This window comes from Streptomyces sp. NPDC051582 (genome assembly GCF_040681715.1).
Taxonomy (GTDB): domain Bacteria; phylum Actinomycetota; class Actinomycetes; order Streptomycetales; family Streptomycetaceae; genus Streptomyces.
On record NZ_JBFAZJ010000032.1, the window covers coordinates 1 to 55291 of the forward strand.

53 protein-coding genes and 4 pseudogenes (1 of these 57 cut by a window edge) are annotated in these 55291 nt (G+C 72.3%); 27 read left to right on the forward strand and 30 right to left on the reverse strand.

What is annotated here, in order from left to right; genetic code table 11:
* Positions 1–167: 167 nt before the first annotated feature.
* Positions 168–2243 carry an NAD-dependent DNA ligase LigA gene (gene ligA, locus AB0M92_RS31640; protein WP_366105844.1) on the reverse strand — a complete coding sequence of 692 codons (2076 nt, stop codon included), beginning with the start codon at positions 2241–2243 and terminating at the stop codon, positions 168–170.
* A 244-nt stretch (positions 2244–2487) separates the two neighbouring features.
* Here ligA and AB0M92_RS31645 point away from each other — a divergent pair, with 244 nt between their 5' ends.
* A complete protein-coding gene (locus AB0M92_RS31645; RefSeq protein ID WP_366105762.1) occupies positions 2488–2829 on the forward strand; it encodes a HopJ type III effector protein in 342 nt (113 codons plus the stop codon).
* A gap of 98 nt (positions 2830–2927) precedes the next feature.
* On the opposite strand, the gene AB0M92_RS31650 is transcribed toward AB0M92_RS31645, so the two are convergent.
* From AB0M92_RS31650 to sigK, 4 genes are all read right to left on the reverse strand, one after another.
* Complete coding sequence (locus tag AB0M92_RS31650; RefSeq protein WP_366105763.1) at positions 2928–3605, reverse strand: hypothetical protein; 678 nt, start codon at positions 3603–3605, stop codon at positions 2928–2930.
* 276 nt (positions 3606–3881) lie between these two features.
* A complete protein-coding gene (locus AB0M92_RS31655; protein WP_366105764.1) occupies positions 3882–5102 on the reverse strand; it encodes an alpha/beta fold hydrolase in 1221 nt (406 codons plus the stop codon).
* Between the two features lie 224 nt (positions 5103–5326).
* Positions 5327–6082, reverse strand: a complete 756-nt coding sequence (locus tag AB0M92_RS31660) for an anti-sigma factor (RefSeq protein ID WP_366105765.1) — start codon at positions 6080–6082, stop codon at positions 5327–5329.
* Positions 6079–6684 (reverse strand): ECF RNA polymerase sigma factor SigK, encoded by a 606-nt coding sequence (gene sigK, locus AB0M92_RS31665; protein ID WP_366105766.1) that lies wholly within the window; start codon positions 6682–6684, stop codon positions 6079–6081. Before sigK ends, AB0M92_RS31660 begins: the two co-directional genes overlap by 4 nt.
* A 298-nt stretch (positions 6685–6982) precedes the next feature.
* On the opposite strand from sigK, the gene AB0M92_RS31670 reads away from it, so the two are divergent.
* The 4 genes and pseudogenes from AB0M92_RS31670 (at position 6983) to AB0M92_RS31685 (ending at position 9943) form a co-directional block, all read left to right on the forward strand.
* Entirely contained in the window at positions 6983–8578 is a 1596-nt protein-coding gene (locus AB0M92_RS31670; protein WP_366105767.1) for a molybdopterin-dependent oxidoreductase, read from the forward strand.
* An 82-nt stretch (positions 8579–8660) separates the two neighbouring features.
* The gene (locus AB0M92_RS31675) at positions 8661–9305 is read left to right on the forward strand and encodes a fasciclin domain-containing protein (protein WP_366105768.1); all 645 of its coding nucleotides are present in this window, start codon (positions 8661–8663) and stop codon (positions 9303–9305) included.
* Between the two features lie 118 nt (positions 9306–9423).
* Positions 9424–9600: pseudogene (locus tag AB0M92_RS31680) on the forward strand (GNAT family N-acetyltransferase); the annotation flags it as partial.
* A gap of 160 nt (positions 9601–9760) precedes the next feature.
* Positions 9761–9943: a hypothetical protein gene (locus AB0M92_RS31685; protein ID WP_366105769.1), complete on the forward strand. Its 183-nt coding sequence runs from the start codon at positions 9761–9763 to the stop codon at positions 9941–9943.
* Between the two features lie 149 nt (positions 9944–10092).
* On the opposite strand, the gene AB0M92_RS31690 is transcribed toward AB0M92_RS31685, so the two are convergent.
* Positions 10093–10296: a cold-shock protein gene (locus tag AB0M92_RS31690; protein ID WP_366105770.1), complete on the reverse strand. Its 204-nt coding sequence runs from the start codon at positions 10294–10296 to the stop codon at positions 10093–10095.
* Positions 10297–10530: 234 nt separating this feature from the next.
* Between AB0M92_RS31690 and AB0M92_RS31695 the strand changes: the two genes are divergently transcribed.
* From AB0M92_RS31695 to AB0M92_RS31705, 3 genes are all read left to right on the forward strand, one after another.
* Positions 10531–10839: a hypothetical protein gene (locus AB0M92_RS31695; RefSeq protein ID WP_366105771.1), complete on the forward strand. Its 309-nt coding sequence runs from the start codon at positions 10531–10533 to the stop codon at positions 10837–10839.
* 82 nt (positions 10840–10921) lie between these two features.
* Positions 10922–11464, forward strand: a complete 543-nt coding sequence (locus AB0M92_RS31700; RefSeq protein ID WP_366105772.1) for a DoxX family protein — start codon at positions 10922–10924, stop codon at positions 11462–11464.
* A gap of 237 nt (positions 11465–11701) precedes the next feature.
* The gene (locus tag AB0M92_RS31705) at positions 11702–12736 is read left to right on the forward strand and encodes a zinc-dependent alcohol dehydrogenase family protein (protein ID WP_366105773.1); all 1035 of its coding nucleotides are present in this window, start codon (positions 11702–11704) and stop codon (positions 12734–12736) included.
* Positions 12737–12785: 49 nt separating this feature from the next.
* Here the strand turns inward: AB0M92_RS31705 and AB0M92_RS31710 are convergent, their stop codons facing one another.
* Positions 12786–14399: a CocE/NonD family hydrolase gene (locus AB0M92_RS31710; protein WP_366105845.1), complete on the reverse strand. Its 1614-nt coding sequence runs from the start codon at positions 14397–14399 to the stop codon at positions 12786–12788.
* A gap of 193 nt (positions 14400–14592) precedes the next feature.
* Here AB0M92_RS31710 and AB0M92_RS31715 point away from each other — a divergent pair, with 193 nt between their 5' ends.
* The 5 genes from AB0M92_RS31715 to AB0M92_RS31735 all read left to right on the forward strand — a co-directional run bounded on the left by AB0M92_RS31715 (position 14593) and on the right by AB0M92_RS31735 (position 18900).
* On the forward strand, positions 14593–15309 hold the full coding sequence (locus AB0M92_RS31715) for a TetR/AcrR family transcriptional regulator (RefSeq protein WP_366105774.1): 717 nt from the start codon (positions 14593–14595) through the stop codon (positions 15307–15309).
* 124 nt (positions 15310–15433) lie between these two features.
* Positions 15434–16474 carry a vWA domain-containing protein gene (locus AB0M92_RS31720; RefSeq protein ID WP_366105775.1) on the forward strand — a complete coding sequence of 347 codons (1041 nt, stop codon included), beginning with the start codon at positions 15434–15436 and terminating at the stop codon, positions 16472–16474.
* A gap of 178 nt (positions 16475–16652) precedes the next feature.
* Positions 16653–17357 (forward strand): hypothetical protein, encoded by a 705-nt coding sequence (locus AB0M92_RS31725; protein WP_366105776.1) that lies wholly within the window; start codon positions 16653–16655, stop codon positions 17355–17357.
* 148 nt (positions 17358–17505) lie between these two features.
* Positions 17506–17994, forward strand: coding sequence for a hypothetical protein (locus AB0M92_RS31730; protein ID WP_366105777.1), 489 nt, complete (start codon positions 17506–17508; stop codon positions 17992–17994).
* Between the two features lie 165 nt (positions 17995–18159).
* Entirely contained in the window at positions 18160–18900 is a 741-nt protein-coding gene (locus AB0M92_RS31735; protein WP_366105778.1) for a hypothetical protein, read from the forward strand.
* A 134-nt stretch (positions 18901–19034) separates the two neighbouring features.
* Here the strand turns inward: AB0M92_RS31735 and AB0M92_RS31740 are convergent, their stop codons facing one another.
* The 4 genes from AB0M92_RS31740 to AB0M92_RS31755 form a co-directional block, all read right to left on the reverse strand.
* Positions 19035–19229 (reverse strand): hypothetical protein, encoded by a 195-nt coding sequence (locus AB0M92_RS31740; protein WP_366105779.1) that lies wholly within the window; start codon positions 19227–19229, stop codon positions 19035–19037.
* A gap of 311 nt (positions 19230–19540) precedes the next feature.
* Positions 19541–20374, reverse strand: a complete 834-nt coding sequence (locus tag AB0M92_RS31745) for a PIG-L family deacetylase (RefSeq protein ID WP_366105780.1) — start codon at positions 20372–20374, stop codon at positions 19541–19543.
* 292 nt (positions 20375–20666) lie between these two features.
* Positions 20667–21263 carry an NAD(P)-binding domain-containing protein gene (locus AB0M92_RS31750; protein ID WP_366105781.1) on the reverse strand — a complete coding sequence of 199 codons (597 nt, stop codon included), beginning with the start codon at positions 21261–21263 and terminating at the stop codon, positions 20667–20669.
* Positions 21264–21317: 54 nt separating this feature from the next.
* Positions 21318–22136 carry a 3'(2'),5'-bisphosphate nucleotidase CysQ gene (locus AB0M92_RS31755; protein ID WP_366105782.1) on the reverse strand — a complete coding sequence of 273 codons (819 nt, stop codon included), beginning with the start codon at positions 22134–22136 and terminating at the stop codon, positions 21318–21320.
* A gap of 217 nt (positions 22137–22353) precedes the next feature.
* On the opposite strand from AB0M92_RS31755, the pseudogene AB0M92_RS31760 reads away from it, so the two are divergent.
* Positions 22354–22476: pseudogene (locus tag AB0M92_RS31760) on the forward strand (LysR family transcriptional regulator); the annotation flags it as partial.
* A 205-nt stretch (positions 22477–22681) separates the two neighbouring features.
* Positions 22682–23296 (forward strand): hypothetical protein, encoded by a 615-nt coding sequence (locus tag AB0M92_RS31765; RefSeq protein ID WP_366105783.1) that lies wholly within the window; start codon positions 22682–22684, stop codon positions 23294–23296.
* A 60-nt stretch (positions 23297–23356) separates the two neighbouring features.
* Here AB0M92_RS31765 and AB0M92_RS31770 read toward each other — a convergent pair whose 3' ends face one another.
* From AB0M92_RS31770 to AB0M92_RS31785, 4 genes and pseudogenes are all read right to left on the reverse strand, one after another.
* Positions 23357–24721: an NAD(P)/FAD-dependent oxidoreductase gene (locus AB0M92_RS31770; RefSeq protein WP_366105784.1), complete on the reverse strand. Its 1365-nt coding sequence runs from the start codon at positions 24719–24721 to the stop codon at positions 23357–23359.
* 148 nt (positions 24722–24869) lie between these two features.
* On the reverse strand, positions 24870–25262 hold the full coding sequence (locus tag AB0M92_RS31775) for a hypothetical protein (protein WP_366105785.1): 393 nt from the start codon (positions 25260–25262) through the stop codon (positions 24870–24872).
* A gap of 150 nt (positions 25263–25412) precedes the next feature.
* Positions 25413–25823 (reverse strand): annotated as a pseudogene (locus AB0M92_RS31780) (arsenate reductase ArsC); the annotation flags it as partial.
* Positions 25824–25853: 30 nt separating this feature from the next.
* Positions 25854–26183: pseudogene (locus tag AB0M92_RS31785) on the reverse strand (metalloregulator ArsR/SmtB family transcription factor); the annotation flags it as partial.
* 115 nt (positions 26184–26298) lie between these two features.
* Between AB0M92_RS31785 and AB0M92_RS31790 the strand changes: the two are divergent.
* Positions 26299–27660: an NAD(P)-binding protein gene (locus tag AB0M92_RS31790; RefSeq protein ID WP_366105786.1), complete on the forward strand. Its 1362-nt coding sequence runs from the start codon at positions 26299–26301 to the stop codon at positions 27658–27660.
* A gap of 152 nt (positions 27661–27812) precedes the next feature.
* On the opposite strand, the gene AB0M92_RS31795 is transcribed toward AB0M92_RS31790, so the two are convergent.
* Positions 27813–28463: a dihydrofolate reductase family protein gene (locus AB0M92_RS31795; protein ID WP_366105787.1), complete on the reverse strand. Its 651-nt coding sequence runs from the start codon at positions 28461–28463 to the stop codon at positions 27813–27815.
* A 184-nt stretch (positions 28464–28647) separates the two neighbouring features.
* A complete protein-coding gene (locus tag AB0M92_RS31800; RefSeq protein WP_366105788.1) occupies positions 28648–29925 on the reverse strand; it encodes a HEAT repeat domain-containing protein in 1278 nt (425 codons plus the stop codon).
* A 156-nt stretch (positions 29926–30081) separates the two neighbouring features.
* Between AB0M92_RS31800 and AB0M92_RS31805 the strand changes: the two genes are divergently transcribed.
* The 3 genes from AB0M92_RS31805 to AB0M92_RS31815 are packed head-to-tail and all read left to right on the forward strand — an operon-like array spanning position 30082 to position 33634.
* Entirely contained in the window at positions 30082–31854 is a 1773-nt protein-coding gene (locus tag AB0M92_RS31805; RefSeq protein WP_366105789.1) for a diacylglycerol kinase family protein, read from the forward strand.
* Between the two features lie 44 nt (positions 31855–31898).
* A complete protein-coding gene (locus AB0M92_RS31810) occupies positions 31899–32891 on the forward strand; it encodes a YihY/virulence factor BrkB family protein (protein ID WP_366105790.1) in 993 nt (330 codons plus the stop codon).
* Positions 32888–33634, forward strand: coding sequence for a phosphatase PAP2 family protein (locus tag AB0M92_RS31815; RefSeq protein ID WP_366105791.1), 747 nt, complete (start codon positions 32888–32890; stop codon positions 33632–33634). Before AB0M92_RS31810 ends, AB0M92_RS31815 begins: the two co-directional genes overlap by 4 nt.
* Before the next feature lie 107 nt (positions 33635–33741).
* Here the strand turns inward: AB0M92_RS31815 and AB0M92_RS31820 are convergent, their stop codons facing one another.
* Positions 33742–34476 (reverse strand): SDR family oxidoreductase, encoded by a 735-nt coding sequence (locus AB0M92_RS31820; protein WP_366105792.1) that lies wholly within the window; start codon positions 34474–34476, stop codon positions 33742–33744.
* Positions 34477–34618: 142 nt separating this feature from the next.
* Here AB0M92_RS31820 and AB0M92_RS31825 point away from each other — a divergent pair, with 142 nt between their 5' ends.
* The 5 genes from AB0M92_RS31825 to AB0M92_RS31845 all read left to right on the forward strand — a co-directional run bounded on the left by AB0M92_RS31825 (position 34619) and on the right by AB0M92_RS31845 (position 42301).
* A complete protein-coding gene (locus tag AB0M92_RS31825; protein WP_366105793.1) occupies positions 34619–35536 on the forward strand; it encodes a helix-turn-helix transcriptional regulator in 918 nt (305 codons plus the stop codon).
* A gap of 535 nt (positions 35537–36071) precedes the next feature.
* Positions 36072–37565, forward strand: coding sequence for an FAD binding domain-containing protein (locus AB0M92_RS31830; RefSeq protein WP_366105794.1), 1494 nt, complete (start codon positions 36072–36074; stop codon positions 37563–37565).
* Complete coding sequence (gene xdhB / locus AB0M92_RS31835; RefSeq protein ID WP_366105795.1) at positions 37562–39961, forward strand: xanthine dehydrogenase molybdopterin binding subunit; 2400 nt, start codon at positions 37562–37564, stop codon at positions 39959–39961. The genes AB0M92_RS31830 and xdhB overlap by 4 nt, the downstream gene beginning before the upstream one ends.
* 1 nt (position 39962) lies before the next feature.
* Entirely contained in the window at positions 39963–40772 is an 810-nt protein-coding gene (gene xdhC, locus AB0M92_RS31840) for a xanthine dehydrogenase accessory protein XdhC (RefSeq protein ID WP_366105846.1), read from the forward strand.
* A gap of 95 nt (positions 40773–40867) precedes the next feature.
* Positions 40868–42301, forward strand: coding sequence for an amidase (locus tag AB0M92_RS31845; protein ID WP_366105796.1), 1434 nt, complete (start codon positions 40868–40870; stop codon positions 42299–42301).
* A gap of 399 nt (positions 42302–42700) precedes the next feature.
* Here AB0M92_RS31845 and AB0M92_RS31850 read toward each other — a convergent pair whose 3' ends face one another.
* Genes AB0M92_RS31850 through AB0M92_RS31860 form a run of 3 tightly spaced genes read right to left on the reverse strand, consistent with a single transcriptional unit; the run spans position 42701 to position 45851 of the window.
* On the reverse strand, positions 42701–43123 hold the full coding sequence (locus tag AB0M92_RS31850; RefSeq protein ID WP_366105797.1) for an STAS domain-containing protein: 423 nt from the start codon (positions 43121–43123) through the stop codon (positions 42701–42703).
* Positions 43120–44208 (reverse strand): cobalamin-dependent protein, encoded by a 1089-nt coding sequence (locus AB0M92_RS31855; RefSeq protein WP_366105798.1) that lies wholly within the window; start codon positions 44206–44208, stop codon positions 43120–43122. The genes AB0M92_RS31850 and AB0M92_RS31855 overlap by 4 nt, the downstream gene beginning before the upstream one ends.
* A complete protein-coding gene (locus AB0M92_RS31860; protein WP_366105799.1) occupies positions 44205–45851 on the reverse strand; it encodes a PP2C family protein-serine/threonine phosphatase in 1647 nt (548 codons plus the stop codon). Before AB0M92_RS31860 ends, AB0M92_RS31855 begins: the two co-directional genes overlap by 4 nt.
* Before the next feature lie 282 nt (positions 45852–46133).
* Between AB0M92_RS31860 and AB0M92_RS31865 the strand changes: the two genes are divergently transcribed.
* A complete protein-coding gene (locus tag AB0M92_RS31865; RefSeq protein ID WP_366105800.1) occupies positions 46134–46481 on the forward strand; it encodes an STAS domain-containing protein in 348 nt (115 codons plus the stop codon).
* Positions 46478–46903, forward strand: coding sequence for an ATP-binding protein (locus tag AB0M92_RS31870; RefSeq protein ID WP_366105801.1), 426 nt, complete (start codon positions 46478–46480; stop codon positions 46901–46903). The genes AB0M92_RS31865 and AB0M92_RS31870 overlap by 4 nt, the downstream gene beginning before the upstream one ends.
* Before the next feature lie 59 nt (positions 46904–46962).
* On the opposite strand, the gene AB0M92_RS31875 is transcribed toward AB0M92_RS31870, so the two are convergent.
* The 7 genes from AB0M92_RS31875 to AB0M92_RS31905 all read right to left on the reverse strand — a co-directional run bounded on the left by AB0M92_RS31875 (position 46963) and on the right by AB0M92_RS31905 (position 53631).
* Entirely contained in the window at positions 46963–47718 is a 756-nt protein-coding gene (locus AB0M92_RS31875) for a restriction endonuclease (protein ID WP_366105802.1), read from the reverse strand.
* A 104-nt stretch (positions 47719–47822) separates the two neighbouring features.
* Entirely contained in the window at positions 47823–48203 is a 381-nt protein-coding gene (locus tag AB0M92_RS31880) for an STAS domain-containing protein (protein ID WP_366105803.1), read from the reverse strand.
* A 58-nt stretch (positions 48204–48261) separates the two neighbouring features.
* Positions 48262–48714 (reverse strand): response regulator, encoded by a 453-nt coding sequence (locus AB0M92_RS31885; RefSeq protein ID WP_366105847.1) that lies wholly within the window; start codon positions 48712–48714, stop codon positions 48262–48264.
* Between the two features lie 5 nt (positions 48715–48719).
* A complete protein-coding gene (locus AB0M92_RS31890; protein ID WP_366105804.1) occupies positions 48720–50414 on the reverse strand; it encodes an ATP-binding protein in 1695 nt (564 codons plus the stop codon).
* A complete protein-coding gene (locus AB0M92_RS31895) occupies positions 50411–51706 on the reverse strand; it encodes a SpoIIE family protein phosphatase (protein WP_366105805.1) in 1296 nt (431 codons plus the stop codon). The genes AB0M92_RS31890 and AB0M92_RS31895 overlap by 4 nt, the downstream gene beginning before the upstream one ends.
* Before the next feature lie 186 nt (positions 51707–51892).
* Positions 51893–52414 (reverse strand): MarR family transcriptional regulator, encoded by a 522-nt coding sequence (locus tag AB0M92_RS31900; RefSeq protein WP_366105806.1) that lies wholly within the window; start codon positions 52412–52414, stop codon positions 51893–51895.
* 35 nt (positions 52415–52449) lie between these two features.
* Positions 52450–53631, reverse strand: a complete 1182-nt coding sequence (locus AB0M92_RS31905) for a PP2C family protein-serine/threonine phosphatase (protein WP_366105807.1) — start codon at positions 53629–53631, stop codon at positions 52450–52452.
* Positions 53632–53730: 99 nt separating this feature from the next.
* Between AB0M92_RS31905 and AB0M92_RS31910 the strand changes: the two genes are divergently transcribed.
* Positions 53731–54225 carry a MarR family transcriptional regulator gene (locus AB0M92_RS31910; RefSeq protein ID WP_366105808.1) on the forward strand — a complete coding sequence of 165 codons (495 nt, stop codon included), beginning with the start codon at positions 53731–53733 and terminating at the stop codon, positions 54223–54225.
* A 96-nt stretch (positions 54226–54321) separates the two neighbouring features.
* Here AB0M92_RS31910 and AB0M92_RS31915 read toward each other — a convergent pair whose 3' ends face one another.
* A complete protein-coding gene (locus AB0M92_RS31915) occupies positions 54322–54897 on the reverse strand; it encodes a DNA starvation/stationary phase protection protein (RefSeq protein ID WP_366105809.1) in 576 nt (191 codons plus the stop codon).
* A gap of 69 nt (positions 54898–54966) precedes the next feature.
* On the reverse strand, positions 54967–55291 hold the 3' portion of the coding sequence (locus AB0M92_RS31920; RefSeq protein WP_366105810.1) for a DUF3291 domain-containing protein. The gene runs 239 nt beyond the window's last position; 325 of the gene's 564 nt are visible here — the last part of the coding sequence; its start codon lies off the right edge, out of view; the stop codon is at positions 54967–54969.

Sequence of the window (55291 nt, forward strand, 5' to 3'; positions counted from 1 at the left end):
CCGCGTCGATTCCCTCCTCCGCCTCGCGATCGCACGCACCAGACCCCGCCGACCCCTCCCTCCCGGGCGGACGACGCCACTTTGACGACACTCCCAAGGGGGTGTCAGAGCCCCGCATGTGCCGACGGGTTGGCCGTGCCGCTGGTCCCTCTCACGTGCAGTCGAACTCACAGAGCGCCATCAGCGGGGAGCAGGTCGGCGACGAGGACCGCGAATTCCTCGGGGTCGAGGATGCGGATGCCCAGTTCTTCGGCCTTGGCGCGCTTGGAGCCGGCCTTCTCGCCCGCCACCAGGAGGGTGGTGCGCTTGGACACCGACGACGATGCCTTTCCGCCGGCCCGCTCGATGAGCTCGTTCATCTCGTTCCGGGACAGCACCGCAAGGGGGCCCGTCATGGAGCCGGTCACCACAACGGCCTGCCCGGCCAGCGGGCCGCCCGCCGCCTCCTCGGCAGCGTTCGCGTCGGTCGCGTCGTTCGCGTCGGTCGCCGGCTTCTGCGGCTCGGTGACCTGCGTGCCGACCTGCTGGGTTCGGAGTCTGTCGAGGAGCGGGGCGAGTTCGAGGAGTTCGGCTGCGATGACGCGGGCCTTCTCGGTGCCGATGCCGCCGACCTCGGCCAGCGTGTCCGCGTCGGCGGCCCGGATCGCCGCCATCGAGCCGAAGTGCGCGGCGATCCGGCGGGACATCGTGCGCCCGGTGCCGCGGACACCGAGGGCGCAGAACACGCGGCTCAGCGCAGCCCCGCGAGCGGTCTCGATCGCGGCCAGGAGGTTGGCGGCGCTGGTCTCACCCATCCGCTCCAGACCGAGGAGCTGCTCGCGGGTCAGGGTGAACAGGTCGGCGACGTCCTTGACCAGACCGGCCTCCACCAGTTGGACCGCGCGCGTGCCGCCGAGGCCTTCGATGTCCAGCTGGTCCCGGCCCGCCGCGTAGATCACCGAGGCCACGGCCTGACAGTTCCGGCCGCGCACGCACCGCCACCGCTGCTCGGAGGCGTCGATCGCGTCGCCGCAGCGGGGGCACGCCTCGGGGAACGGGACCGGGCTCTCGGCGCCGGTGCGCTGGTCGACCAGCGGTGCCTCGACCCGGGGGATCACGTCGCCGGCCCGGTACACGAACACCTGGTCGCCGATCATGAGCCCGCGCCGGGTGATGTCGGACGGATTGTGGAGCGTGGCGTAGGTGACCGTCACCCCGTCGATGACCACGGGTTCAAGGACGGCGCGCGGGGCGATGATCCCCGTCCGGCCGACGTTCCACTCCACCGCCAGCAGGCGCGTCACCTTGTGTTCGGCCGCCAGCTTCCGGGCCACCGCCCACCGCGGGGCGCGCGAGCCGTTGCCTGCCTGCAGCTGGTCCTCGGCCGTGTCGGCCTTGACGACGACACCGTCGATCCCGAACGGCAGGTCTCCGCGCAGGCCGGCGATCACGTCGATGCGTGCCTGCACCTGCTCCATGGTCTCGCATCGCATCGGGGCGGCGGCGGTGCTGGCGGCAGTGCTCGCGCCGAGCGCGGCCAGGGTCTCCAGCAGCGCGCTGTGGCCGAGGTCGCCCAGGCCGATCGCGCTGTAGGCGAAGAAGGTCAACTCGATCCGGTACGGGCGGTCCTTGGCCCGCAGGGTGCCGGCCGCTCCGCTGCGCGGGTGCGCGAAGGGCGTGGCCGCATGGGCGAGCCGGATCCGGTTGGCCTCCTCGAACTGCGCGGTCGTCAGCAGCACCTCACCTCGCAACTCGACGTCGATCGCCTCGGTGAGCACCGGCGGCAGACCGAGGACGGCGGCGGCGGCGTGGGTGATGTCCTCGCCGGCCAGGCCGTCGCCGCGGGTGAGCACCTGAACGAGCCGGCCACCCCGGTACCGCGCTGCCACCGCGAGGCCGTCGAGCTTCGGCTCCACACACCAACCGGCCACAGGGTGCCCGAGGCGGCGTTCCAGCCCCGCGGCCCACTCGGCGAGCTCGTCCGCGTCGAAGACGTTGTCGAGGGAGAGCATTGGCGCCGAGTGCGGCACGTCACCCTGCACGGCTCCGCCCGCGACCTTTCCGGTCGGCGACTCGGCGAGCGCCTCGTCCGGGTGGGCCTCCTCGTAGGCCGCGATGGCGCGCAGCAGTTCGTCGTACTCGTCGTCACCGAGCGGGGTGGTCCCGTCGCCGTAGTACGCGGCCGACGCCGCCAGAGCGGTGGTCACGGCCTCCACGTAGGCGACGGGAGAGAGCAGGGCACTGTTTTCGGTCATGAAGGTCATCATCCTGCCCACCACTGACAACGCCCCCGCCCGACCCGGCCCTACCGGGGCACGGGCCGGGCACTCGGCACGGCTGGGCGCGGTGCACACAACCCCTCGCCGGGTCGCGCAGTCGCATACCGTGACCTGCGCAGACGTCGCCGTTCCGACATGTGGCGCAATGCTTGGCGGCCGGCCACGAGGCGGTATCGTCGCCCGGTCACGGACGGCAATCGGATCGTCTGCTCAACCCAGGGGAACCACCATGACCGATCTCAACTCGCTGCGGGCAAGCCTTGCGTCAGGTGAGCACGAGTTCGCCGACACCCTCGCCTTCGTCACCGCGCACTACGAGTACCAGCCGCAGGCGTTCCGGAACGGGGAACTGGAAAACGCCGCGGGTGAGAACGAAGGTTCCTGCAAGACGCTGGGCCTGGCGCTCCTGGAAGGGCTGCGCGACCAAGAGGCTCTGCTGGCATTCGGTGAGCACTATCGCAGTGTGCTGGCGACGCCGGACGACACCGATCACGGCAACATTCGCAACCTCATGGCCCACGGCCTGGCAGGGGTGAGCTTCGCCGGGCAGCCGCTGACCCGCAAGGCGTAGTTGCGGGCTCCGGGCGGCCGTCCGGCCGCGAGGCCGGACGGCAGGCGGCCGATGCTGGCGGCGGCCACCGTGACCGGGCGAACCTCGGGCCACGTTCCTCACGCACCGGCGGACTTGGTGCGTTGCCGGTGGCGGAGCCACGCTGTCAGGGCCGCCTGGAGCTCGGCGACCTCCCGCGGATCGAGATCCTCGCTGGTCGTACCGGCCCGGAGGCGTACGCCGGCGGCGGTGACGGTCCAGCCGGGGCCGCGCCGCGGGCGGGAGCTCAGCGCCTGTCCCTCGGTCAGGGCGCTGAGTGCTTCCCTGACGCGCGGGGGCACCGCGGTGGTGCCGGGCGGGAACGGGGTGCGGGGGCGGGGGGTGATCCCGATCTCCGTGTAGAACGCGGCCAGCGCGCCCTCAAGGGAACCGGGCCCTGCGGGGGCGGCGCCGGTGAAATCCGCGAGCAACTCCGGATGCGGGCGCGGAGCGTGCGGGCCGTGCGGATGTGCGTGCAGGGGGTGCTCGTCGACGTCCAGGCGCACGCAGGACGGCGGGATGAGTTCGCGGGTGTAGCCGCGGTCGAGCAGCGCCGCGTAGACCTTGCGCAGCTCGGCGGCCTGGCGCGGGACGGGGTGGGGGTCGGGCGCGATCGGCGCGCGCGGTTTCCCCGGCGGTGGCGCCGTGCCGAGCAGACCCGTGCTCTGGTGCAGCACGCCCGCCTCGGTCAAGACCAGCGTCGCCTGCCAGCCCTTGGCGTCCGAGCCGAGCCGGAAACCCACCACCATGGTGCCCATCCGCACTGCCCTCCCCACCGGGCGCCGACCACTGCGGCCCGTACTCGACACGCTAGCCAAGCCCCACCCGTTGGCGATGAAGTTCGTCATGTTGCCCCCGGCAGCAGCCGGGGATGGTAAGCCGCCCCGGGCCCGAACTCCTCCCCCGAACAGCCGGTCCACCCCGTACGGGCGCCGGCGAGCGGCGGCCGGGTGCCGCTCGCCAGGTCCCTGCCGGCACCCACCCGCTTCCGGTGCCGCTCCAGGACCGGAACTGCGGACCACTCATCGCCCCCGTCAGGCTGCGGCGGCGAGGGTGTCGTCGAGCCAGTCGTAGATGCGGGCGATGGACAGGCGCATCGCGCCGGGGTGGCAGTGGGCGCCGGCGCCCTCCTCGGAGGTGAACAGCATCAGGGTCTTGGGGCAGGTCAGGTGCTCGTAGAGCTGCTCGGGCTGGCCCTGGAAGAACATGTCCTCCTCGGCGTCGCACACGAGGGTCGGGCACTGGATCCGCTCGGCGATGCCGCCGGCGAGGGAGTAGTCGAGGTAGGCGGCGTTGAAGGCCCGGGGGGTTTCGACGCCCATCACGTACATGCCGTGGTTGAACGCCCAGCGTGCGATCGGGTCCCGGTTCATGGCCTGCTCGAAGGCGGCGTCGAGTTCCGGGGCGGACGGGGCGCGCAGGAGTCGCTCGGCCTCCTCGCGGGTGCCCGGGACGTTGCGTACGGCGGTCTGGCCGAGGTCGTAGAGACCGTCCACCGCGATCAGCGCGGCCAGACGGTGCTCGAACGCGGCGGCCCGCGGGGCGAGGACGCCGCCCATGCTGACACCGAGGAGGGCGATGCGGCTGTTGTCGACGTCGGGGAGGGTTTCGGCGAAGTCGACGACCGGGGTGATGACGTTCTCCCAGTCCGGGCGGAAGACCAGACCCTGGTGGTGACGCGGGCCGGGCATACCGGGGCCGTCGAAGGCCAGCACGTTGTAACCGCGCTCGACAGCGGCCATCGCCCCGAAGAAGTGCAGCTCTTCGGCGGTGCCGTCGAAGCCGTTGTGCATGATCAGCGTCGGCCGCGGTGCCCCCGAGTCGTCGACCCGGTAGAAGTAGCCGGGCAGGGTGGTGTCCTCGTAAGGGATCTCCACCGGCTCGATGACCGGGGTGAAGAGCGCCGCCGCCGCCCTGAAGCAGGCCGCCGAACGGTCGTAGGCGTGATCGTGACGCGGGTCGCAGGAGCGACCGTGCAGGAAGAACTCCGCCGACCGGTAGTAGTTCGACGCACGCAGGAACCCGTCCCGCGCGCTGATGCGGTGACCGGCCGCCAGCGCCTTCTCCGCCTCGTCCGACACACGGTCCGCCGCGGCCATCCACTCGACGTACCAGCTGTCGTAGTCGCCTTCGGTGATCCGCTCACCGGTGGAGACCACCTCGCCGAAGTCCGCACCGCCGTAAGCGATGTGGCTCATCGACCGCAGGGTCTCGTACCAGAACTGGATGTTGTTCGGGAACAGCAGCTGCTTCATCGGAATTCTCCTGGGTCTTGGTCCTCGCCGAGCATGTTTGCCCGAGCCTTCACCGCCACCTCGCGGTGCGGCGCGCTCTCCGGCGTGATCCAAGATTCCGGCAGGACGGTGTCCACCTTCCAGGCCGTACGGAGACGACGGCTGTCCGCCCGTGTCCACTCGTGTCCACCCGTTTGCCGGGCACGAACAGGACCCCGGCCCGGGGGCGGGCCGGGGCCGGGCGTTCAGGCCGGGAGGGCCATCAGGAGAAGGGGGGCGGTGGTGGGGTGCGGGGAGCCGCCGGCGGGTTCGAGGGTCAGGCCGACTGCGGCCGCGTCGGCGGTGTCGCCGTCGAGCACGACGGTGCCGTCCCGGCGGATGTACCCGGCCGGGCGCATGGTCCCGTCGTGGTCGAGCCACAGCTGGTACGTCTTGCCCGTGGGGGGTGCGGGCAGGCCGGAGGCGGTGAAGACCGCACTGTTCCGCAGGTCGGAGACGACGACCGAGGTCAAGGCTCCGTTGGCGGCCCGGCCGTGGACCGTACGGGCGTCCGGCGCGGCCAGGACGCCGCCGACGGCGTCCAAACGCTGCTCGCTCCGCCGGGCCCGCTGCTCCAGCTGCTGCTTCTCCTGGTGCTCCCGGGCCGCCAGGCCGGCGAACGAGGCCGCCGCGGCCAGGCTCGCGGCCAAGGTCATCGGCAGCACCTTGCGGCGACGCGCGCCACGCCAAGAGACCGGGGCGGCTGCGGAATCCGGGACACCGGGCGGGAGCTGCCGTACGTGGTCGACGGCCGCCAGGGTGCGCTGTTTCATCGAGGCGGGCACGGACCGGGCCGCGGAGGCCGCCAGACGCGCGGCGGTGGCCCGGAAGTCGGCCACGTCCTGCCGGCAGGCCTCGCATTCGGCCAGGTGGGCGGCGAACTCCGCGCGCTCGCCGGCATCCAGGGCGTCCAGCGCGTACGGGGCGGCCAGGCCGTGGACATCGGATGCGCCCCGATTCACGTGGTCACCCCCATGCAGTCGCGAAGCCGGATCAGCCCGTCGCGCATGCGTGTCTTGATGGTCGGGAGCGGCGTGCGAAGCGTCTGGGCGACTTCACGGTAGGTCAGACCCCCGTAGTAGGCCAGGGTCACGGCCTCGCGCTGGAGTCCGGTCAGGCCGCGCAGACACCGGCGCACCTGCTCGCCGGCCAGGCGGGTCTCGACCTCCTCGGCAACCTCGTCGAACGCGGTCTGGTGCTCGCGGGCCGCCCGGGCCTCTTCGCGGTCGGCGGCGGCTTGTGCCGAGCGGACGCGGTCGACCGCCCTCCGGTGGGCGACGGTCGACGCCCAGGTGTTCACGCTGCCCGCCTCTGGCCGGAAGCGGGCGGCATGCCGCCACAGGTCGATCATGACCTCTTGGGCGACCTCTTCCGACTGGGCACGGTCGCGCACGACCCTCACCACGATGCCGAAGACCATGGGTGCGAGAGCGTCGTACAGGGCCGAGAAGGCCTGCTTGTCGCCGCGCGCGACCTGGTCCACGAGCTCGGCGAGGTCGGCGGGGCGGGCGTGGCCGCAGGAGCCGGCCGCGAGGGGCAGGTTCGTCGGGGACGGCTGGTTCACAGGGCGGGCTCCGGCCGCGGCAGCCGGGTGAAGGGGCGGCCGGGGCCGGCCTCCCGGGGGCGGGGTGTCCATGGCATGGGAGTCCTTCGCAAGTCGGGCGCTACCGGGTCGCCCCTCGGGGCGGTCGGGCCGCAGAGCCGTGCAGATCGCCTCTCGCCGGTACTTCGTGGCGCGAGCGCGTCCGGATGGGATGACCGGGGCGTCACCGTCGCAGACGTGCCGAGGCCCTGGCGGCCACAAGACGGCGGCTGTCACTCGTTCGGGTGAGGGGCCCAATCCGCCCGGCGGGTGGAGGCGAATGCCGGGTGTGAGCAGCTTCCGCACCACCCTCCTCCGCACCGCCCGTGGGTCGTCGGCCGGGCTTCTGGCCGGCTTCAGCGCGCTGGCCGTCGCCGAGCTGACCGCCGCTCTCGTGCGGCCGGCCGCCGGACCGGTGACGGTGGTCGGCGGTGCGGTCGTCGACCGCACCCCCGCGGCGGTGAAGGACTTCGCGATCCGCACGTTCGGAGAGGACGACAAGATCGTCCTTCAGGTCGGCATCCTGCTCCTGCTGGCACTCTTCGCGGTCGTCCTGGGAGTCGTGTCGCTGCGGTACCGGCGTGCGGGGGCGGCCGGCGTCCTGGTGTTCGGGGTCGTCGGCGCGGCCGCGGCCCTGAGCCGGCCCGATTCCGCGGGTGCCGGTGACGCCCTCCCCTCCGTCCTCGGCGCCCTCGCGGCCGCGGCCGTCCTGTACGGCCTGGCCGGCCCGGCCGGCAAAGCCGCCCCCGTCGGCTCCACTTCAGGTGACACGGGCACCGGGAGCGGCTGGAGCCGACGGGGGTTCCTCACAGCGGCGGCCGGGACCGCCGCTGCCGCCACCGGAACCGGGGCGGCCGGCCGCGCTCTGTCCGGGCGGCGCGGCCGGGGCGCCGTGGCCTCCCGCGACGGCCTCGTACTGCCCGCCCCCGCCTCATCGGCACCGGCGGTCCCGGCCGGAGCCCGGCCGGGGGTTCCGGGCATCAGCGCCTTCACCACGCCCAACCGGGAGTTCTACCGGGTGGACACCGCCCTGGTCGTGCCCGAGGTCGACGCCGGCGCCTGGCGGCTGCGGATCCGGGGGAAGGGCATCGCCCGGCCCCGCAGCTACACCCTTGCCCAGCTTCTGGCCCGACCGCTGATCGAGCGCGACATCACCCTGACGTGCGTGTCCAACGAAGTGGGCGGGCCCTACGTCGGAACCGCCCGCTGGCTCGGTGTCCCGCTGGCCGGCCTGCTCGCCGAATGCGGCGTCCGCGCGCCGTCGAAGGGCGGCAGGGCCGACCAGTTGGTGGCCCGTTCCGTGGACGGCATGACCCTCGGATCCCCGGTCGAGGACGTGATGGACGGGCGCGACGCGATGCTCGCGGTCGGCATGAACGGCGAGCCGCTGCCCTTCGCGCACGGCTATCCCGTCCGGATGCTCGTACCGGGCCTGTACGGCTACGTCTCCGCCTGCAAATGGATCACCGAGATCGAGCTGACGACCTTCGACGCCTACGACCCGTACTGGGTCGAGCGGAAGTGGGCCCGCCGGGCGCCGATCAAGACGCAGTCCCGGATCGACACCCCGAAGCCCTTCGCCCGCCCCGCCGCCGGCACCGTCGTGATCGCCGGCGTGGCCTGGGCACAGCACCGCGGCATCGCCCGCGTCGAGGTCCGCATCGACGACGGGCCCTGGAACGACGCGGACCTCGCCGCGCAGCACACCCTCGACACCTGGCGCCAGTGGTCCTACCGCTGGCAGGCCGCCACGGGCGGGCACACGCTCACGGTCCGAGCCACCGACGGCACGGCGGCGGTGCAGACCGAGGAGCGCGCGCGGACGGTCCCCGACGGTGCGAGCGGCTGGCACAGCGTCTTCGTCACCGTCCCCTGAGACCACCGGACCGGCAGCCCCGGGCTGCCTCCGGCATGAACCACCCATCGATGCGAACCATCTCTCCAAGGAGAAAACGATCATGAACAGCATGCAGATCCGCCGTACCGGGATCGCCGTCGCCGCAGCCGTCCTGCTGCCCTTCTCACTGGCCGCCTGCTCCGACGCGTCCGACGACACCAAGGCCGCCCCGGCAGCGGCCGGCGAGTCGGCCAGGGCCGGCGAGAGCACCCCCGGCGACGCGATGACGACGGACCGGCCCTTCGGTCCGGCCTGTGCCGGCGTCCCCAAGGAGGGCGCCGGATCCTTCGACGGCATGGCCAAGGACCCGGTCGCCACCGCCGCGTCCAACAACCCCGCCCTGTCCACGCTGGTCGCCGCGGTCAAGCAGGCGGGTCTCGTGGACACCCTCAACAACGCCAAGGACATCACTGTCTTCGCCCCGACCAATGACGCCTTCGCGAAGATCCCGAAGGCCGACCTCGACAAGGTCCTCGCCGACAAGGCCACCCTCACCAAGATCCTCACCTACCACGTCGTCGGCCAGAGGCTGACGCCCGAGCAGCTGGGGAACGGCTCCTTCGAGACCCTGCAGAAGGGCATGGTCACCACCAAGGGCTCCGGCGAGTCCTACAAGGTCAACGGCGCCGCCGGTGTGGTGTGCGGCAACGTGAGGACCGCCAACGCCAACGTGTACATCGTCGACACCGTCCTCATGCCGAAGTAGCCGCGGGCGGCCGCGCCGCGGCCCGGTTGCCGTCACCCCTGGGGACGCAGGGGGTGACGGGAACCCGGCCGCGGCGGGACGCGGAACCGGCCGCCGGCCCGGCGCCGCCGATCACGGCGTCGCAGCGGACGTACGCGGACGGGGACTCGCCCGCCCCGTCATGGCTGCGGCCCTCGACCACGCCCGGACGACGGGCCCCCGGCACGGACTCCCCTTCTGCCGACCGCCACCGGCGTCCCTGTATCGGCGCCTGGGCTGGCGGGTGCTGGACCGGGACGTCACCGTGGAACAACCCGACCCCATGGGAGCGACCGGCTTCTGATGAGTGCGCCTGCTCGTTTCGCGCGCGTGCGCCTCCTGCTCGGCGAGGCGCCCTTGGCCTGTCGGGTCACCGGGGAACATGATCCGGCCCGTACGGGGCACACGGTCGGCACCGACCGGAAAGGAGCCCGTCCATGCTGGGCATCGCCGCCGCAGTCCTGTTCTTCATCGCGTTCCTCCTCAACGCCGCCAACATCGCCACCAACGACGTCCTGAGCTCGACCAACTTCATGCTGATCGGTCTCGCCGCGCTCGCTCTGCACATCGCCGGCATAGGCGGCGCGCGGCCCGCCCGCGGATGGGGCCGCCGACGCTGACGGTCGAGGGTGACATCGGCTCCCCCGGGGCCGCAGAGTCCGGCCACGTCCCGTATCCCGCGCTCTTGCGCTCCCCCCTCTCGCGCTTCCGGTGGCAACGGCAACGGCGCCCGCCAGGTGGCGGGCGCCGAGTCACGTGTGAGGGCGTGTCAGCCGCGAGCGATGTTCTCCGCCTGCGGTCCCTTCTGCCCCTGCGTGACGTCGAAGGTGACGACCTCGCCCTCCTGCAGCTCCCGGTAGCCCTGCCCGGAGATGTTGGAGTAGTGGGCGAAGACGTCCGGACCGCCCTCGTCCTGGGCGATGAACCCGAAGCCCTTCTCGGAGTTGAACCACTTCACCGTGCCACGCGCCATGCTCAATCCCTCTGTACGGCCTGCCGACGGCCCTGTTGGGGGCCGCCTCGGCGTCCGGGCGGAAGCCTGATTCCTTCCTGCCCAGCGGTACCGCCGGCCACACTCCCCCACCGGACACGGTCATGCCGGTCGGCCGGCCTCCGGCCGTGTGTTCTGCCGCGCTTGAGGGGGTTTGAAACACGACATCTGGGCATCCACACAACTCAGCCCTTGCCAGCCGACAGGAGACAGCAAGTGACCACCTACGTCATCACCGTGCCCGGCACGTTCCTGACGGACGTCGACGACACAGCACGCTCCGAGCTGGCCAGGAGGCTGGCTTCGCACCACACCGACCTGAGCGAGACCGAGGACGTGGAGCTGCTCACGGTCCACGAGGGCGGCACCTTCTCCGTCCGGCTTGAGGTCGAGGCCTCGGACCGGGCGACGGCCGAGGACAACGCCGTCCGCCTGCTGGCCGGGACCCTTGCGGAGCTGGGACTGCCCGAGAAGGACGCGCCCCTGGGGCCGCCCGCGGTCACCGGTGTCGACGGCGAGTCCTGAAACCCTTCCGGCTCACGGCAGATGAGCGCCGCGCCGGGCCCGACGTACGGATGGACGGGCCGCGGCGGGGCAGCAGCGGGACATGGCCGCTCTGCGAAAACTCGCCCGTCCCCTGCTCGCCGCCCCGTTCGTCTCCGTCGGACTGCGCACCCTGCAGCGCCCCGAGGCCGTCGCCGAGGTCTCCCGACCCGCCGTCCGGGTCCTGGGGAAGCACGTCCCGCTCCTCGCCGCCAGGGATCCGCTGCAGGTGGTACGCGTCGCCGGCGCCGTCCAGGCCTCGGCGGCCCTGCTGCTCGCGACGGGGCGGGCCCCGCGCGTAGCCGCGCTCACGCTCGCCGCCGCGCTGGTGCCGACCTCCCTCGCCGCGCATGCCTTCTGGACGGTGGAGGACCCGGAGGAGCGCGCTCGGCAGCGCGCCCGCTTCCTGACCGACCTCTCCGCTCTGGGAGGGCTCCTCATCGCCGCCGCGGACACCCACGGCAAGCCCTCCCTCGCCCACCGCTCCCGGCGGGCACTGGCCCACCGACACCCGGTGCGTACCGTCCGCCGCCCCCTGGAGGCGGTTGCCTCACGTACGGCCCGCCGTGCCGCGGACGTCGCTTCCGCCCTGCCCGGCCCCCGCTGACGGCGGGGGCGGCGAGTTCGTCGCGCCTCGCAGGAAGGGCGGCGGCTCGTCGCCCGTCGTATTCTGCTCGGGGGCCCTGCTCTTGCAGGTCGCGGCGGGCTGACCTGGGTGGAGGGTCACTCCCCCGGTACGGGGCCCGGCCGGCGTCCGTAGCGCTTCGTCGTCCGCGGCGGGTGCCCGCGGGCCGCTGCCCGGTCGCCCGGACCGATTCCCCGCGTCGAAAGGAACCCTCCTCTCATGCGTGCCACCCTCATCTACGGCGCCGGCGACATCCGTGTGGAGAACGTCCCGGACCCGGTCATCCACGAGGGCACCGACGCGGTCGTACGCGTACTGCGTTCGTGCATCTGCGGCAGCGACCTGTGGCCCTACGGCGCCAAGCCCGCCGAGGACCAGGGGGACCGGATCGGCCACGAGTTCCTCGGTGTGGTCGAGGACGTCGGCCGGGAGGTGGCCGGCCTGCGGCGGGGCGACGTGGTCGTGGCCCCGTTCGTGTGGGCCGACAACACCTGCGACTTCTGCCGCGAGGGCCTGCACACCTCCTGCCGCCACGGCGGATTCTGGGGCGCGGGCGACGTCGACGGCGGCCAGGGCGAGGCCGTGCGCGTCCCACAGGCCGAAGGCACCCTGGTCAAGCTGGCCGTCGGGGAGGACTCGGCGCTGCTGCCCTCCCTGCTGACCCTGTCCGACGTCTTCCCCACCGGCCATCACTGCGCGGTCACCGCCGGAGTGAACGAGCGCACCACCGTCACCGTGATCGGCGACGGCGCGGTCGGTCTGTCCGCCGTCCTGGCCGCCAAGCGCCTGGGCGCCGAGCAGATCGTCCTCATGGGCCGCCACAAGGCACGTACCGACCTCGGCCGCGAGTTCGGTGCCACCGACGTCGTCGCCGAACGGGGCGAGGAGGGCGTGGAGCGGGTACGGGAACTGACGGGCGGCGACGGCACCCACACCGTTCTGGAGTGCGTCGGCCTGGAACCCGCCCTCGACACCGCCTTCGGCGTCGTCCGTTCAGGCGGCACCGTCTCCCGCGTCGGCGCGCCCCAGTACCCCACGGTGAAGATGGACTTCCCGCTCTTCCTGAGGAACATCACCCTCACCGGCGGCGTCGCCCCAGCCCGCGCCTACATCGAGGAACTCCTGCCCGACGTGCTGGAGGGCCGGGTACGTCCCGGCCGCGTCTTCGACCGCACCCTGCCCCTTGAGCAGGCACCCGACGGCTACCGCGCCATGGCCGACCGCGAGGCCCTCAAGGTCATCCTGCAGCCCTGAGCCCGGCCCCGCCCCCGCCGCGCGAACCCCGCGCGCGCATGTCCGTCGCCTACCGAACCGTCTCGGTCCCGGGCGTCGGGAGGATCAGCGCCGAGTCCGCGTGCAGCGTGATGTGCACCGGCGTGAAGGTCGTGGCGTCCACCGGGGACTCCCCGGTGCCCGTGCCGCGGGCGTAGCGCGGGTGGGCTCCGCCGCTGACCTGCCAGCGTATGCGGTGGCCGACGGCGAAGCGGTGGGCGGTGGAGCTCATGGGTACGGCGATGCGCGAAGGCTCCTGCCCGTCCGCCCGCACCCGGCCCAGTCCGTCGCAGACGTTGACCGAGCGGCCCCGTGCGTCCACGTCGCACAGGCGGGTGAACACGTCGGCGTGACCGGTGTCCGTGGAGATCGTCAGCCGTGCGGAGACCGCGCCCATGACGTCCACGGGCTCGGTCAGGGGTGCGCTGGTGAACGTCAGTACGTCGTCACGGGCTTCCAGGGCCTTGTTGTCGCGGGGGCCGGCGCCGCGGGACAGCAGCGGACCACCGAGGGAGGGGGTGGGGTCGGCCGGGTCGTAGCGGAAGGTCGTGAGGGGCGCGGAGCCCGCGGGCGTCTGCCGGGTGAGGTCGCCGCCGGGGGCCGGGTGCCACGAGGCGGCCGCCGGGGCCTGCGGCCAGTCGTCGAGGTCCTGCCAGACGTCTTCGCCGCCGACGTGCACGCGTACGGGTGCGGGGCGCAGGCCGGAGGGGTCGGCGCAGAGGTGGGCGCGCAGCCAGGCGAGGCTCTCGGCGAACACCTCGGGCCATCCCTGCTGCAAGGCGGAGGTGTGGGTCCAGGGGCCGACGAGCAGGGTGGTGTCACAGCCCGCCTGCCGCAGCCGGTCGTACTGACCGAAGGTCTGGTCGAGCAGGACGTCCTGCCATCCGGTGATCAGGGCGGTGGGCACGCGAAGCCCGTCCGCGCACTGCGCGAGCGACGCGCCGCGCCAGTACTCGTCCGCGGCGTCGGGATGCGCCATCACGCCCTCCAGCCAGCCGGGTTCACCCCCGAAGGCGCAGGCGTAGGCCCCGCGCAGGGGCTGCGCCATGGTGATGCCGCGCAGACGGCGCTGCAGGCGGAGCGTCGCCTTCACGAAGGGCGCCATGCCCTGGTGCTGGTAGGTCATGCCCACTCCGACGGCGAGGGCGTTCTCCAGGCGCAGCGCGCCGTCCGCGTGGAACAGGGCGTGCGGGTCGTGCAGGCCCACCTGCACCACCATGGCCTTCAGTTCCGGCGGCGGGTCGAGGGCGAGGGCCCACTGCACGTAGCCGAGGTAGCTGGGGCCGACGGTTCCCAGCGTCCCGTCGAACCAGGGTTGTTCGCGCAGCCAGGAGACGGTGGCCAGGCCGTCCGCCGCTTCGTTGCGCCACAGGTGGAACTCGCCGCCCGATCCGCCGGTGCCGCGGCAGCTCTGCAGGATGACGTGGAAGCCCTGCTCGGCGAAGAGCAGACCGTACATCGGGGACCACGGGAAGCCCCGGCCGTAGGGCGAGCGGACCAGGAGGGTCGGGAAGTCGCCCTCGGCCCGCGGGAAGTAGTGGTCGGTGATCAAGGGGCTGCCGTCGGCGGCCGGTACCACCAGTCCCGGTTCCCATCCGACCGCATGCCGTGGTGCGGGCAGGCCCTTCCATGTCGCCCTCGTCATCCGGGAGGACAGCGGCGGCTTTCCGGTGGGTGGGACCCAGGTCGGTACGGCTGCGGCCTGGACATCGGCGCTGGGCGTGCGTGACGGCATCTCGCTCCTCCATCTATTCTCGTACTGTGTACGAGAATAGATCATGCTTGGATGACCGGCGCAACAGGTGCCCCGAAACGACCACTGATGGGAAGTGCGAGACATGCCCGGCGATGGAAAGTCCGGTGCCGCCGGCGTCGACCCCGAACGCCTCTGGCTGCGCCCCGCCGAGCCCCGCAGGGGCCGCCGCCCCTCCTTCACCCGGGAGGCGATCACCGTCGCGGCCGTCACCCTCGCGGACGCGGAAGGGCTGGACGCCGTCACCATGCGGCGGGTGGCCGCCGAGGTCGGGGCGGGCGTCATGTCGCTGTACAGCTACGCTCCCGACAAGGAGACCCTGCTGGAACTGATGGTCGACCACGTCGTCGGAGAACTGACGATCACGGACCCCCCGACCGGGGACTGGCGCGCCGACCTCAAGGCCATGGCCCACCGGCAGCGCGCCCACATGCTGCGGCACCCGTGGCTGCCCGCGGCCCTGTCCTCCCGGCGCTCCCCCGGACCCAACACGCTGGCCGTCCTGGAACACGCCCTCGCCGCCCTCCGGCCCACCGGACTGGACGGGGGAACGAAGCTGGAGGTCTTCGCCCAGCTCACCGCGTTCGTGGCCGGACACGTCGGCTACGAGATCGCGCAGGCGGGAGCCGCACGGTCCCCGGGGCGGGGCGAAGCCGAAGCCCGCTACCTGATGGCCGTCGCCGCCGAGGGCCGCCACCCGGAACTCGCCGAAGCCCTGGCCTCCGCTGGGCACCCTCCCACCCCTGACGACACCTTCGCCCGGTTCCTGAACCGCCTGGTCGACGGTCTCGACAGCGCGTGAGGCCGTCGCGCCGCCACGGCCCGGACCCGGACGCAGCCGCCCGGCAACTGGATTCGCGAGCCCGGCGATTGTCAGTGGTGGGTGAGAAGGTTGGAGCATCCAGTCGGGAAGAGGGGGAGCGGCCATGTCCGGAAACCAGAACTTCATCAATCACGTTGCTCTTGTGTTGGATGCCAGTTCATCCATGTCGCATCTGAACCGGAAGGTCGTGGAAGTCGCCGACCAGCAAATCGCCTATCTGGCGCGCCGGTCGCAGGAACTGGACCAGGAAACCCGTGTCACGGTGTACGTGTTCGCCGACAAGGTGGAATGCGTCATCTACGACAAGGACGTGCTGCGCATGCCGTCCCTGAAGCAGCTGTACCGGGTCGGGGGGATGACGGCCCTGCTGGCGGCCACGCTGAAGTCTCAGCGGGAGCTCGCGCAGACGGCCCAGCTGTACGGCGACCACAGCTTCCTGACGTTCGTACTGACGGACGGGCAGGAGAACGCAAGTCACCGCTGCTCGGACGCCCCTTCCAGGGAACCCCGGGAACTGGCGCAGGCCGTGTCCCGGCTGATCGAGACGCAGGAGGACAACTGGACGCTGGCCGTCTTGGTGCCGGACCAGATGGGCAAGCGCGAGGCCATGCGGTGCGGTTTCCCGAAGGACAACATCGCCGTCTGGGACGCCACGAGCACGCAGGGGCTGGAGGACGCCGGGGAAGTCATCAAGCAGGCCACGGAGAAATTCATGGTGGGCCGCTCCCAGGGAATCCGAGGGTCACGGGCGGTATTCTCCACGGGCGCGGAAGCCGTCAACAAGGACACGATCGAGGCAGCCGGTCTCACCTCGGTGGATCCGTCGGCATACCAGTTGATTCCGGTGGCCCGCGACGCGGGAATCCGGGAATGGGTCACCGAAAGCGGGCAGACCTACCGCACCGGTTGCGCCTTCTATCAGCTGAGCAAGTCTGAGAAGGTCCAGGCGCGAAAGAAGATCGCGGTGTTGGAGAAGAAGACGGACCGTGTGTACACGGGTCCGCAGGCCCGGGCCCTGCTCGGTCTGCCGGACGTGGAGGTCCGCCTCAAGCCGGACCACAACGACGAGTTCACGATCTTCATCCAGAGCACCAGCGTGAACCGGAAGCTGGTGCCGAACACGCGCTTGCTCCTCATGAGCTGAGCCCTGGCAGGGCACCGCCCTTGAGCCGGCCTCCAGTTCACACCGACCGGAAGCCCGCGCGTGCGGTAGCAGCACTTGCCCGTCGGCCGACACCGCCGCAAGGTGGCGCCGTCCGCCCGGAGGGCAAGTCTGGCCGTTCCCGCCTCGCGGGGGTGGTGGCCGGTTCTACGGTGTCGGAATGAACTACGTCCCGCGGCAGGCGGCGAGTGAACTGCCCTTCGAGGGCACCGACATCATCCTGCGCTACGGCTGCGCGCACCCCGCGCTGCCCTTCGAGTTCGAGGACACGCTGGAGGTGTGGTCGGTCGAGGTCCTGCGTTACCACCACGAGGACGGCTGCCCGCAGTGCCCGCCCGCCGGCCCGTGCCGCTTCGAAGACGGAACCCCGATCGGCGAGATGAGCTTCGTGAGGATCCGTGACTACACCGCGGACCCCGCGTGGGAGGCGGCCGACTCCTACACCGGCGACATCGAAAAGATCGTCTCCGTGTGCACCGACACCGCGTACGCGATGACGCCGGGGCTGCACTGGTCGCCCGCGTTCGAGGAACGCATCGACGTCCCCGTTGGCGATCTTCTGATCATGGACCGGGCACGGATCGACCCGCAGTGGCGCGGGTTCGGTCTCGGGGCCCTCGCCGCGGCCGAAGCGATCCGGCGCCTGTCCGCCGGATGCTGTGCGGTCGCCTGCGAGCCGGCACCCACCGACGGCGACTTCGACCACGACCAGCCCGCCTACGACGCCGCCCAGACCAAGATCGCAAAAGTATGGGAATCGGTCGGGTTCGAGGAGTTCAGCGACGGGATCTACCTCCTCGACCCCGCTCTCAAGCACCCCGCCGACTGCCGCACCACCTGGCGGAAACGCTTCGGACGAAGGTAGCCGCAACCGAGGGCCGAACCACCCCGGGCCGTCCTCCCCCGGTGTGCGGGCCGGGCCGTCCCGGCCGGGGAAGGGCTGCACGGGCCGACCGGTCGGGCGAAGGCAGGGAGGAACGGGTGAAGGCAGGCAGGACGGCTAGGCTGCCGCCGTGGTCCCTCACCCTCGCTCCGCAGCCACTGCCTGCGCCCACCTCTCAGCCGTCGACGATCTGGTCGCGCGGCCGTTCCCGGCACAAGAGCTCCGGCCCGGAACGGACGGAGGGTGGGGAGGCCCGGGGTACCACCTGGCCCTGCTGCGCGAGAGCCAGGACTTCTGGGACGACCGGGGCGAGGAACTCATCGAGGCCGCCGAGCGGGAGCTCGAAGCCGACCTCGCCGCGCTGGCAGGCACCCTGACGTCCCGATGGGGACACCCGGAAACGGTCGACCTGGAGCCGTACCTCGGCTTCGACGACCCCGCCCCCGCGCATGCCGCTCCCGAACCGCTCCCGTTCCTGTGCAGCGTGGCCGGCAGGATGCGGGTGTGGCGGCTCCCGGGATCCGACCGGTGGCTCGCCCTCACGATCGGCCAGGCCGATCCCGAATTCCCCCTCCAACTCATCGCCGCCGTGGGCCTCGCCACCGCGCTGGAACACTGACCGTCGGCGGCCGGCGCAAGCCGGTCGAAACTCCCGGCCGGCCGGTGGAGGCGACGTCCACAGCCCTGCTCCGGCCCGGTCAGCCCTCGGCCTCCTGCCGGGCGGGTCGACCAGTGGGGTGAATCCACCCCTGCAACGCCGGGGCGAACGGGTGAAGCCGCCATCGTGCCCCGTGATCACGCCGCCCTCGGGCGCGTTGCCGTACCGCCAGGCGTCACGCGCGAGACACCAGTGAGGAAAACCGCCATGCCGATGCACACATTGAAGCGACGGATGTCCGCCCTCGGAGCCGTCCTCGGGCTGAGCGTGGCTCTGCCGTTCACGACCGGGGCGAGCCCGGCGTACGCCGCGGCTCAAATGCGCGTGACGAAGACCCACGAAGGCAACTTCGTCCGCGGCCAACAGGGGACCTACCACATCGAGGTCACCAACATCGGCGACACGCCAACCCTCGGCGATGTGGACATCACGGACACCCTGCCCCAGGGCCTCACCTTCAGCTCGGTCACGGTCAACTCCATTCCGCCCTCAGGCATCACCGGCGCGTGCGCGCCGGTCGGGCAGACCGGGGTCGACTGCTTCGCCACATTCGACGCCGGCGCGACACTGACCATCGACATCGTCGTGAACATCGCTGCCGACGCCCCCTGCACCGGGGTGACCAACACCGTCCGGGTCAGCCGGCCGGAAGAAAACATCCAGGTCTCGGCGAGCGACCCCACCACCATCACGGGCAGCACCTGCCCCGCCAACGAAGGCAATGGCGGCGGCCTCATCGGGTCCCTCCTGCCCGTCAATCTCAACGGCGTCCTCCCGATGTTCAACAACATCAGCACGAACAACAACATCCTCAGCCCCGGCGGATCGAACGCCACCCACCAGAACCTCGGGATCAACGCACCCTGACGGAGCAGCTTGATCGAGCCGCTGTTCGCCCGACGGTTGCGTCAACCTTCAGACGAACCGCGGCCATCGTGCCCGAGCCACCGGGACCGCGCGGAGCACGATTTCTCACCCCGGTTGCCGGCCGCACACGACAGTCACCGGGCGGCGTGGCTGCGCCGCGTCGAGCCCAGGTACCGCCCGGCCGGCGGGGCTTCGGCCGGCACGCCTCGGTCGAGGGCGGCGGCGAGCGTGCCGGCGAGCTCGCGGGGGTGGCGGGCGAAGGCGCCGGCGGCGTGCCGGGCGACCTCGGCGGGGGGGGGCAGGGCGCCCCACTCCTGCTCGCCCCGCACCGGGCCGACGACGCGGCCCAGGGTGCGCAGGCGGCCGGAACGCCACTCGTCGAGCGCTGCTGCACCTCACCGAGCAGGACGTGGTCTTCGGTGGCCTGCCGCTCTTCGTCGCAGTTCCCCACCCCGTCCACGGAGACGAGGTCGCCGCCGTGCTCACCCTCAAGCCCGGCAGTGACGCGACGGCGGACGAACTGCGCGATTTCGTCAAGTCTCGCGTCGCCGGCTACGAGCACCCCGTGTCATCCGGATCCGCTCCACCCGGCCGGTACGTCGCCCTCCCGCGGCTGCGGGGTCCCGGCCGGGCGGTCGGGTCAGCGCAGGCCGGCGAAGAGATCGGTCTCGGGCACGGCCGCGCCGGTGGCGTCCTGGACACGTACGAACGTCTCCGTACCCATCAGCTCGCCGAACCTCTCCTTGCCCATCCTGAGGAAGAAGATGTTCTCGCCCTGACTGGCGTGCGCGGCCAGCGCGTCGAACTTCTGACCGCTGAACGCGCTGGTGTCCACCCACGTGGTGATCTCGTCGTCGGGAAGGCCGATCTCAGCCAGCGCCGCGGCCTCGGCAGGATCCGGCTCCGGCATGTCCTCACTGAACTCGCGCATGATCTTGCCGAACCGCTCCATCGCCGAGCGCGGCATCGTCGTCCAATACACCTTCGGTGTCAGGGTGGTCATCTCAAGCGCCGCCATCGTGATGCGGTTGGCCTGGATGTGGTCGGGGTGGCCGTAGAAACCGTTCTCGTCGTAGGTGACGACCACATCGGGCCGGTAGTGCCGCATGAGTTCCGCGAGTCGGGCCGCGCCTTCCTCCACGGTGGTCTGCCAGAAGGAGCCGGGGGCTTCGTTGCTCGGCCAGCCCATCATTCCGGAGTCCGCATAGTCCAGCATCTCCAGATCGCCGATCTTCAGGACGTCACAGCTCGCCCTGAGTTCTTCGCGGCGCATCGAGGCGACGGCCGCCGCATCGTGCCCGGGGTCCCCCGGCTTGACACCCCCGGGGCCATCGCCGCAACCGCCGTCGGTACACGTCACGAGAACCGTGCGAATGCCCTCCGCCGCATACCGCGCGAGGACTCCTCCGGTTCCGGTGGCTTCGTCGTCGGGGTGTGCATGCACTGCCATGAGCGTCAAGGGCCGGTCAGTCATGAAGGAGTCCTCCTGCAGAGACACGTGTTGGTCCGAGTGCGCGGCGGGCGTTCCGCGATCCCGGGAGACCGGCTCCTGCCGGGACGGATCACATTGATCCCACCCCCGCAGCGCCAGACCCCCGTTCGATACAACGCTGTCGGCGGGGCCGGCTGTTCCCGGCGCCGCTGCGCGGCTTTCCCGGGCATCGGCAGGCCCCCGCCCACTGCGGCGTCGGCGTCGAAGCCGGCCGCGCCGGCGTATTCGTTCTGGGCGCCGCCCACCCGGAGCGGTGCCCCCGTGAGCGTGCGGATCAGCGGGCGATCGAGATCGCGAAGGGCGCGAATCCGCCTGCCCGGATCACGTGCGGTACGAACAGGATCGCGGCCTCGGTGGCGCGGGCGGTCCGGATCCCGCCGAGGTCGGCGATCCACTCCTTCTTCCAGCCGAGGTCGACGAGCAGCTCGTGGACGGTCTGCTTGGCCAGCGGGTCCTCGCCGGAGAGGAACACGGTGGGCGGCTGGGAGAGCATCGCCGGCGCGGTCATGACCGGGAAGAGCATGGTGTTGAGGGTCTTGACGACGTGCGTTTCGGGGAGGGCTTCCTGAAGTTGCTCGGCGAGGCTCGATCCGGGGTGGATCAGGTCGGCGGGGAGGCCGTCCGGTCCGTCGGTCGTGGCGTTGGAGACGTCCACGAGGATCTTGCCGCGCAGTTCGGCGCGCAGGGCGGCGAGGCGGTCCAGTGAGCCGGCGCCCGGGGTGGCGTTGATGACGATCCGGGCTCCCCGGGCAGCGTCTGCGGCGGCGCCCGGCGTACGGTCCGCCACCGTCACCTCGTGTCCCGCCCGGGTGAGGGCTGCGGCCAGATTGCCGCCGACGCGGCCGTTCCCGAGAACTGCGATCGTGGTCATGATGGGGTGTTCCTTCCGTACGTGCAGGCTGTGGTGCGGGTCAGTGGGAGAGGGTCAGCGGGAGAGGGTGGCGACGGCCTGGGCGTGAACGGCGGGCGCGGCGGCCAGGAAGCTCTTGCTCTGCAAGGTCCAGGGGCGGCCTTCGGCGTCGGAGATGCGGCCGCCGGCCTCGGTGACGAGGAGCGCCCCGGGCAGCAGGTCCGCGCGGGCGCCGGAGAACTGCCAGAAAGCGTCGGTCCGGCCTGCGGCCACGTTCGCCAGGTGCAGGGTCGCGGGCACGGAGGTGCGGACGACGAGCGCGTCGAAGAGCATCGCGGTGACCGAGGAGCCGACGCGCCGCACGACTTCCCCGTCCTCGTCCGGCCGCGCCTGGCTGGTGGCCACGATGCTCAGACCCAGGTCCGCCGTTTCTGAGACCCGAAGCGGCCGCCCGTCCAGGTACGCACCCGCGCCGGCGAGCGCCGTGTAGGTCTCGCCGGTCAACGGCAGGTGAACCACCGTCAGCACCGGCTCGTTCTCCCGCACGAGCGTGGCGGTCACCGCCCACTCCGGCAGGCCGTGCAGGTGGTTGACGTTCCCCTCCGCCGGATCCACCACCCACCACTCGCCCGACGGCAGCGCCCCACCATCCAGCTCCTCCTCCACCCAGCCCGCCTCCGGACGGACAGCCGCCAGCCGCGGGCGCAGGATGTCCAACGCCGTGTCATCGTTCACCGCCAGCGCACGCATCAACTCCTCGCGCGTTCCGTAGCGGACCACCTCGCCGAAACGCTCACGCAACGCCGAACCCGCCACCCGCACGGCATCCACGGTGCGGTCCAGCAGGTCGGCATCGGCGAAGACGAGGTCAGCGCTCTGAAGCGTTTCGGACATGGAGGTGCTCCTGTCTGAGGAGGGGTGATGAGGCCGGTCGAGCCACGCTGTGCGTTCCGCCGTGCGCTCTTCCTCGAAGGTATCCAGCCCTACGATTAACAACAACTGCATGTAAGGCACGCCTAGGATTACTCGCATGCAATGGGACTGAACCCGCTCACCGCACTCGACGCACTCCTGGAAGAGGGCAGCGTGGCCGGGGCAGCCGCACGATGACCCACTCGAACCGCCGTCGGTATCGATCCACCTGTCGTGGCATCAGCGCTGCGACACCGATCACGCCCACACCTGGCTGCGAGGGCCGGCGCGAACCGCTCTGGCCGCGTGCGGAGCGTCGTAACGTCCGGGGCGAACCCCGCCGGGTGCGCGGTCGCGGAGACCGCCACGGAACAAACCGACCGGCTGTCGCCGCCGTTGTCGCCACGGTCCCGTGACTCCCAGGTCCGCGGCCGGGAAGACCACTGCCGGCAGGCGTAAAATCAGAGGCCTCGGGAGCGGACCGATTCCTGAAGGGGAACATGATGATGCCCCGGAACCGAGGACGTGTGCTCGCTGCGCTCTCAGCGCCCCTACTGGCCGTCCTGGCGGTCTCGCCGGCCCTCGCGGCCTCCGCACCGGCCCCCGGGCGCGCCCCCTCCGGGTCGGCCGCGGCAGCTCCGGAGCCGCCGTGCCACCTCCTGGGGCGCGGCCCCGGGGACGCCTACCACAAGGGCTGTCGAGTCGGGTACCTCCTGGGCAAGGCGGCCGGACAGAAGACCGGCAGCCCTCCGATCTGCCAGAAACTGCCGCCGCCCCTGTCCCCCGTGAATCCCAACGAGTACGAGCGGGGCAAGACCCAGGGGTACCACACCGGTTACGACGAGGGGTTCAACAAGGCCTACCCGGTCAATTGCAACAAGCCTCCGGAGCCGCCGAAGAAGCCGGACGCTCCGCCGCCCCAGCAGCAGACCCCCGACACCATGTTCGCCTCGGGCAAGGCGTCCGGGGAGGGGTGGGGGCGGGAGGACGCCAAGCAGTGCAACCCGCCGACGCGCGCCCACTCGGACCTGGTGCCTCCCAGCCAGCCGAACACTCTGATCCTGGCCTACCAGAACGGCTACCGCCTCGGCTACCAGACCGCCTACGACGAGGCGTTCCGCGACAACTGCCTCAAGCCCTGAGCCCTGACCAACCGGGCATCCGCTCCTCCCACCCTCCGCCTGCGCACCCTCGCCGGACCGTCAGCCTCCGTCGGCCGCCGTGCGGGCCCGCACCTCCTCCGGGGTGAGGTAGTGGTCCGTGTACTCGAAGTCGCGCAGCGTCCCCGGCTTGTACGTCTGGAAGCCGGTCCGGACGAAGTCGTCACCGGCCACGGCGTTCAGCAGCCAGTTCGTCATCACCCGGGTCTTCGCGGCCCCGGTGCGCAGCGCCGCCCAGTGGTATCCGCGGGCCACGGCCTGGGCCGGCATCCCGCGCAAGTCGATGCCGAGGGGGCGCGAGACGCCGTCGCGGCCGCCGAGGTCCACGACCAGTCCGAGGTCCTTGTGCACGTACGGACGCAGCGGCGTGCCCCGCAGGGTGGCGACGACGTTGTCGGCGGCGACCGTGCCCTGGCGCGCCGCGTGCTGCGCGGTGGGCGGGCACACGGTGCCGTCCCCGCCGCCGGCGAGGTCGGGCACCGCGGCCGCGTCACCGAGCGCGAACGCGCCGTCCGCCCCCGGCACCCGGAGGTCAGCAGCGACGACGAGCCGGCCGCTCTTCGCGGTCTCGGCGCCCAGTGTGGCGATGAGCGGGCTCGCGGCGACGCCGGCAGTCCAGATGAGGGTGCGGCAGGGCAGCACACGCCCGTCGGTGAGGGTGACGTCCTCGGGGCCCGCCTTGGCGACGGAGGCACCGAGCGAGACCTCGATCCCCCGGCGGCGCAGCACGTCGAGGGCTGCCCGGCCCAGCCGGTCACCGAGCTCGGGCATCAACTTCGGTGCCAGGTCCACCAGATGCCAGCTGATCTCGCGCCGGTCGAGCCGGGGGTAGCGGCCGACGGCGTTCGTGGTGAGCCGCTGCAGGGAGGCGGCCGTCTCGGTGCCCGCGTAGCCGCCGCCCACCACGACGAAGCCGAGACGTGAGGCCCGTTCCGCCGAGCCGGGTGCGGCGGCGTCGGCGAGGTCGAGCTGGGCGATCACGTGATCGCGCAGGTGGGCCGCCTCCGCCAGCGTTTTCATGCCGCGGCCGTGCTCGACCAGACCCGGGATGTCGAAGGTGCGGGTCACGCTCCCCGGTGCGAGCACCAGGTAGTCGTACGGCTGGTCCACCAGCTCCCCGGTGATCTTCCGGATGACGCAGATCTTGGCCCGGGTGTCGACGCCCACCGCCCCGCCGGGCACGATCTGGGTCCGGTGGCGGCGGCTGCGGCGCAGCGACACCGCCACGGACTGGGGGGTGAGCACCCCGGACGCCACCTGCGGCAGCAGGGGCAGGTAGAGCTGGTAGGAGAACGGAGTGACGAGCAGGATCTCCGCCTCCCCGGGTGACAGCGTCCGCTCCAGGCGGCGTACGCAGGAGACGCCGGCGAAGCCCGCGCCGACCACTACGATCCTCCGTCGTGCCATGGTGTCCGTCCCTTCTCGGGTGTACGGGTCTCCCGCACGCTTTCCCCCACAGGCCGTTCCATGCACGCGGATGCGAGTCGGACGTCATCAACCCGCCATCCTCCTGCTCGGCTTCGTCGAGCAGGAGCGTGACATCGTCCGAACGGGCTCAGGCTCGCGTCGGGTCCCCGGGAATGGCGTGCACCTCGACGGGGTCATTGCCGGGCTTCCCGCCCGGGCCGGGGCATGCCGACGCCCGTGCGGCGATCTCCAGGGCCCGGTCCTCGCTCGCGACGTCGACCAGCCAGTAGCCGGCCAGGATGGGTCCCGGCTGCGCCGGACCGTCGCTCACCTGCGGCCGTCCGTCGCTCGCGGCCCGCACCGTCTTGACCTGCGAGGGTCCTCCGAGACCTTGCCCGTCCACCCACTCCCCGGCGGCCGTGAGCTCCGCGTTCAGGGCGTTCATGTGGGCGAACATGGCCTGCATGTCGTCCTCGGAGTAGGAGGACATGACGGCGTCCCACTGGTCGGCCGGCACGTTCATCTGGATCATGTACCTCATGGTCTTCACCCTTTCGGGGCGGCTACGGCGGATTGTCGTTCCTACGGGAAGGCAGACCTCGGCCGACCGCGAAACTCATCGGCGCTCGGCCGTGTCGTGCAGCAGCGCCTCGGTTGCCACCCGGGGGCCGGCGGAGCGCGGGACGGCGCACGCGGTGGGTTCCGGGGCGATTTCAGCGATCAGGCCTTCGACCATGATCTTGATCTGGTCGCGGATGGGGCGGACGGCTTCGACGCCCTGCCCGGCGGGGTCTTCGAGTTTCCAGTCGAGGTAGCGCTTGCCCGGGAAGACGGGGCAGGTGTCGCCGCAGCCCATGGTGATGCACACGTCGGAGGCCCGCACGGCGTCGACGGTGAGGATCTTGGGAGTTTCGGCGGACATGTCGATGCCGACCTCGCGCATCGCCTCGACCGCGGCCGGGTTGACGCCGTCGGCGGGTGCGGATCCCGCGGAGCGGACCTCGATGCGGTCGCCGGCGAGGTGGCTGAGCCAGGCGGCGGCCATCTGGGAGCGGCCCGCGTTGTGGACGCACACGAACAGCACGGACGGCTTGGCGGTCATGGCGAGGAGCTGCCCCATGGCGGCCAGGACCGCGGGCTCCACCCGGTAGTACACCCACGTTCCGCGCCTCTCGGAGGAGAGCAGTCCGGCGTCCTTGAGCTTCTTCAGGTGGTGGGAGACGGTCGGCTGGGACACGCCGACGTCGGAGATGTCGCACACGCACGCCTCCCCGCCCTCGTGCGAGGCCACGAGGGAGAACAGCCTCAGGCGCACCGGGTCGCCGAGCGCCCTGAACATGATCGCGGTCCGCTCGGCCTCCTCGGCCGTCAGCGGGCGCTCGGACAAGGGCGGGCAGCACAAGCCCGAGGCCCCGGCCCCGGCCTTGTCCTCCAGCAACGGCAGCGTCTTCACAGTGGCCATGCCCCCATCATCCGCTCGACATCGATGAATGTCTATGTTGACGGACGTCGATGCAAGGTGCAGGCTGAAGCCGTCAGGACATCGACAATCGTCGAATCAACCGGGGAGCACCGCCGTGAACGGATCCACCGAAGCCCTGCCCGTCCTCGTCATCGGAGCGGGCCCCGTCGGCCTGGCCGCGGCAGCGCACCTCATCGACCGCGGCATGGAGCCCCTGATCCTGGAAGCCGGCCCGACCGCGGCCGGCGCCGTGCGCGATTGGGCCCACGTCCGCCTCTTCTCCACCTGGGGCGAGGTCGTCGACCCGGCCGCCCAAAGGCTCCTGGCGCCCACCGCCTGGGTCGGGCCCGACCCGGCCTCCTACCCGTCCGGCAAGGAGTGGACCGACCTCTACCTCCAGCCCCTCGCCGACCTCTTCGGCGACAAGGTCCGCTACGACGCCCGCGTCACCGGCGTCTCCCGCGCCGGTCGCGACCGCATCGTCGACGCCGACCGTGAGGCTCAGCCCTTCCTCGTCCACTACGAGGGCGCGGACGGACACCAGGGGCGCGTCCTCGCTCGGGCCGTCATCGACGCCTCCGGCACCTGGTCCACCCCCGGTCCCGCCGGCGGCAGCGGACTCGCCGCCCTCGGCGAGAAGTCCGCCGCCGACCGGATCGCCTACCGCGTCCCCGACCTGAAGGACCCGACCGCCCGCGCCCGGTACGCGGGCAAGCGCACCGCCGTGATCGGGTCGGGCGCCTCGGCCTTCACCGCGCTCGCCCACCTCGCCGCCCTCGCCGGGGACGAGGACGGCAAGGGTACTCGTGCGTTGTGGATCCTTCGCCGGGGCATCTCCGGCTCCACCTTCGGCGGCGGTGACGCCGACCAGCTCCCCGCTCGCGGCGCCCTCGGCCTCGCCGCGAAGGCGGCCGTCGACAAGGGGTACGCGGACGCCGTCACCGGGTTCCGCACCGACACCGTCGAACGAGACGCCGGCGGACGGCTCGTCCTCAGCGGGGATGACGGCCGCCGGCTTGACCCCGTCGACGAGGTCATCGCCCTCACCGGTTTCCGCCCCGACCTGACCTTCCTCGACGAACTCCGCCTCGACCTGGACGAGCGCCTCCAGGCTCCGGTCGCGCTCGCCCCACTGATCGACCCGAACCAGCACTCCTGCGGCACCGTTTACCCGCACGGCGTGCGCGAGCTCTCGCACCCGGAGAAGGACGTCTACCTCGTCGGCATGAAGTCCTACGGCCGCGCCCCCACCTTCCTCGCCATGACCGGCTACGAACAGGTCCGCTCCATCGCCGCCCATCTCGCCGGCGACCACGAGGCCGCCGAACGCGTCGAACTCACCCTCCCCGAAACCGGAGTCTGCGCAGGCGCCGGCCTCTTCGACGACCCCGCGCCCGCACAGGAGACCGGTGGCGGCTGCTGCGCCGCCCCGGCCACCCTCACCCTCGGCGCGGCACCCGGCTCAGCCGGCTGCTGACCGCACTCGGGGGCAGGCATCGGGGCTGCGGACACACCCGGACCGGCGAGGGCGCCACACCTGTTGCGCCGCTCCGTGCCGAGCACGCCCTGAACCCGGCCGAGCGGGCTCCGGGAGCCGGAGGAACCGGCCGGGCCGGCCGCGAGGTCCGGTCACCTTCGCCAGAACAGGTGGTGCGTCACGCCGCTCGGGCTGGGCACGACCTCCAGGTGGTACCGGTCGAGCAGCTCATCGGGGGACTCCCACAGTCGTACTCCGGACCCGAATTTCAACGGCGAGACCGCCACGTGCATCGTGTCGACGAGGCCGGCGTCGAGGAACTGGCGGATGGTGGTCGCCCCGCCGCCGAGGCGGACGTCCTTGCCCTGCGCGGCCTCCAGCGCCTGCTCCAGGACCGTGGCCGGGTCGCCGTCGACGAAGTGGAACGTCGTGTCGGAGAGCGTGAACGACGGACGCCGGTGGTGGGTCATGACGAACACCGGGGTGCGGAACGGGGGCTCGTCCCCCCACCAGCCGCGCCACTCGTCGTCGTGCCAGGGCCCGCGCTGGGGCCCGAACTTGTTGCGGCCCATGATCTCGGCGCCGATGTTGCGTGCGTAGTCCCGCGTGAAGTAGTCGTCGAGACCCCGGCTCCCTCCGGGGGCGGTGCGCATGGGCCAGCTCGCGGTGGCGCCGGCCCATCCGAACAGCCTCTCGGCACCGGGGAGACCGAACGGATTCTCCAGACTCTGGTCCTCATCGGCACCCGCGCCGATCCCATCGCTTGAGACGTTGAAGTTCTGGACTCTCAGCAGCTGGGCCACTTGTTCCTCCTGGGCTGTCGACAACGCTGATGAGACTCCCCGGGCCGGGAAAACTCATCGCCGCCTCCCCACCGGTCTATCTGCTCGACTCGACCGACCAGGGCAGAACCTCGCCGCTGCCCGCCGCTGGTCACCCACCCGGGTGCTTCTCGGTCCGTGCACGACGGCAGGGAGGGCGCAGGTGTCAGCGGCCGTCGCGGCGCCACTCGTAGCGCCACACCGCGTCGAGGTAGCCCTCCTCCTCCTCGGAACCCGGCCGCGCCGGGCCGAGGAGGCGTGCCGCTTCCACGCACCGCTCGTCGTTGTGGAGGGCGAGTCCGTAGACGGCCGAGAGCCGGACCAGACGGTCCGGGTCGTCCAGCAATGCGGCCATGGCTTCCGCGAAGACGGGATCGTGGTCCCTGCCCCCGGCAACGTTGTGGCAAGCGGCCTTCCGTACCCTTGCGTCCGGATCGGCCATCAGCCGCAGCAACGCCGCGCGAGCGTCGCCGGAGAAGGCCGGCGGCGAGCCCAGGTCGCTGAACCCCCCCACCACCGCACGCCGAACCCGGGCGTCGGGATGGACCGTGTACGGCAGGAGAGCCGCCTCCGCGCGAAGGTCGCAGTGTTCTGCGAGAGCGACCAGTACCTCGGTGAGTACGGCGACGTCCGTCTCCTCGCCCGACCAGTGGATGAAGACGTCCAGGGCGGGCACCGCGTACGCGTCCTCGTCGCTGTCGTCGAACAGATGGGTCAGCCGCAGGACCTCGGCGCCGAACAGTCGGTGGGCGGGGTCCGGGTGCGTCCGCAGCGCCTCGGCGGCCGTCCAGGTCGCCTGGTCGCGCCGGTTGGCCAGCTGCATCGTGGCGCTCCCCCAGGCGGGGTGGTCCTGGCGGGCATGGGGCAAGGCGCGGTCCATCAGCCCCTCGAACGAGGTGCGGATGCCGAGCAGCTCCTCCAGGTGCGTGAGGATCGCCCCGTGCCCGTCCCGCACGCGCATGCCGCCGAGGGTGAACTCCTCGATGCTGTCGTACTGGTCTTCTTGGAGCCGGGTACGGGTGGCGGCGTCCTGGGACCCCGTGCGACGCCGCATTTCGTTCTCCACCCCTGCCTCGTGCCAGTGGCGCGCGAGGTCCCGCATGTCCTGCAGCTCGGACTCGGGGTGACGTCCCCGGATCGAGCCGTGCAGGAGCGCGTCGACCAGCGCGGGCGAACCCGATTCGACCGCCTCGCGCAGCGGCAGCAGCTCGTCGGGTGCGCACTGGGAGGGATCCGCACCGTTCTGGAGCAGCAACTGTGCGATGTGTCCGCGGTACGACCGGACCGCCAGGGCGAACGCCCGATCCCGGTCCCCGAAGTTGCCGTGATCCCGGAGCAAGGTCCTCACCAGCTCCGCGTCCCCGCCCCGGACCGCCGAGATCAGGTGGGCGTCACCGTCCCCCACGTCCTTCGTCCCCGTGCCCCCAGCCGGCTCCGTTCCCACGTCCCCACTCCCCCTCGCGTCCTGGCAGCTCGGCCGAGCTCTGCCGGACACAGTCTGCCGGAAGGGGCTGCCTGGCCGGCGGGGAGGTTCATGTGCGGCGGCGTCCGCGGGTGGCGGTGTACGCATGACCGGGCTCTACCGGGTAACACGCCGTCAATGAGCAACGCACACGACGCGGACATCAGACCCGGCCGTCTCCTTCTGCTGCTGCCCCTCCAGGCGGCGGGCGTCGCGGGCTTGGGCCTGCTGGTGACCGGCCCACTGGCCGGCCGGTGGCCGCTGTCCGCCGAGGACGGCCTCAACCGCGCTCTGGCCGCCGGGCGCGGTGTGCCCGCCACGACCTTCTCGGATGCCGCGTCCCTGCTGGCCGGCACGGGGAGCGTGATCGTGCTGACGCTTCTGGCCTGCGTCGCACTGCTGTGCGTGCCCCACGCGCCCCGGTGGCGCGAGGCGGCGTTCCTGGCGGTCTCCGTCGCCGCGCAGTCCGCCGTGTTCGTGCTCGTCACGATGGTGGTGGAGCGGCCCCGGCCCGATGTGCCCCACCTGGACGGGGCGCCGCCGACGTCCAGTTTCCCCTCCGGGCACGTCGGGGCCTCCGTGGCGCTCTTCGGGGGTCTGGCGGTGCTCGCGGCGGCACGGCTGCGCGGTGCCCGGCGCACCGTCGTGGTGGGTCTGCTCCTGCTGCTCCCGCTGGCCGTGGCGGGCTCCCGGGTCTACCGCGGCATGCATCACCCTTCGGACGTGGTGGCGGGGCTGCTGAACGGCGCCTGCACCCTGCTCGTCGTCGGGTACGCGCTGCTGCCGGGCACCGGGGCCGCACCCGGGCCGACGGCCCGTCGCGGTGTGCCCGCGGTGCGGCCCGGCGGGGGCGGCGGGAAGCCGTCCGGGACGCCGCGGGGCCGGGTCGTGGTGGTCCGTCACCCGCACGCGTGCGGCAGCGAGACGGCGGCGAGCGTGCGGGCCGTGCTACGCCGCCACGGGTACGCGGACCAGGTGTGGGCGCAGACCTCCGCCGACGAGCCGTGCGGCCCGCTGGCCGCGCACATGGCCGAGGCGGACACCTCGCTGGTGGTCGTGTGCGGCGGGGACGGCACGGTACGGGCCTGCGCCGAGGTGTTGGCCGGCACCGGGATCCCCCTGGCGATCGCGCCCTGCGGCACCGGCAACCTCCTGGCCCGCAATCTGGGACTGCCGTCCGATCCGGCGGCCGCGTTGCAGGGGGCGTTGTCCGGTCAGAGCGTCGGGCTCGACGTGGGCCGCGTCGACGGCGACGGCTTGACGCCGACGAGGTTCGTGGTCATGGCGGGCGCCGGTTTCGACGCGGCCATGGTGCGGGACGCCTCGGACCGGCTCAAGGAGCGCCTGGGCTGGGTCGCGTACGTCGTTGCCGCCCTGCGCCATCTGCGCGATCCCCGGATGCGGTTGTCGATCCGGCTGGACGGGGGCGCCCCGCTGGAGCGGCGGGCCCGCATGGCCGTCATCGGCAACGTCGGCTCGTTGCAGGGCGGGCTGCCGCTCCTCCCCGACGCACGGCCCGACAGCGGCCGGCTGGAGTTGGTGCTGCTGGACCCCCGCGGACCCGGTGGATGGCTGGCGGCGGCAGGTCACCTCGCCTCCCGTACGAAGAGCGGGTCGGCCCGGCCGGCTCCCGGCGGTTCCGGGCGGCGGGCGGCACACGGGGCGCTGGAGTACTTCAGCGCGGCCCGGATCGAGCTCCGCTTCGCCCGTGCCCAGCCGCGCGAGCTAGACGGTGACGCGTTCCCGGCCGGTAGGACGGTGACCGCCGAGGTCGAGCCGGGGGCGCTGCGGGTGTGCCTGCCCGCGCCCGTGCGCGACGGCACGCCGGAGGTGCCGGCGGCGGACGGTACGGAGCGCCCGGCGGTCACCGACGGGGCGCAGGGGGCGGCCGCCCTCGCCGCCGGGGACTGACCCCGTCCGCCCGCGCGAACATCCACGGAGAGGGGAGGAACGTCATGGGCACCGCCACACGGGTACCACCGCGCTGTGAAGTCGAGGCGGCCGAAGCCGAGTTGAGGACGAAGGGCGAGGAGGGCGGCGAGGACCTCTCCGGAGAGGAGGCATGGGCCGCGCTGCGCCGCCACGGCGGCTGGAACCTGGTACGGGACTCCTTCATCCGGTTCCGCTACGCCGACGGGTTCAGCCACTCCCGGGCCCTGGCCCTCCAGACGGTCCTGTCGATCCTGCCGCTCGCCATCGCGCTCATCGGCCTGTCCGGAGTACTGCACACCGAGGACATCGGGCACATGGCCGAGCTGACGATCCGCCGGATCGTCAGCGGCCCCAGCCAGGGCGTCGTGGACGACGCCCTGCGCGAGAGCCGCCGCCAGGCCGGGGACGGGGGCGAGGCGGCCCTCTGGCTCGGCCTGCTGTTCTCGATCTCCAACGTCACCACCGGCATGTGCCAGGTGGAGCGCGGCGCGAACCGCATCTACGGCGTGGAGCGCGACCGCCCGTTCCTCCACAAGTACAGCCGCGGGCTGGTCATGGCACTGCTGGCCGGGCTGCCCCTCGGGCTCGCCTTCTCGGTCACCGTCCTCGGCTCCGATCTGGGCGTGGCCATGACGGAGACCTATCATCTCGGCGCGGCCACGCACCGGGTGTGGGACGTCCTGCGCTGGCCCGCCGGGATCCTGCTGGCGGTCGCCGCCACCAGCGCCGTCTTCCGCCGCTCGCCGCGTCGTACGCAGCCGGGGTACACCTGGCTGGCGTTCGGCGCCGGCGTCTACCTGGTGCTGTGGCTCGGTGCGACCTGGGCGCTGAGCCTGTACGTCGGGGCGAGCAGTTCGTTCACGACCGTGTACGGGCCGCTCAGCGCGTTCATGTCGCTGCTGCTGTGGTCGTACCTGACCTCGCTCGCCCTCTTCCTGGGCCTGTCCTTCGCCGCGCAGCTCGAAGCCGTGCGGGCGGGGGTGACCGACCCGGTCACGAAGGATCCCGGGATATGAGCCGCCGCAAGGGGCCCGATGCCCGGTTCGGGGCGCGCCTGGCGATCACGTCGGCGGCCACCGCCGTGGCGGCCGTACCGTTCTCGCTCGCGCTGGTTCTCGTGGAGTCGCGGTGGGCTCCGTTGCACCGGCTCGACCAGGGCGCCGCCGAGCGGCTGCACCGCCATGTCCTCGGACATCCCGCCTGGGTACGGGTGTTGGAGTTCCTCACACAGGTCGTCTGGGGTCCGTTGACCATGCGCCTGCTGGTGGCCGCCGTGGTGGTGTGGCTGCTCTGGCGGCGGGCCCTGCGGCTGGCCGCCTGGGCCGCCTGCACGGCGACCACCGGGGGGCTCGTGGGCCTGCTGGCGAAGAACGTGGTCGAGCGGGCCCGGCCGCACCTGCCCGATCCCGTCGCCCACGCGCCCGGGTTCTCCTTCCCCTCCGGACACGCCATGACGGCCACCACGTCCTGCGCCGTGCTGCTGCTCGTGCTGCTCCCCCTGGTTCCGCGGGCCTGGCGGCCGCTGCCGTGGGTCCTCGCAGCGGCTTCGGTGATCGGCGTGGGGTTCACGCGGGTCGCGCTCGGCGTGCACTGGGTGAGCGACGTGGTCGGCGGCTGGCTGCTCGGCGTCGCGGTGGTCACCGCCACCGCCTTCGCCTTCGAGGCGTGGCGCAGCGACATCGGCCGCAGGCGCACCACCCCGGCCCAGGGCTTGGAGCCCGAGATCACGACGGCCGATCCCGAGCCCCCGGCAGGGTGATCGTCCGCATCCGGGGTCACCCCGCGATGACGGAACACCTTGAGGGTGGAAAACCTGACGAGTTCACCGCGGCCGGCGGAGAAGACCGTCGCAAGCGGCCGGGCCGGTCACTGCGCGCTCGCCGCAGGACGGACGACGAGCTCGTTGACGTCGACCTCCGGCGGCTGGGAAATCGCGTACGCGATGGCCTCCGCGACGGCGGAGGCGGGCAGCGCCACGGCGCGGTAGGCCTTCATGGCCTCCCTCGCCACGGGATCGGAGATGTGGTCGGCGAGTTCGGACTCGGTCACCCCCGGGGAGACGAGGGTGACCCGGATCCGGCCGTCGGACTCCTGCCGCAGCCCCTCGGAGATCGCTCGCACCGCGAACTTGGTGGCGCAGTACACGGCCGCGGTGGGCGCGACCTCGTAGGCGCCGACGGAGGCGATGTTCACGATGTGTCCGGTCCCCCGGGCGCGCATCGCGGGCAGGGCGGCGGCGATCCCGTACAGCACTCCCCGTACGTTCACGTCGATCATCAGGTCCCACTCGTCCACCGCGAGCGCATCCAGCGGGGAGAGAGGCATCACTCCGGCGTTGTTGACCATCACGTCCAGCCGTCCGTACCGCTCGCACGCCGCGGCCACGAAGTCCCGTACGTCGGTGGCGTCCGTGACGTCGAGCCGCCGGAACGCCGCGGTCCCGCCCGCCGCATTGATCTCCTCGCTCAGTGCTTCCAGCCGCTCCGTGCGCCGCGCCCCGAGGAGCAGCAGATGTCCGTCGGCGGCGAGCCGTCTGGCGGCCGCCTCCCCGATCCCGCTGCTCGCTCCGGTGATCGCCACGACCTTGGGTTCGTTCCTCATGCCTGCCCTACTCCTCGACGACGGGCGCAGGTCCGTCCTGCCCTACCGAGTCTTCGCGAGCCGAACTCGGCGGACCAGGACGCGGGTTGCCTGGGTGCGGCGCACCCAGGCAGCGCCCGTCCCCACGGCCTAACCTGTGGCCATGACCATGACCACGACCTCGACGGACCGTGCCCTCGGAGAGTTCCTCCACGCGCGCAGGGCGGCCCTGCGGCCGCAGGACGTCGGCATGGCGAGCTGCGGCGTGCGCAGGGTGGCCGGGCTGCGCCGCGAGGAGGTCGCCGTCCTGGCCGACGTCAACGTGGACTACTACGCCCGCCTGGAACAGGGCCGCGAGCGCCACCCCTCCCCGCAGGTCGTCGACGCGCTCGCGCACGCCCTGCGGCTGCGCCCGGAGGCCCACGCCCACCTGCACCGCCTGGCCGGCTCCTCGCCGGCCGACCGCCCGGCGACCGACCAGGTCGACCCGGGGCTGCTGCAACTCCTCGACGGCTTCTCCGGCTCCCCGGCGTTCGTCGTCAACTCCGCCCTGGACGTCCTGGCGGCCAACCCCGCCGCCCGGGCCCTGCATTCGCCGTTCTCGCCGGCGGACAACCTGGCCCGGATGGTCTTCCTCGACCGGGCGGCCCGGCACTTCTACACGAACTGGGACTCGGCGTCCCGGGGCACGGCGGGTCACCTGCGCGAGGCCACCGGCATCGCCCCGGACGACCCCCGCCTGCGCGACCTCGTCCGTACCCTCACGGCCCGGAGCCCGGACTTCGCCCGCCTGTGGACCACGCACGACGTACTGGCCAAGACCCAGGACGCGAAGCACCTCCACCACCCGGTGGCCGGCCCCCTGACCCTGACCTACCAGTCCTTCGACGTCCGCGCCGCCCCGGGCCAGCAGCTCATCGTCTACCAGCCGGCCCCCGGCACCCCGACGGCCCGGGCCCTCGCCCGGCTGGGCGCCGACACCCCGCCCGTTCAGCGGGCCGCGGATGGCGCAGCGACCTCCTGCGGGAACCGCGGAGGCCGCCCCGGACAAGAAGTGACGGGCGGACCGGCGCACCCGTAACGGCGCCACGCGCGATGCGATCGGTGCAACACCGGTGACGCGACCACGTCGTCGAACTCACCGTCGTCGAAGGGCAGCAGGTCGCGCAGGTCGACCACGTGCAGCCCTGCGTCTTCGTCGGCTCGGCCCCCGCGGGGGGTACGCGGGCCCGGAATGCGGCCTGGTGGGCATGGCTCACGGGCTCCGCGCGGCGGCTTGACCGATGGACCTGCGGCGACGTAGCTTCGGGCGCACCGACTCGTGAGCTGATGGAAGGGGGCGAAATCGGATGTCGACCATCTCCGACCTGCTTCGCCCCGCCCACCAGGTCGCCTGGGCTCCGGGTCGTGTCGCACACGGCTGCTAGCAGCCCAGCCCCTCCCCCGGTGTGCCCGATCGCGGCCCCGGCACCTCGCAATTCCTGTCACCGCCTCGGCACCCGTCTGCGTGCCGACGCGCGCACTCCGGGTTCTGGAGCTGCGCCACCGAAACAGAAGGCTCCTGACATGGCGACTAGGACGACCAGTTCCACCGCGCACCGAAACGAGGACGTGCCATGGTAGCGGCGCGGATCACGGTCAACGGGAAAGAAGCACCGATCTCACCCGTGAAGCCCCACACCACGGTGCTGGACTTTCTGCGCGAGCGCGGCCTCACCGGCACCAAGGAAGGGTGCGCCGAAGGTGAATGCGGCGCCTGCTCGATCCTGGTGGCCCGTCCCGGGGTGGACAAGCCCACCGACTGGGTAGCGGTCAACGCGTGCCTGGTCCCGGTCGCGGCGCTCGACGGTCAGGAGGTCATCACCTCCGAGGGTCTCGCCACGGCCGGCGAGCCCGGAACGCCGTCGACACTGCACGCGGTGCAGGAGGAGATGGCAGTCCGCGGCGGATCCCAATGCGGTTACTGCACACCGGGATTCGTCTGCAGCATGGCCGCCGAGTACTACCGGCCCGACCGCTGCGCGAATTCGGACTCGGACTCGAAGTCGGAGTCGGAGTCGGACTCGGACGGTGGCAGTGACCCCGAGCACGGCCCGAACGGTTTCGACCTGCACGCGCTGAGCGGAAACCTGTGCCGCTGCACCGGCTACCGCCCGATCCGCGACGCCGCGTTCGCCGTCGGTTCGCCCACCGAGGACGATCCCCTGGCCCAGCGCCGTGAGCAACCCGCGCCCGAGCCGGTCGCCACCGAATACTCCCAGGACGGCGGCACGTTCCTGCGGCCGGGCTCCCTGGCCGATGCGCTGCTGCTCCTGCGCGAGCGGACCGACGCGGTGGTCGTCGCCGGAAGCACCGACTGGGGCGTGGAGGTGAACATCCGCTCCCGCCGGGCGAATTGCGTGGTCGCGATCGACCGTCTGCCCGAATTGCGGGAGCTGCACGTCGAATCCGACCACATCGATATCGGCGCGGCGCTGACCCTCACCGAGATCGAACGGCGCCTCGACGGCAGCGTCCCGCTGCTTGCCGGCCTGTTCCCGCAGTTCGCGTCGCGACTCATCCGCAACAGTGCCACCCTCGGCGGCAACCTCGGTACCGGCTCCCCCATCGGTGACAGCGCACCGGCACTGCTCGCGCTGGAGGCGTCAGTCGTACTCGCCGGCGCCGACGCCGAGCGTGAGGTCCCCCTCTGCGACTACTTCACCGGATACCGGCAGAGCGTACGCCGTCCCGGCGAGCTGATCCGCGCGGTGCGCATCCCACTGCCGCTGTCGCCGGTCGCGGCCTTTCACAAGATCGCCAAGCGGCGCTTCGACGACATCTCCAGCGTGGCCGTCGCGTTCGCGCTCGACATCGAGGACGGAACCGTCCGCAAGGCACGCATCGGCCTGGGCGGGGTATCCGCCACCCCGATCCGCGCCCTCGCCACCGAGAGGGCCCTGGAGGGCAAACCGTGGGCGGCGCGGACCGTCGAGGCCGCGGCCCGGATGCTGCGGGCCCAGGGCACTCCCATGGACGACCACCGCGCGAGCGCCGGATACCGCTCCGCGATGCTCGGCCAGAGCCTGCTGAAGCTGTACGCACAGACCACCGAGGCGGTGCCGTCATGAGCCACTTGTCCCAGCGTCCCGAAAAGCCCGTCGTCGGTGTTCCGATGCCGCACGAGAGCGCCGCCCAGCACGTCACCGGCACCGCGCTCTACACCGACGACCTGGTCCACCGCACCAAGGACGTGCTGCACGCGTACCCGGTCCAGGTCATGAAGGCCCACGGCAGGATCATCGCGCTGCGCACCGAGTCCGCCCTCGCCGTGCCCGGTGTGGTGCGCGTGCTCACCGGTGCCGACGTACCCGGTGTGAACGACGCCGGAATGAAGCACGACGAACCGCTCTTCCCCGACGAGGTCATGTTCCACGGCCACGCGGTCGCCTGGGTGCTCGGCGAGACGCTGGAGGCGGCCCGGCTCGGTGCGGCGGCCGTCGAGGTGGAACTCGACGAACGACCTTCCCTGATCACGCTGGAGGAGGCGATCGCGGCCGACAGTTTCCACGGCGCCCGGCCCGTGATGCTGGCCGGTGACGTCGACGCCGGGTTCGCCGACTCCGCGCACGTGTTCACCGGCGAGTTCCGGTTCTCCGATCAGGAGCACTTCTACCTCGAAACGCATGCGGCACTGGCCCTGGTCGACGAGGCGGAGCAGATCTTCGTCCAGAGCAGCACCCAGCATCCCTCGGAGACACAGGAAATCGTCGCGCACGTGCTCGGCCTGCACAGCCACGAAGTGACCGTCCAGTGCCTGCGGATGGGAGGCGGCTTCGGCGGCAAGGAGATGCAGCCGCACGGATTCGCGGCGGTCGCCGCGCTCGGCGCGAAGCTGACCGGCCGGCCGGTCCGGGTGCGGCTCAACCGGACCCAGGATCTGACCATGTCCGGCAAGCGGCACGGGTTCCACGCCACGTGGAAGATCGGCTTCGACTCCGAGGGCCGCATCCAGGCCCTGGACGCCACCTTGACCGCGGACGGCGGCTGGAGCCTGGACCTGTCCGAGCCGGTGGTCGCCCGCGCGCTGTGCCACATCGACAACACCTACTGGATTCCCCACGCGCGCGTCGCCGGCCGCATCGCCAAGACCAACAAGGTCTCCAACACCGCCTTCCGCGGGTTCGGCGGGCCGCAGGGCATGCTGGTGATCGAGGACATCATGGGCCGGTGCGCGCCACTGCTCGGCCTCGATCCGATGGAATTGCGGGAGCGCAACTTCTACCGGCCGGGCCAGTTCACACCTTACGGACAGCAGGTCGGCCAGCCCGAACGGATCTCCGCCGTCTGGCAGCAGGTCAAGGACGGCGCCCGTCTGGCCGATCGGGGGCGCGAGATCGAGGCCTTCAACGCCGCGCACCCGAATACCAAGCGGGGCCTCGCCATCACCGGCGTCAAGTTCGGCATCTCGTTCAATCTCACCGCCTTCAACCAGGGCGGCGCGCTGGTGCTGATCTACAAGGACGGCTCGGTCCTGATCAACCACGGCGGAACCGAGATGGGCCAGGGCCTGCACACCAAGATGCTGCAGGTGGCCGCGACCACGCTGGGCATCCCGCTGCACAAGGTGCGCCTGGCCCCGACGCGCACCGACAAGGTGCCCAACACCTCCGCCACCGCCGCCAGCGCCGGGGCGGACCTCAACGGTGCGGCGGTGAAGAACGCCTGCGAGCAGCTGCACGAGCGGCTGCTGCAGGTGGCCGGCACCCGACTGGGCGCGAACGCCTCGGACGTGCGCATCGTGGAGGGCGTCGCGCGCGTCCTCGGCAACGAGACGGAGCTGGCCTGGGACGATCTGGTGCGCACGGCGTACTTCCAGCGGGTTCAGCTGTCCGCGGCCGGTTTCTACCGGACCGAGGGCCTGCACTGGGACGCGAAGGCGTTCAGGGGCTCGCCGTTCAAATACTTCTCCCACGGCGCCGCCGCGACCGAGGTGGAGGTGGACGGCTTCACCGGCGCGTACCGCATCCGGCGGGTGGACGTCGTGCACGACGTCGGCGACAGCCTCTCCCCGATGATCGACATCGGTCAGGTCGAGGGCGGCTTCGTACAGGGCGCGGGCTGGCTCACGCTTGAGGACCTGCGCTGGGACAGCGGTGACGGGCCGGGCCGCGGCCGGCTGCTGACCCAGGCCGCGAGCACCTACAAGCTGCCGAGCTTCTCGGAGATGCCCGAGGAGTTCAACGTCACGCTGATGCAGAACGCCACCGAAGAGGGCGCCGTCTACGGGTCCAAGGCGGTGGGTGAGCCTCCGCTGATGCTGGCGTTCTCCGTGCGGGAAGCGTTGCGGCAGGCCGCCGCGGCCTTCGGACCGGCCGGAGTCAGTGTGGAACTCGCCTCGCCCGCCACGCCGGAGGCGGTGTACTGGGCGATCGAAGCGGCCCGCGGCGGCGACGTCCGACGCGGCGGCCACGCCCGCTACGGCCGCGAGGTTGCCATCGACACGAGCACTTCGATCCATGCCTGACATGAGCTGGGTGGCCGCGGTCGCGCGGTTGCGAGCCCGCCGGGAACCCGGCGCGCTCGTGACCGTCGCGACCGTGCGCGGCCACGCGCCCCGCAGGGCCGGTGCCAAACTCGTCGTGGGACGGACCGCGACCTGGGGTTCGATCGGCGGCGGGAACATCGAGGCCGTCGCCATCGACCGTGCCCGCGAGGTGATCGCAGTGCCCGATCCGCAACCGGAGCTGATGGAGTTCGCCCTCAACGACAAGGTCACCGGCCCACACGGCGTGCAGTGCTGCGGCGGAACCGTCAGCGTACTGCTCGAACCGCTCCCGGTGGTCCCGGCGGTGGCGATCTTCGGCGTCGGGCACGTCGGCTGGGAGCTCGCACGCATCCTGGCCCGCCACGACCTCGATCTGCACCTGATCGACACCCGCCCCGAGCAGCTCGCGGACGAGCGGCTCGGCGTGCTCGCCGATGCGGTGGCCCAGATCCACGTACACCACACACCGCTGCTTCCGGAGGACGTGCTCGGCAAGCTGGCACCCGGGACGCACGTCCTGATCATGACCCACGACCACGCCGAGGACGCCGCACTGTGCGACGCCGCCCTGCGCACCGCCGAACTCGGCTCGATCGGATTGATCGGCTCGGCCGCCAAGGCGGCGCGGTTCCGGCACCGCCTGACCACCGAGGGCGGCCACGAGGCCGCCGCCATCGACCGGATCAAGACCCCGATCGGGATGACCGAGATCACCGGCAAGGAACCCGCCGCCATCGCCGTGAGCGTCGCGGCAGACCTGCTCCTGACCTTCGAACGCGACAAGCGGTGAGCGGTGAGCGGTGCCGGCTGCCAAACCCTCGCTTGTTACCCGACGGTAAGGAATGATGGCGGCGACCATCCACGAAACCGGGGGCGGAGACAGCGGTGACGAGTTTCGACGAGCAGGCCACTTTCGGGGAACGGGCCGTCGTGCACGCCTTCACGGACGACGCCCTGGGGGAGCACGACGCCGTCGGTCTCGCCGCGGCGATCCGGCGGGGCGAGGTGTCCGCCGCCGAAGCCGCCCGGGCCGCCCTGGAGCGGGTACGGGCGGTCGAGGGGCGGCTGGGCGCGGTCCAAGCACACGTCGACAGCCCGGCGCCCGCTGCCGCAACGGACGGCGCCTTCGCCGGGGTGCCGACCTTCGTGAAGGACAACACCGACTACCTCGGCCTGCCCACCGGGCACGGCAGCGCGGCCTTCCGTCCGAGCGCGGCACGGCGGCATGCGCCGTTCACCCGACAGTTCCTGAGCAGCGGCGTCACGGTCCTCGGCAAGACCCGGCTGCCCGAGTTCGGATTCAGTCCGACCACCGAGTTCGAGGGCGCCGAACCGGTGCGCAACCCGTGGCACACCGGGTACTCGGCGGGCGGTTCGTCGGGCGGCAGCGCGGCCCTCGTGGCGGCCGGAGCGGTGCCGATCGCACACGCCAACGACGGCGGCGGCTCGATCCGGATACCGGCCGCCTGCTGCGGACTGGTCGGCCTCAAACCGAGCCGGGGCCGGGTCGTCGCGAACGCCCAGAGCCGTCAACTGCCCCTCGACCTGGTCTGCGACGGAATCGTGAGCCGCTCCGTGCGGGACGCCGCCGCGTTCCTCGCCGCCGCCGAGAGGTACCGGCGCAGCCCCGCTCTGCCGCCCCTGGGCCTGGTCGAAGGACCTTCGGGACAACGGTTGCGCATCGGGTTCCTGCCGGACTCCCCGAACGGAGTCCGCTCTGACCCCGCGACGCGCGCGGCCGTCACCCAGACCGTGACCGCCCTTGAGCGGCTCGGCCACAGCGTGGAGCCCGTGGAGCCGGCCATCGATCCGAGTTTCACCGACGACTTCCTCGCGTACTGGGGGATGCTGTCCTTCCTCATCGGCGTCACGGGCCGGACCCTCGGCGCGGACTTCGACCGGCGCCGCATGGACGGCCTCAGCCGGGGCCTGCGCGAGGAGTACCTGCGCAACTGGCGGCGCACCCCCGGAGTGCTGCGAAGGCTGAAGCGCACCAGGGAGGCGTACGCGGCCTCGTTCCGCGGGCTCGACCTCATGCTGTCGCCCGTACTGGCCCACACCACACCGCCGATCGGCCGGCTCAGCCCGGCCGTTCCCTACCCGACCCTGATCGAGCGGATCCTCGCGTACGTGGCGTTCACACCGGTCGACAACGTGGTCGGCACGCCCTCGATCTCGGTGCCGTCGGCGAGCGCGACGGAGGGCGGGCTGCCCATCGGCGTCATGTTCTCGGGCCGCCCCGGCGCTGAACGCAAACTTCTGGAGGTCGCGTTCCAGCTGGAGGCCGACCGCCCGTTCCGGCGTATCCAGGACCTCTGACACCGCCGCGGACCGCGGCGGCCCCGCACCACTGCCCCAGGGTCGGCGGAGCCCCGGAGCCGGGATCGTCCCCGGGCGCGGGGACGCACACGAAGGGGCCCCGACCAGCCGGGGGGGGAGGCTGGCCGGGGCCGGGCCCTGACCCAGCCGGGGGGGGTGGCTGGTCAGGGCGTACCGGAGGCGCGACGCGCCGGGCAACAGAGCTTCTCGGCCGGCAACGCGTCCGCCGACCCCTGTCACGGTACTCCTCGCAGGTGCGATTGCCGTGCCGCCGCACGCCCTGATGTGGACAAGACCGCAACCGGCCGGCACGACGGTGCTCCTGTACCGCCATTCGCGCACCGCGCAGACCGCGGACCGCAGACCGCTCAGTGGCCGACGGTGGCCCGTCCATCGGCGTCAGGCCGTGGGGTGCGGCGCGGTGGAGGAGGTGGGGGCGTGGGTGGGGGCGGGCTCCTGCGCGGGGCGGGTCCGGGGGGTGTGGGCGCCGGCGCCCGCCGTGAAGTGCGCGAGCGTGCCGGTCTGCTCCAGCAGCTCTTCCAGCTGCTGGGGCCGCCCGTCGAGGTGCAGTGCCGCGCCGGCCGCATCGGTGTCGCGACGCACCATCAGCAGGGCCGACAAGCCGCTCGGGTCGACGCGGGTCATGCCCGTACAGTCCAGCCGTACCTGGCAAGGCGCCCCGAGGTCCGCCAGTGCGCGGCGGACCTCCTGGACCAGGAGGTCCGCGTGCCGGTGGACGAGGTCGCCCCGCAGTTCGATGCGGAGGGCGTCCTCGGCGTGGCGGCACGACACGCGGAGCGGGGTGGAGGGCGAGCTGGTCATCGAGCGGTCCCGGCGGCGGTCGGAGGGGTGTGGGTGAGGCGGTCGGCGCCGGCGCGGAGCATGGCGACGGCCCGGGGGAAGTCCACGAGGCGGCGGCCCAGCAGCGTCAGGGCGGGCAGCAGGGAGGCGGAGGGGACTCCGCGGGCGTTCAGGACGCCGGCGGTCCAGAGCAGGAAGCCGCCGAACAGTTCCTCGTCGTCGGTGTAGAGGGCCGCGGTGAGGAACTCCACGATGTGGGAGAGGTCTTCGGCGGTGCGTTCGCGCTGCGCGTCGGTGTAGTCGCGGACGGCGGGGTAGGCCTCCTCCAGTTCGGCCAGGACCTCGCGGACGAGGCGGGGCCGGTTGCGGGCGACCAGCGTGTACTCCTGGTCCTTCAGGTGCGGGAGGTCGTCGATGGCCTGGTGGGCCGGTCTGGGCCGGGGCAGCGGTCCGCGGGCGAGATCGTCCGCGGCGGTGCGGGCGTCCGGGGCCCACGCGTCCGCGCCCAGCAGGCGGGCATGGCGGCCGTCGGATCCGAAGGCGGCTCCGCCGACCATCACCGGGGTGCCGACGGCCTGGCATGCGGTGATCGTGGTGTGGGCCACGGGGAGTCGGGTGGGGATGGAACTGGAGAGGGCCACCGCGTCGGGGCCGGTGCGGTGCAGGTGCGCGATGAGGTGCGGAGCGGGCACCTGGGCGCCGAGGTAGTCGACGTGCCAGCCGCGGATCCGCAGGACCTCGGCGAGCAGACGGGCGGGCAGGGCGTGCCATTCGCCGTCGACGCAGGCGACCGTGATCCGGCCGAGGCGGGGCCGCGTCCGCGCCGCGGGGTGCACTGCCAGCGCCGCCACGGCCCGGTCGTTGATGGCGGTCGCGGCGTGTTCCTGGGCGACGCTGATGCGGTTGGCGGCCCATTCCTCGCCCACCCGTCCCTGTACCGGGCCGATCACCTCCATCAGGACGGCCTCCGGGTCGAGGCCGTCGTCGAGTGCCCGCAGGACGGCCCGCACCGCGGCGGGTTCGTCGAGGGCCATGACTGCTTCCCACACGCGCTCGACCAGAGCGTCCGTGCGGGTGAGGGGGGTCACCCCGTGCTCAAGACTCATGCGGTGAACCTGCCCCGGGTGTGGCCGTCCACCGCACTGAGGTGGTTGGTGCGGGGTGCGGAGATCACCACGATGGCCATGTCGTCGTGCCGGCCGCGGCCCACCCACTGGGTGGTGAGCATCTGCACGTGGTCGACGACGGTCTGGGCGGGCATGGCCGCGCACTCGGACAGGGCCCGGCGCAAGCGCTCCTCGCCGAACATCGCCCCGCCCAACGGGCCGCCGCGGGCCTCGCTGATCCCGTCCGTGTACAGGACACAGGCATCGCCCGGCGCCAGCGTCACCGACGCCGTCTCGGCGGAGAAATCGGGGAGCGCTCCGACCAGGGTGCCGTGCGTGGCAGCCGCCTCGATCCGGCCGTCGGAGCGCAGGACCAGCGGAGCGGGGTGGCCGGCGCTGGTCAGCCGCATCCGTACGGAGTTTCCGTCACGTGCCGCGGAGGCCAGCACCATCGTCGCGAACCGGGTGCTCTCGGAGTTCAGCAGGGCGGAGTTGAGCAGGCTGAGCATCCGGTGGTGGTCGTCCGCCATGGGCAGCAGGGCATGCAGCGTGTTGCGGATCTTCCCGGTCATGACGGCGGCTTCCAGGCCCTTCCCGCATACGTCGCCGAGCACCACGAGCGAGGCGTCTTTCTCGTCGGTGGCGGGGTGGACGTCGTAGAAGTCACCGCCCACCCGTTCGTGCTCCTTCGAAGGGCGGTAGCCGCCCGCGTACTCCACTCCGGCCACCGGGTGCAGGGCGGGTGGCAACAGCTCGCGCATCAGGGTGTCGGTGATCGACGCCTGCTCCGCGTACAGGCGTGCGGCCGACATCGCCGCGCCTGCGCGGGCGGCGAACAGCCGCGCGAAGACCTCCTCGCCTTCGGTGAAGGCGGCGGCGCCGGTGGCGCGCAGGAGGACCAGGGCGCCGGCCGGCACACCGTGGCCCGGCAGTGGGGTCACGACGATGGAGCCCACGGTGTCCAGGCCCTCCGGGACCAGCCAGGCCGGAGCGCAGGCGGAATCGATCCAGCGGGAAGGCGCGGGCGGGAATCCCTGGAGCGCCTCCGCCAGGCCCGGCACCTCCTGGGGATCGACGGCCAGGAGCGACGCGGAGGGCGCACCGCCGCGGACACAGCTCACGACCGGCAGTTCCGAGCCGCGCGAGGGGGCGATCACCAGGGCCGCGTCCGCGAGGTGCTCCGCGGCCAGTTGCGCCGTGGTGTCCATGCAGCGGTCCAGGTTCAGGGAGGACAGCAGCAGGTTGGAGGAGCGGACCAGGAACGCCGTGCGCTCCTGTTCCGTCCGCAGGGCCTCCCGGGCCAGCCGGTGGTCGGTGTCGTCCACCAGCCACCACACCACGGTGCCGTCGTCGCGGACGGTCGGGTGGGCCTCGAACGACCCCGCGCCCACCGGACCCTGCGCGGGCCGGTCCGCCCCGGTCGCCGGCCGTCCCGCGGGGACGGCGTCGGCCACGTGTCGCGCGTGCGCCGTCGCCAACCAGGCGGGCACCACGTCGGCCAGGGCCGCACCCGGGCGGGCTTGCGGGAACACCCGTCGGGCCGCGTCGTTGGCGAACACCACGTGGGCACGGGGATCGGCCGCGAGCACGGGGTGCGGGGCCTCATTCCACGGGAGGCCCGTTGCCGGCGAACCGGATGTCATCTGCGGGGAAGGAACCAAACATCGAAGGCCCGCTGCGCGAACCCCTCACCTCATCGTCAAGACGGAAACATCGTTGCCTTACGGCAACCATCCTCCATGGACCGCATCGGCCGCAACCGGGCCTCCGTCCGCAGCGGGGCCTCCGCCCCCTCCCGGGCCCCTGTCCGACGTCGCGACGAGCCGTTGCCCGGGAGGTCGCGCCGTCCCGCTCGGGGCGGCCCTCCACCCCCCTACCCCCTACCCCCCTGCCCCCTTCGGTCCCGCCTGTAGGAGGATGTCCGGGTGACCGGAGACGAAGCGGTCGTCACGACGACCACCGACCGAGGCGTGGCAGTCGTCAGCCTGCGCGGCGACATCGACGAGGAACACGCACCCGCGCTGGCCCGCGCCTTCGCCACCGCGGCGGCGACCGGCCGCGCTCGTACGGTGGTCGACCTGTCGTGCACGCGCTTCGCGGACTCCTCGGTCCTGCACGCCCTGTTCGACGCCCAACGGGCCCACCGGGCCGCGGGAGCGGTCCTCGTCCTCGCCGGCCCGCTGCACTCGGCGGTGCGGCGGCTGTTCGAAGTCACCGGAGCCGCTTCCGCCTTCAGGATGGCGGACAGCCTGGAGGCGGCGCTGACGTCATGAACACCTCACGCGATTCCGACGACGCCACGATCCCCGGGCAGCGGCAGGACGCCACGCCGCGGCCCGCCCGCCCGCCCGGCTCCGCGGCCGATGCCCGCGCCCGGGTCTGCGAGGTGCTGCTGCTGGCCGGGGTCAGCCTCGACAGCGTCACCGCGGCGGACGCCCTTTTGATCACCTCGGAACTCGTCAGCAACGCGATCCGTCACGGCGGCGGCGTCACCGCCTTCCGGGCCGACATCGCGGACGGCCTGCTGTCCCTGTCCATCGGCGACGCCAGCCCGCTCCTCCCCGCCCCGCGAACGGGTACCGTCGAGCGCCCGGGCGGCTACGGGTGGCCGCTCGTCCAGCGCCTCGCGGAGCGGGTGGACTGCCGTACGCACCCCGAGGGCAAGACGATCAGTACCGTGCTGCGCCTGCTCTGACTCCCCGGACGGCCCCCGGCCCCGCCGGGGGGGGGTGGCGGCGTCGGCGGCGGTGCCGGTCACGGCGACGCCGCCGGGTCCGGGTCACAGGGGTCCGCAACGGGTCCCGGCCGCCCGCTTTCCCACGGAGGGGGCGCCTCCTGTTCCGTCCACGCGGCCAGGGCATCGCCGTCGACGCAGACGATCCCGCAGGTCTCGGCGTATTCGGCCGCGGGCGCCGTGAACGTACTGGTCGTGACGAGGACCGCGATGTCGGCCTCGTGGACCGCGAAGCAGGTGCCGCCGAAGCGCTGGAGGTCCTGCGATCCGACCCGGTTGTCCGCCGCGTAGTGCTTGCACTGGAGCACCACCCGCAGCCCCGCCGCCGTCGTCGCGAGGACATCGGCCCCCAGGTCGCCCGCCCCGCCGACCACTTCCACCGAGGTGCACCCGTCACGGGCGCACAGGGCGGCCACCGTGTGCTCGAAGCCGTCCGCGTCGGCCGCGGCATGGTCCAGGGCTCCGCCCGCGACTTCGGGGAGATCTGCCGGCGGCGCCTGGTACTCGGCGGTCGGCGCCGCTCCGGGACGGGGGGCGCGGACCCGGCGCCGGTGGGGTGCGATGCCCCGCTTGGCCAGGGCGACGCCGAGCAGCGATACGCCGAGCGCGGCGATCGGAGCCATCGGCAGCCCGGTTTCCGCCGAATCCACGGCCTTCACGAACGCCGCCAGGCCGCCGATACCGATGGCGAGCAGCCCGATCGCGAGCACCGCGTCGCGCCCCGCGGACCTCATTCCCCGTACGGAGCCGGGCAGTTCCTCTTCCGGTGTGGCCATGCGGCGTCCCCTCCCTGCGCGCGCCGGGTCCCCGGACCTGGTCGGACCGGGGACCCGGCGGATGCCGAACGTTGTTCGACCTCGTATCGCCGGGATCAGGAAGATCAAACCGAAGGGCCCGGCCCCCGTGGCGGCACGGCCATGGTCGTCGCCCGGGCCACGTCGGGCGCGGTGGCGAACGCGATGTCGGCGCCCGTGATCTCCAGGAGCCGGGCCAGGCGGCCCGGTACGGGCCCGGCCAGGACCACCGGCCGTTCCAGAGCGGGTTGGAGCATGACGCTGAGCGCGGTCGAGTCGACGAACGTCACTGCGGCCACGTCCAGGACGAACCGGGCGACGCCGGGTGCCAGCGGGTCCATCGCGACCCTCAGCGCGGCCACGTTGTCCATGTCGAACTCGCCCGCCATCACCACGATGCGCACGTCCCCCTCGGAACGCGTTTCGACGTGGCTGCGCGCTTCGGCGTCGTACGTATCCCTGTTCATGGCCGCCTTCTCCGCCTCTCTCGCCCGGTTTCGATGGTGCTCCGCCCGCGTCCGGCCCTCACCGTGTGCGGGGCAGTTTGACGACGGTGATGAAGAAGTCGTCGATCTGCTGGATCGCCCGCATGAACTGGTCGAGGTCGACCGGCTTCGTCACGTAGGCGTTCGCGTGGAGCTTGTAGCTGCGCAGGATGTCCTCCTCGGCGGCGGAGGTGGTGAGCACGACCACGGGAATGTGGCTCAGCTCCGGGTCCGACTTGATCTGTTCGAGGACCTGACGGCCGTCGTACTTGGGGAGGTTGAGGTCGAGCAGGATCAGATCGGGGCGGGGCGCGTCCTTGTACTCACCGCGGCGGTAGAGGAAATCCAGGGCCTCCAGGCCGTCGCGGACCACGTGCAGCACGTTTCCGATCTTGTTGTCCTCGAAGGCCTCACGGGTCATCAGCTCGTCGCCCTCGTCGTCCTCGACCAGCAGGACTTCGGCGGGGGCGGCCGGGGGCCGGTGGGCGGGGATGCTCGTCAAAGGGTTCCTTCGGTAGGTACGTCGATGGGTACTTCGGTAGGCACGTCGATGGGTACTTCGGTGGGTACTTCGGTGGGTACTTCGGCAGGTACGGGGGCCGGCGCGACTGCGGCGACGGGGAGGGTGAAGACGATCCGGGTGCCCGGCTCGTGGGCGGTGTCGATCCCGATGCGGCCGCCGGCGTGCTCGACGATCTTCTTGCAGAGCGCGAGACCGATGCCGGTTCCGCCGTAGGTCTCCCGGGCGTGCAGCCGCTGGAAGATGACGAACACCTTCTCGGCGAACTCCGCCGGCACGCCGATGCCGTTGTCCGTGACGGCGAAGGCGGCGAAACCCGGTTCGGTACCGGGGTCCTCCACCAACTCGACCTCCACCCGCGCAGGACGGTCGGGCGAGCGGAACTTGACCGCGTTGCCCACCAGGTTCTGGAAGAGCATGGTCAGGAGCGTGGGATCGCCCACCACGTCCGGGAGCCGCTCGGGCCGGGTGATCTCGGCGCCGCTCTCCTCGACGGCGGTGGCCAGGTTGCGCAGCGCCCGGTCCAGCGGGCCGTTCAGCGGGACCGTTTCGCGCGCGTCCTGGACGCGGCCCACGCGGGAGAAGTCCAGCAGGTCGTTGATCAGGACCTGCATCCGCTTGGCGCCGTCCACGGCGAAGGCGATGTACTGGGTGCCGCGGGCGTCGAGCTGGTCCCCGTAGCGCTTCTCCAGCAGCTGGCAGAAGGAGGCCACCTTGCGCAGCGGTTCCTGGAGGTCGTGGGAGGCCACGTACGCGAACTGCTCCAGCTCGGCGTTGGAGCGGCGCAGCTCCACCGCCTGCGCGTCGAGTTCGGCGGCCGTCCGGTCGAGCCGCTCGGCGTTGCGCCGCGACACGGTCAGCTCCGCGACCGTCCGGCGCCGCATGGCCTCCACCGCGTGGGCCAGGTCCCTCAGGTCGGAGGGACCACACAGCGGGATCTCCTCGTCGAATGCCCCGTCCGCGACGCGCCGCGAGGCCGTCCGCACCAGGGCGAGCGGCCGCAGTACGCCCACGTGGAGGAGGACCGCGAGAGCGGCGCCGGCCAGCAGGAAGACCGCGACGATCGCGAGGAGGATGTGGTCACGCTGCTTTCGCGCGTCACCGAACGTGGTGCGGGCGTCGGCCTGGATGCGGTCCAGCCGTGCCTGCTGGGCCGTGATCCGCCGACGGACCTCGTCGAAGCGGTCCTTGCCGACTTGGAGCGAGGGCGGGGCGCCTGCGCCGTCCACGGAGGCGACGGCGGGGGTCGCGAACTCCTCGCGCCAGACGCGGGCCGCTTCCTCCACGGCCGCGAGGTCGTCGCGTACGCCGGTGTCGTCGTCGAGGAGCGTCGACAGGTGCCCGGCGGCCGCGCGCTCGTTCACCAGGCCCCGTTCGTACGGTTCCAGGAGCGCGGGCTCGTCGGCCAGCAGGTAGCCGCGGATCCCGGTCTCCTGGTCGAGCAGGGAGCTCTCCAGCCGCAGCGCGTCCCGCTGGGCGGGCAGGATGCCGTCGACGAGCCGGTCTCCGGCCGTGGTGGTGTGCGAGAGGAGGGCCGCTCCGAGGGCGCCCGTGCCGACGATCATGAGGGCCAGCACGACCAGCACCGTGGTCAGCCAGGTCTGCAGGCTCGGGCCGCGGCGGTCCGGGGCCCGTCGCTCGGGCCCTGCGGTCGGCTGTGCGGGAGAGGTCACGTGGATGAGTTCCATTCGAGGTGCAGTACGGCGACGTCGTCGGCCAGGCCGCCCCAGTCCGCGGCGAGGCCCTGCGCGGCCTGGATGAGGGTGTCGACGAACGGTTCGGCGGGCAGGTCGGTGTGGCGCCGCGCGATCTCCAGGAGACCGGACTCGTCGAGGCGGTCGGATCCGGGCCCGATGCGCCCTTCGATCAGGCCGTCGGTGAAGAGCATCACGGCGCCGCCCGCCTCCACCGGGACGTCGGTGACGGGCCAGCCGGCGCCCCAGCCGGGCATGATCCCCAGCGCCGGCCCGCCGGGGACGGTCCGCAGTTCCACGCCGCCCGGGGAGCGGACCAGGAAGCCGGGGTGGCCGGCGCGCTGCACGGAGACGGCCGCGGCGCCGGGCCGGCGGGTGAGGGAGACCAGGGTGGCGAAGATCTCCGGGCCGGAGCGCTCCGCCAGCAGGATCCGCTCCAGCAGACCGAGCAGTTCGGCGTCGCGGGCGCCGGCCATGACGAAGGACCGCCAGGCCACGCGCAGGCACACACCGAGCGCCGCCTCGCTCGGGCCGTGGCCCGAGACGTCGCCGACGACGGCGTGCGTCGCTCCGTCGGGGGTCTGCACGACATCGTAGAAATCCCCGCCGAGCAGCGTCTGGGCGCGCCCGGGGTGGTAGCGGGCACAGACGGTGACGGCGTCGACGGGAGCGTCGAGCAGCAGGGGGGTGGGCAGCAGGCCCCGTTCGAGACGCGCGTTCTCCTCGGCGCGGAGTCTGCCCGCTTCCAGGGCGACGGCCGCCAGCTCGGTCCGCTTGCGCTGGATCGCGTACCGGATGGCCCGCATGAAGACGTCGGGCTCCAGGCGGCCTTTGATCAGGTAGTCCTGGGCCCCCGCCGCGACGGCGGTGAGCCCCGCCCGTTCCTCCGACAGTCCGGTCAGGACGACCACGGCGACCTCGGCCGACACCGCGAGGACCTTCGTCAGGCCTTCCAGGCCCTGGGCGTCGGGCAGGTGCAGGTCGAGCAGGACGCACTCGGGCGCCTCGGCCCCCATCAGGCGCAGGGCTTCGGCGAGGGACGAGGCGCGGCCGAGGCGGACGTCGATCCCGCTGTCCTCGACGAGTTCCTCGACGAGGAGGGCGTCGCCCTCGTCGTCCTCGATGAGCAGTACGTACGGCGGTACGCCGTCCCACAGCGCCAGGGAGTCGTCCGCTTCCACGGAGGAGGCCTGCCGGGGCGGTTTCACCGCCCGCTGCGGTGGCGTGCCGGCGGCGGGGTGCGGTGGCCCCAGCCCAAGAGTGCTCGCCATGGCGTCGCGTCTGTCCCTTCTCACCGCAGGCAGCGGACGTCACCCCTGGAAGCGGACGCCCGACGGACGCCCGGTAGCGCCGAACAACCGTAGATTGATCATTGCCGCGAGGCAATGTTTTACGAACTCAATGATTATGCCCTCCCTGACAAGAGCGCCGGGACCCGCCCCGGGGACCGCTCGCCGTCAGGCGCTGTCCTCGGTCCGCGCGGACCCCTGGGCACGGTCGGGCAGCGCGTCCGAGGGCCGGCCCGCCGGGAACAGTGCGGCGGCCGCCTCCCGGAAGGCCGCCACCCCCGTCACCAGGGCGTCCACCGCCTCCGGCGTCATCCGGGCGAGCACCGCCGACAGCGCGCGCGCACGGATGTCCCGCTGCTCGTCCACCACGGCCCGGCCCCGGGGCGTCAGGCGCAGCTCCACCTCGCGCCGGCTGCTCGGGTGCGGCGCGCGGGTCAGCAAGCCCATGGCCTCCAGCCGGTCGCAGAGCCTGGTGACCGACGGCGGGCGGGAGCCGAGCACCGCGCCCAAGGCGCGCAGGTTGATGCCCTCGGCGCCCCCGACTGCGTTCAGCGCCCGCATCTGGGACGGGGAGACGGCCGCCGAGGCGCCGTCCTGGCCGCGGGCTTGCAGGAGCGCGAGGAGCTCCGCCGCGGCGCCGAGGGCCGCGGCCGGGTCCTCGGGCGCACTGGCCTGGCCGGGTCGGGGCATGCCACCACTGTGCCACCGTCCCGGCCGGGCCGCTCCTACGCCTCGCCCGGCTCCGTACCGGCCCGGCCGTGCCAGTCGAGGCAGACGACCATGGCGTCGTCGCCCGCCTCGACACCGCCGCGGTGCCCGGCGAGCCGCTCCAGGAGCCCCCGGGGCACCTGTGAGGGCGGCAGCAGCCGGGTGTTCATGACGGCCCGGCTCAGAGCGTGCCGGCTGTAGGGCTCCCCGGCCGGGGACATGACGTCGTAGACACCGTCGCTGAGGAAGAACAGCCGGTCTCCCGGCAGCACCCGGAAGCGCTGGCAGGTGTAGACGGTGTCCTCGAACATGCCGAGCGGCAGCTGCGCTTCGAGCGCGACCTGCTCCACCGCTCCCCCGCGCAGGCGCCACAGGCGCGGCGATCCGGCGTCGATGACCTCGACCTCGCCCGTGTCCAAGGCGAAGCGGAGCAGCAGCATCGGCAGGTGCAGCCGTCCCTGGTGCTGGCCGTACAGGGCCTGGTCGGCCAGGGCCGCCTGGTCTTCGAGGCCGAGTCCGGCCCGCCGGGCGTTGCGCAGGGCGCTGACGGCGAGGCTGGTGAGCAGGGCCGCGTCGATGCCCTCGCCCATGCCGTTGTTGACGGTCAGGGTCAGGTGGTCCGCGGAAGCCGACCAGTCGAAGCAGTCGCCGTAGATGGCGTAGGCGGGTTCCAACTGGGCGCCGAGGTCGTATTCGGGCCGGGAGCAGGAGCGTCCCGGCAGCAGCTGCCACTGCATCTCAGCGGCCAGGGTGAGCCGTTTGGCCCGTCTGGCCTGCAGGAAGACGTCGGTGTCGCGGTCGGCGACGAGGATCTCGTGGGCCAGCGCGGCCGCCACGTCCCGCAGCGGGCCGAGGAGTGCGGGGTCGTACGCGCCCGCCGCGTATCCGACGCTCAGGATGCCCAGCCGGTCGCCGCGCACGCTCACCGGCAGGTGAACGGTGGCCCCTGCGCCCAGGTCGACGACGTACGGCTCCTGCGCACCGAAGGCCCGCCCCTCGGGACTGTCGAGCGCCGAAACGGCCTCGGCGGTGAACGGCTGCGCCGCGACGGGCCGGAGCCATGCCGAGGCGTAGTCCGCCATCAGCAGTTCGGCGCTCCGTGCCCCGTGATCGCGGGTCAGGACGTCACGTACCTTTTCGAACAGCTCGTGCGGGGCCGCATCCCGCAGCTCGCGCTCCACTCCGTCGCCTCCGGCCACCGGATCGGTACCTGCCTCTCTCCAGCTGTCAAGATGGGGGACCACGAAGCCACCGGTTCGGTGGGGAAGCCGGCTCGTACGCCCGGTAGGGAGTGTCACATGAGTCAGCGGCCGATCGGCTCTCCCAAGCCCGTCATGCCGGCGGTGGCGGAAATGAGCGAGCTGATCGAGCTGCTGGAGGTGGTCTGGGAGCGGGGCCGCGACACGGTCAGCGCCCCTCCCGTCTCATCCGCCCAGGCCAGGGTGCTGTTCCTGGTCGACGGCAACGGTGAGATGAACCTGAGCGAGCTGGGCAGGCTGCTGGAGGCGGCCGCGCCGTCCGTCACCCGCTTGTGCGACCGCCTCCAGGCCGTCGGATTCCTCGAACGCCACCCCGGGTCCGACGACCGGCGCGAGGTGCTGCTGGGGCTGACGCCCGCCGGACGGGCGTACCTCGACCGGTTGCGCGCGAGCCGGCAGGAGGCCCTGGCGAAGGCGATGGCCGCGATGTCGCCGGCCTCCCGCACCGCTCTGGCAGCGGGCCTGGCCGGCTTCTGCTCGGCGGTCACGACCCCTCTCAGACTGCCGGCCCGGCAACCTCCCCGGACGGCCTGACGCGACCCGGCGGGCGGCTCCGCCGGCTGCGGGCGCGGGCTTGCTCCGGTGCCCGGCCGTGAGTGCCGGCGCAGGCCCGCGCCGGTGCCCGGCCGGTCAGGCGGTGTCCGGCTCCCGCGATGCCCGGCCGGCCGCCTCTTGCAGGGTGTGGGCTCCCGCCGTGCTCAGACGGCCGCCGCCGGACTCCAGATGGGCCCGCACGAACCACTGGAACTGCTCCAGGCGCGCCAGTTGGCCGATGAGCATGTCCTGAGTGACCGGGTCCAGATCGCCGGTGGCCTTCATCGCCCCCCGGTGGTCCTCGATCAGCCCCGTGTAGACCAGGTCGAGAGCGCCCAGGTGGGCCACGGCGTCCGCGCGCCCCACGTCGTAGTCGTCCCAGGTCCGCTCGGCGACGATGGCACCCGGTGTACCGACCGGCACCCCGCCGAGCGCCGCGATGCGCTCGGCGGTGGTGTCGGCCATCTCCCGGACCGCCTCCACTTGCGGATCGAGCATCTCGTGGACGGCGATGAAGTGAGGACCGACGACGTTCCAGTGCACGTGCTTGAGTGTCAGGTGCAGATCGTTCAGCGCGTGCAGCCGCGCCCGGAGGAGGTCCACGACCTTCCACGCCTCCCCCGGGTCCATACCGGGCACGGTGTACGGGGCGGCCTGCCGCTTTGCGTTCATGGTTCATCTCCTCATCGCGAGTGGATCTTGTATTGCCTCCTCGCATGCCCCGCCGGCGGGGGGTCATGCCTACGGCTCTGTCGACGACCGGGAGATCAGGCGCGGAGCGAGGTCCGTGGCCGGAACCCCCTCCGGGGTGAACGGGTGGTGGAAGGTGAAGGCGTGCGGCGCGGAGCCGCGGTCGTGGAGGTGCTCCAGCCTGGAAACCCCGTCCTGCCAGGTGGGTATCGCGCCGTCCGGGACCCACCAGAACACGTGGCTCGGGTGTTCCGTCCTCTCGAACCAGGCGTAACGCCTGTTCAGCGCCTCACGGTGCAGACCGGTGTAGACGGCGTCGAAGGCGGGGCGCAGGTCGGTCCAGAGGGAGAGGGTCGTGGCCAGGGCGGTGGTTTCC

What these genes read in the sequence shown, in the direction of transcription:
- xdhB (WP_366105795.1), top strand. Translation starts at nt 37,562, where the DNA reads ATGAGCCACTTGTCCCAGCGTCCCGAAAAGCCCGTCGTCGGTGTTCCG.
- AB0M92_RS31655 (WP_366105764.1), bottom strand. Translation starts at nt 5,102, where the DNA reads ATGAAGCAGCTGCTGTTCCCGAACAACATCCAGTTCTGGTACGAGACC.
- AB0M92_RS31910 (WP_366105808.1), top strand. Translation starts at nt 53,731, where the DNA reads ATGAGTCAGCGGCCGATCGGCTCTCCCAAGCCCGTCATGCCGGCGGTG.
- AB0M92_RS31855 (WP_366105798.1), bottom strand. Translation starts at nt 44,208, where the DNA reads ATGAGTCTTGAGCACGGGGTGACCCCCCTCACCCGCACGGACGCTCTG.
- ligA (WP_366105844.1), bottom strand. Translation starts at nt 2,243, where the DNA reads ATGACCTTCATGACCGAAAACAGTGCCCTGCTCTCTCCCGTCGCCTAC.
- AB0M92_RS31850 (WP_366105797.1), bottom strand. Translation starts at nt 43,123, where the DNA reads ATGACCAGCTCGCCCTCCACCCCGCTCCGCGTGTCGTGCCGCCACGCC.
- AB0M92_RS31775 (WP_366105785.1), bottom strand. Translation starts at nt 25,262, where the DNA reads ATGAGGTACATGATCCAGATGAACGTGCCGGCCGACCAGTGGGACGCC.
- AB0M92_RS31685 (WP_366105769.1), top strand. Translation starts at nt 9,761, where the DNA reads ATGCTGGGCATCGCCGCCGCAGTCCTGTTCTTCATCGCGTTCCTCCTC.
- AB0M92_RS31720 (WP_366105775.1), top strand. Translation starts at nt 15,434, where the DNA reads ATGTCCGGAAACCAGAACTTCATCAATCACGTTGCTCTTGTGTTGGAT.
- AB0M92_RS31725 (WP_366105776.1), top strand. Translation starts at nt 16,653, where the DNA reads ATGAACTACGTCCCGCGGCAGGCGGCGAGTGAACTGCCCTTCGAGGGC.
- AB0M92_RS31825 (WP_366105793.1), top strand. Translation starts at nt 34,619, where the DNA reads ATGACCATGACCACGACCTCGACGGACCGTGCCCTCGGAGAGTTCCTC.
- AB0M92_RS31805 (WP_366105789.1), top strand. Translation starts at nt 30,082, where the DNA reads ATGAGCAACGCACACGACGCGGACATCAGACCCGGCCGTCTCCTTCTG.
- AB0M92_RS31650 (WP_366105763.1), bottom strand. Translation starts at nt 3,605, where the DNA reads ATGGGCACCATGGTGGTGGGTTTCCGGCTCGGCTCGGACGCCAAGGGC.
- AB0M92_RS31815 (WP_366105791.1), top strand. Translation starts at nt 32,888, where the DNA reads ATGAGCCGCCGCAAGGGGCCCGATGCCCGGTTCGGGGCGCGCCTGGCG.
- AB0M92_RS31900 (WP_366105806.1), bottom strand. Translation starts at nt 52,414, where the DNA reads ATGCCCCGACCCGGCCAGGCCAGTGCGCCCGAGGACCCGGCCGCGGCC.
- AB0M92_RS31870 (WP_366105801.1), top strand. Translation starts at nt 46,478, where the DNA reads ATGAACACCTCACGCGATTCCGACGACGCCACGATCCCCGGGCAGCGG.
- AB0M92_RS31880 (WP_366105803.1), bottom strand. Translation starts at nt 48,203, where the DNA reads ATGAACAGGGATACGTACGACGCCGAAGCGCGCAGCCACGTCGAAACG.
- AB0M92_RS31750 (WP_366105781.1), bottom strand. Translation starts at nt 21,263, where the DNA reads ATGACCACGATCGCAGTTCTCGGGAACGGCCGCGTCGGCGGCAATCTG.
- AB0M92_RS31830 (WP_366105794.1), top strand. Translation starts at nt 36,072, where the DNA reads ATGGTAGCGGCGCGGATCACGGTCAACGGGAAAGAAGCACCGATCTCA.
- AB0M92_RS31820 (WP_366105792.1), bottom strand. Translation starts at nt 34,476, where the DNA reads ATGAGGAACGAACCCAAGGTCGTGGCGATCACCGGAGCGAGCAGCGGG.
- AB0M92_RS31745 (WP_366105780.1), bottom strand. Translation starts at nt 20,374, where the DNA reads ATGACTGACCGGCCCTTGACGCTCATGGCAGTGCATGCACACCCCGAC.
- AB0M92_RS31670 (WP_366105767.1), top strand. Translation starts at nt 6,983, where the DNA reads ATGCCGGGTGTGAGCAGCTTCCGCACCACCCTCCTCCGCACCGCCCGT.
- AB0M92_RS31770 (WP_366105784.1), bottom strand. Translation starts at nt 24,721, where the DNA reads ATGGCACGACGGAGGATCGTAGTGGTCGGCGCGGGCTTCGCCGGCGTC.
- AB0M92_RS31700 (WP_366105772.1), top strand. Translation starts at nt 10,922, where the DNA reads ATGGCCGCTCTGCGAAAACTCGCCCGTCCCCTGCTCGCCGCCCCGTTC.
- AB0M92_RS31705 (WP_366105773.1), top strand. Translation starts at nt 11,702, where the DNA reads ATGCGTGCCACCCTCATCTACGGCGCCGGCGACATCCGTGTGGAGAAC.
- AB0M92_RS31675 (WP_366105768.1), top strand. Translation starts at nt 8,661, where the DNA reads ATGAACAGCATGCAGATCCGCCGTACCGGGATCGCCGTCGCCGCAGCC.
- AB0M92_RS31895 (WP_366105805.1), bottom strand. Translation starts at nt 51,706, where the DNA reads ATGGCGAGCACTCTTGGGCTGGGGCCACCGCACCCCGCCGCCGGCACG.
- AB0M92_RS31875 (WP_366105802.1), bottom strand. Translation starts at nt 47,718, where the DNA reads ATGGCCACACCGGAAGAGGAACTGCCCGGCTCCGTACGGGGAATGAGG.
- AB0M92_RS31860 (WP_366105799.1), bottom strand. Translation starts at nt 45,851, where the DNA reads ATGACATCCGGTTCGCCGGCAACGGGCCTCCCGTGGAATGAGGCCCCG.
- AB0M92_RS31710 (WP_366105845.1), bottom strand. Translation starts at nt 14,399, where the DNA reads ATGACGAGGGCGACATGGAAGGGCCTGCCCGCACCACGGCATGCGGTC.
- AB0M92_RS31810 (WP_366105790.1), top strand. Translation starts at nt 31,899, where the DNA reads ATGGGCACCGCCACACGGGTACCACCGCGCTGTGAAGTCGAGGCGGCC.
- AB0M92_RS31715 (WP_366105774.1), top strand. Translation starts at nt 14,593, where the DNA reads ATGCCCGGCGATGGAAAGTCCGGTGCCGCCGGCGTCGACCCCGAACGC.
- AB0M92_RS31645 (WP_366105762.1), top strand. Translation starts at nt 2,488, where the DNA reads ATGACCGATCTCAACTCGCTGCGGGCAAGCCTTGCGTCAGGTGAGCAC.
- AB0M92_RS31915 (WP_366105809.1), bottom strand. Translation starts at nt 54,897, where the DNA reads ATGAACGCAAAGCGGCAGGCCGCCCCGTACACCGTGCCCGGTATGGAC.
- AB0M92_RS31690 (WP_366105770.1), bottom strand. Translation starts at nt 10,296, where the DNA reads ATGGCGCGTGGCACGGTGAAGTGGTTCAACTCCGAGAAGGGCTTCGGG.
- xdhC (WP_366105846.1), top strand. Translation starts at nt 39,963, where the DNA reads ATGAGCTGGGTGGCCGCGGTCGCGCGGTTGCGAGCCCGCCGGGAACCC.
- AB0M92_RS31755 (WP_366105782.1), bottom strand. Translation starts at nt 22,136, where the DNA reads ATGTCCGAAACGCTTCAGAGCGCTGACCTCGTCTTCGCCGATGCCGAC.